The organism is Tenacibaculum salmonis (genome assembly GCF_041053065.1).
GTDB lineage: Bacteria > Bacteroidota > Bacteroidia > Flavobacteriales > Flavobacteriaceae > Polaribacter > Polaribacter pacificus_A.
Genome location: NZ_JBFCVV010000001.1, coordinates 2,494,900 through 2,552,570, shown reverse-complemented (window position 1 = coordinate 2,552,570; position 57,671 = coordinate 2,494,900). Strand labels below are relative to the sequence as shown.

At 28.5% G+C, this 57,671-nt stretch carries 55 protein-coding genes and 1 other RNA gene (2 of these 56 only partly in view); 21 read left to right on the top strand and 35 right to left on the bottom strand.

Annotated elements, in window-relative coordinates:
- Window positions 1-1,604, top strand: the end of a protein-coding gene (locus tag AB0T67_RS11230; protein WP_369220375.1) for an alpha-2-macroglobulin family protein. Its footprint begins 4,561 nt before the window's first position; 1,604 of the gene's 6,165 nt are visible here — the last part of the coding sequence; its start codon lies off the left edge, out of view; it ends in the stop codon at window positions 1,602-1,604.
- Between the two features lie 47 nt (window positions 1,605-1,651).
- A complete protein-coding gene (locus AB0T67_RS11225; protein WP_369220374.1) occupies window positions 1,652-2,098 on the top strand; it encodes a hypothetical protein in 447 nt (148 codons plus the stop codon).
- A gap of 249 nt (window positions 2,099-2,347) precedes the next feature.
- Here AB0T67_RS11225 and AB0T67_RS11220 read toward each other — a convergent pair whose 3' ends face one another.
- A complete protein-coding gene (locus AB0T67_RS11220; RefSeq protein ID WP_369220373.1) occupies window positions 2,348-3,346 on the bottom strand; it encodes a M28 family peptidase in 999 nt (332 codons plus the stop codon).
- Between the two features lie 90 nt (window positions 3,347-3,436).
- Between AB0T67_RS11220 and kdsA the strand changes: the two genes are divergently transcribed.
- Window positions 3,437-4,255, top strand: a complete 819-nt coding sequence (kdsA, locus tag AB0T67_RS11215) for a 3-deoxy-8-phosphooctulonate synthase (RefSeq protein WP_369220372.1) — start codon at window positions 3,437-3,439, stop codon at window positions 4,253-4,255.
- Window positions 4,256-4,294: 39 nt separating this feature from the next.
- Window positions 4,295-5,254, top strand: coding sequence for a transglutaminase domain-containing protein (locus AB0T67_RS11210; protein ID WP_369220371.1), 960 nt, complete (start codon window positions 4,295-4,297; stop codon window positions 5,252-5,254).
- A 231-nt stretch (window positions 5,255-5,485) separates the two neighbouring features.
- Here AB0T67_RS11210 and AB0T67_RS11205 read toward each other — a convergent pair whose 3' ends face one another.
- Both AB0T67_RS11205 and AB0T67_RS11200 read right to left on the bottom strand, forming a co-directional pair.
- Complete coding sequence (locus AB0T67_RS11205) at window positions 5,486-5,701, bottom strand: DUF3820 family protein (RefSeq protein ID WP_271230477.1); 216 nt, start codon at window positions 5,699-5,701, stop codon at window positions 5,486-5,488.
- Window positions 5,702-5,763: 62 nt separating this feature from the next.
- Window positions 5,764-6,975 carry an NAD(P)-dependent oxidoreductase gene (locus tag AB0T67_RS11200; RefSeq protein ID WP_369220370.1) on the bottom strand — a complete coding sequence of 404 codons (1,212 nt, stop codon included), beginning with the start codon at window positions 6,973-6,975 and terminating at the stop codon, window positions 5,764-5,766.
- A gap of 213 nt (window positions 6,976-7,188) precedes the next feature.
- Here AB0T67_RS11200 and ssrA point away from each other — a divergent pair.
- From ssrA to AB0T67_RS11180, 4 genes are all read left to right on the top strand, one after another.
- Window positions 7,189-7,583: a transfer-messenger RNA gene (gene ssrA, locus AB0T67_RS11195) on the top strand.
- Window positions 7,584-8,000: 417 nt separating this feature from the next.
- The gene (locus AB0T67_RS11190) at window positions 8,001-8,207 is read left to right on the top strand and encodes a helix-turn-helix domain-containing protein (RefSeq protein ID WP_214984084.1); all 207 of its coding nucleotides are present in this window, start codon (window positions 8,001-8,003) and stop codon (window positions 8,205-8,207) included.
- The gene (locus AB0T67_RS11185) at window positions 8,207-8,530 is read left to right on the top strand and encodes a HipA N-terminal domain-containing protein (RefSeq protein ID WP_369220369.1); all 324 of its coding nucleotides are present in this window, start codon (window positions 8,207-8,209) and stop codon (window positions 8,528-8,530) included. Before AB0T67_RS11190 ends, AB0T67_RS11185 begins: the two co-directional genes overlap by 1 nt.
- Before the next feature lie 2 nt (window positions 8,531-8,532).
- Complete coding sequence (locus AB0T67_RS11180) at window positions 8,533-9,519, top strand: type II toxin-antitoxin system HipA family toxin (RefSeq protein WP_369220368.1); 987 nt, start codon at window positions 8,533-8,535, stop codon at window positions 9,517-9,519.
- A gap of 64 nt (window positions 9,520-9,583) precedes the next feature.
- Here AB0T67_RS11180 and brxL read toward each other — a convergent pair whose 3' ends face one another.
- From brxL to AB0T67_RS11100, 16 genes are all read right to left on the bottom strand, one after another.
- The gene (brxL, locus tag AB0T67_RS11175) at window positions 9,584-11,590 is read right to left on the bottom strand and encodes a BREX system Lon protease-like protein BrxL (protein ID WP_369220367.1); all 2,007 of its coding nucleotides are present in this window, start codon (window positions 11,588-11,590) and stop codon (window positions 9,584-9,586) included.
- Between the two features lie 2 nt (window positions 11,591-11,592).
- Window positions 11,593-14,121, bottom strand: coding sequence for a BREX-1 system phosphatase PglZ type A (gene pglZ, locus AB0T67_RS11170; protein WP_369220366.1), 2,529 nt, complete (start codon window positions 14,119-14,121; stop codon window positions 11,593-11,595).
- 2 nt (window positions 14,122-14,123) lie between these two features.
- The gene (gene pglX, locus AB0T67_RS11165) at window positions 14,124-17,636 is read right to left on the bottom strand and encodes a BREX-1 system adenine-specific DNA-methyltransferase PglX (RefSeq protein ID WP_369220365.1); all 3,513 of its coding nucleotides are present in this window, start codon (window positions 17,634-17,636) and stop codon (window positions 14,124-14,126) included.
- Window positions 17,637-17,639: 3 nt separating this feature from the next.
- Window positions 17,640-21,170, bottom strand: coding sequence for a BREX system P-loop protein BrxC (brxC, locus tag AB0T67_RS11160; RefSeq protein ID WP_369220364.1), 3,531 nt, complete (start codon window positions 21,168-21,170; stop codon window positions 17,640-17,642).
- Entirely contained in the window at window positions 21,163-21,753 is a 591-nt protein-coding gene (locus AB0T67_RS11155) for a BREX protein BrxB domain-containing protein (RefSeq protein ID WP_369220363.1), read from the bottom strand. The genes brxC and AB0T67_RS11155 overlap by 8 nt, the downstream gene beginning before the upstream one ends.
- A gap of 10 nt (window positions 21,754-21,763) precedes the next feature.
- On the bottom strand, window positions 21,764-22,348 hold the full coding sequence (locus AB0T67_RS11150; protein WP_369220362.1) for a BrxA family protein: 585 nt from the start codon (window positions 22,346-22,348) through the stop codon (window positions 21,764-21,766).
- A 1,084-nt stretch (window positions 22,349-23,432) separates the two neighbouring features.
- Window positions 23,433-23,711 (bottom strand): hypothetical protein, encoded by a 279-nt coding sequence (locus AB0T67_RS11145; protein WP_369220361.1) that lies wholly within the window; start codon window positions 23,709-23,711, stop codon window positions 23,433-23,435.
- Between the two features lie 89 nt (window positions 23,712-23,800).
- On the bottom strand, window positions 23,801-24,805 hold the full coding sequence (locus tag AB0T67_RS11140; protein ID WP_369218598.1) for an IS30 family transposase: 1,005 nt from the start codon (window positions 24,803-24,805) through the stop codon (window positions 23,801-23,803).
- A gap of 17 nt (window positions 24,806-24,822) precedes the next feature.
- Window positions 24,823-25,740: a primase-helicase family protein gene (locus AB0T67_RS11135; protein WP_369220360.1), complete on the bottom strand. Its 918-nt coding sequence runs from the start codon at window positions 25,738-25,740 to the stop codon at window positions 24,823-24,825.
- Window positions 25,741-25,743: 3 nt separating this feature from the next.
- Window positions 25,744-26,064, bottom strand: coding sequence for a hypothetical protein (locus tag AB0T67_RS11130; protein ID WP_101907972.1), 321 nt, complete (start codon window positions 26,062-26,064; stop codon window positions 25,744-25,746).
- Window position 26,065: 1 nt separating this feature from the next.
- Complete coding sequence (locus AB0T67_RS11125; RefSeq protein WP_101907971.1) at window positions 26,066-26,359, bottom strand: helix-turn-helix domain-containing protein; 294 nt, start codon at window positions 26,357-26,359, stop codon at window positions 26,066-26,068.
- A gap of 228 nt (window positions 26,360-26,587) precedes the next feature.
- Complete coding sequence (locus tag AB0T67_RS11120) at window positions 26,588-27,439, bottom strand: hypothetical protein (protein ID WP_101907970.1); 852 nt, start codon at window positions 27,437-27,439, stop codon at window positions 26,588-26,590.
- Between the two features lie 11 nt (window positions 27,440-27,450).
- On the bottom strand, window positions 27,451-28,713 hold the full coding sequence (locus AB0T67_RS11115) for a tyrosine-type recombinase/integrase (RefSeq protein ID WP_369220359.1): 1,263 nt from the start codon (window positions 28,711-28,713) through the stop codon (window positions 27,451-27,453).
- Between the two features lie 348 nt (window positions 28,714-29,061).
- The gene (locus AB0T67_RS11110; protein ID WP_369220358.1) at window positions 29,062-29,460 is read right to left on the bottom strand and encodes a hypothetical protein; all 399 of its coding nucleotides are present in this window, start codon (window positions 29,458-29,460) and stop codon (window positions 29,062-29,064) included.
- Between the two features lie 3 nt (window positions 29,461-29,463).
- Window positions 29,464-29,847, bottom strand: coding sequence for a hypothetical protein (locus AB0T67_RS11105; protein WP_369220357.1), 384 nt, complete (start codon window positions 29,845-29,847; stop codon window positions 29,464-29,466).
- Between the two features lie 6 nt (window positions 29,848-29,853).
- Window positions 29,854-29,997, bottom strand: a complete 144-nt coding sequence (locus AB0T67_RS11100) for a hypothetical protein (RefSeq protein WP_369220356.1) — start codon at window positions 29,995-29,997, stop codon at window positions 29,854-29,856.
- Window positions 29,998-30,654: 657 nt separating this feature from the next.
- On the opposite strand from AB0T67_RS11100, the gene AB0T67_RS11095 reads away from it, so the two are divergent.
- From AB0T67_RS11095 to AB0T67_RS11075, 5 genes are read left to right on the top strand one after another with little or no spacing between them, the layout of a single operon-like run.
- Window positions 30,655-32,052, top strand: a complete 1,398-nt coding sequence (locus AB0T67_RS11095) for a type III PLP-dependent enzyme domain-containing protein (RefSeq protein WP_369220355.1) — start codon at window positions 30,655-30,657, stop codon at window positions 32,050-32,052.
- Window positions 32,042-32,986, top strand: coding sequence for an agmatinase (gene speB / locus AB0T67_RS11090; protein WP_101931192.1), 945 nt, complete (start codon window positions 32,042-32,044; stop codon window positions 32,984-32,986). Before AB0T67_RS11095 ends, speB begins: the two co-directional genes overlap by 11 nt.
- Complete coding sequence (locus AB0T67_RS11085; protein WP_369220354.1) at window positions 32,987-33,763, top strand: RMD1 family protein; 777 nt, start codon at window positions 32,987-32,989, stop codon at window positions 33,761-33,763.
- A gap of 2 nt (window positions 33,764-33,765) precedes the next feature.
- Window positions 33,766-34,734 (top strand): deoxyhypusine synthase family protein, encoded by a 969-nt coding sequence (locus AB0T67_RS11080; protein ID WP_101931194.1) that lies wholly within the window; start codon window positions 33,766-33,768, stop codon window positions 34,732-34,734.
- Window positions 34,735-34,736: 2 nt separating this feature from the next.
- Window positions 34,737-34,979 (top strand): hypothetical protein, encoded by a 243-nt coding sequence (locus AB0T67_RS11075; protein ID WP_101931196.1) that lies wholly within the window; start codon window positions 34,737-34,739, stop codon window positions 34,977-34,979.
- A gap of 170 nt (window positions 34,980-35,149) precedes the next feature.
- On the opposite strand, the gene prfA is transcribed toward AB0T67_RS11075, so the two are convergent.
- Both prfA and AB0T67_RS11065 read right to left on the bottom strand, forming a co-directional pair.
- Window positions 35,150-36,226 (bottom strand): peptide chain release factor 1, encoded by a 1,077-nt coding sequence (gene prfA, locus AB0T67_RS11070; RefSeq protein WP_271230485.1) that lies wholly within the window; start codon window positions 36,224-36,226, stop codon window positions 35,150-35,152.
- A gap of 131 nt (window positions 36,227-36,357) precedes the next feature.
- Window positions 36,358-37,161, bottom strand: coding sequence for a DUF1338 domain-containing protein (locus tag AB0T67_RS11065; protein WP_271230486.1), 804 nt, complete (start codon window positions 37,159-37,161; stop codon window positions 36,358-36,360).
- 154 nt (window positions 37,162-37,315) lie between these two features.
- On the opposite strand from AB0T67_RS11065, the gene AB0T67_RS11060 reads away from it, so the two are divergent.
- The 3 genes from AB0T67_RS11060 to AB0T67_RS11050 are packed head-to-tail and all read left to right on the top strand — an operon-like array spanning window position 37,316 to window position 41,200.
- Window positions 37,316-37,774 (top strand): Lrp/AsnC family transcriptional regulator, encoded by a 459-nt coding sequence (locus tag AB0T67_RS11060; protein WP_271230487.1) that lies wholly within the window; start codon window positions 37,316-37,318, stop codon window positions 37,772-37,774.
- A gap of 7 nt (window positions 37,775-37,781) precedes the next feature.
- Window positions 37,782-40,691, top strand: a complete 2,910-nt coding sequence (locus AB0T67_RS11055; protein WP_369220353.1) for an FAD-binding and (Fe-S)-binding domain-containing protein — start codon at window positions 37,782-37,784, stop codon at window positions 40,689-40,691.
- 59 nt (window positions 40,692-40,750) lie between these two features.
- Window positions 40,751-41,200 carry a hypothetical protein gene (locus tag AB0T67_RS11050; protein ID WP_369220352.1) on the top strand — a complete coding sequence of 150 codons (450 nt, stop codon included), beginning with the start codon at window positions 40,751-40,753 and terminating at the stop codon, window positions 41,198-41,200.
- Window positions 41,201-41,285: 85 nt separating this feature from the next.
- On the opposite strand, the gene AB0T67_RS11045 is transcribed toward AB0T67_RS11050, so the two are convergent.
- From AB0T67_RS11045 to AB0T67_RS11030, 4 genes are all read right to left on the bottom strand, one after another.
- Window positions 41,286-42,128 (bottom strand): OmpA/MotB family protein, encoded by an 843-nt coding sequence (locus tag AB0T67_RS11045; RefSeq protein ID WP_369220351.1) that lies wholly within the window; start codon window positions 42,126-42,128, stop codon window positions 41,286-41,288.
- Between the two features lie 73 nt (window positions 42,129-42,201).
- The gene (gene ctlX / locus AB0T67_RS11040) at window positions 42,202-43,137 is read right to left on the bottom strand and encodes a citrulline utilization hydrolase CtlX (protein ID WP_369220350.1); all 936 of its coding nucleotides are present in this window, start codon (window positions 43,135-43,137) and stop codon (window positions 42,202-42,204) included.
- Between the two features lie 50 nt (window positions 43,138-43,187).
- The gene (locus tag AB0T67_RS11035) at window positions 43,188-44,234 is read right to left on the bottom strand and encodes a flavin-containing monooxygenase (RefSeq protein WP_369220349.1); all 1,047 of its coding nucleotides are present in this window, start codon (window positions 44,232-44,234) and stop codon (window positions 43,188-43,190) included.
- 333 nt (window positions 44,235-44,567) lie between these two features.
- Window positions 44,568-45,356, bottom strand: a complete 789-nt coding sequence (locus tag AB0T67_RS11030; protein WP_369220348.1) for a S1/P1 nuclease — start codon at window positions 45,354-45,356, stop codon at window positions 44,568-44,570.
- 120 nt (window positions 45,357-45,476) lie between these two features.
- Between AB0T67_RS11030 and AB0T67_RS11025 the strand changes: the two genes are divergently transcribed.
- The 5 genes from AB0T67_RS11025 (at window position 45,477) to AB0T67_RS11005 (ending at window position 49,718) form a co-directional block, all read left to right on the top strand.
- Window positions 45,477-46,337: an SPFH domain-containing protein gene (locus AB0T67_RS11025; RefSeq protein ID WP_369220347.1), complete on the top strand. Its 861-nt coding sequence runs from the start codon at window positions 45,477-45,479 to the stop codon at window positions 46,335-46,337.
- A 146-nt stretch (window positions 46,338-46,483) separates the two neighbouring features.
- The gene (locus AB0T67_RS11020; protein ID WP_271230496.1) at window positions 46,484-46,648 is read left to right on the top strand and encodes an Arc family DNA binding domain-containing protein; all 165 of its coding nucleotides are present in this window, start codon (window positions 46,484-46,486) and stop codon (window positions 46,646-46,648) included.
- Window positions 46,649-46,772: 124 nt separating this feature from the next.
- Window positions 46,773-47,441, top strand: coding sequence for a DUF2490 domain-containing protein (locus AB0T67_RS11015; protein ID WP_369220346.1), 669 nt, complete (start codon window positions 46,773-46,775; stop codon window positions 47,439-47,441).
- Between the two features lie 224 nt (window positions 47,442-47,665).
- Window positions 47,666-48,973 (top strand): DUF819 family protein, encoded by a 1,308-nt coding sequence (locus tag AB0T67_RS11010; protein WP_369220345.1) that lies wholly within the window; start codon window positions 47,666-47,668, stop codon window positions 48,971-48,973.
- 40 nt (window positions 48,974-49,013) lie between these two features.
- Entirely contained in the window at window positions 49,014-49,718 is a 705-nt protein-coding gene (locus AB0T67_RS11005) for a DUF4369 domain-containing protein (protein WP_369220344.1), read from the top strand.
- Between the two features lie 75 nt (window positions 49,719-49,793).
- Here AB0T67_RS11005 and AB0T67_RS11000 read toward each other — a convergent pair whose 3' ends face one another.
- The 10 genes from AB0T67_RS11000 to AB0T67_RS10955 all read right to left on the bottom strand — a co-directional run.
- Window positions 49,794-50,630 carry a universal stress protein gene (locus AB0T67_RS11000; protein ID WP_369220343.1) on the bottom strand — a complete coding sequence of 279 codons (837 nt, stop codon included), beginning with the start codon at window positions 50,628-50,630 and terminating at the stop codon, window positions 49,794-49,796.
- Between the two features lie 83 nt (window positions 50,631-50,713).
- Window positions 50,714-51,412, bottom strand: a complete 699-nt coding sequence (locus AB0T67_RS10995) for a sulfite exporter TauE/SafE family protein (RefSeq protein ID WP_369220342.1) — start codon at window positions 51,410-51,412, stop codon at window positions 50,714-50,716.
- Window positions 51,412-51,858 (bottom strand): FixH family protein, encoded by a 447-nt coding sequence (locus tag AB0T67_RS10990; protein WP_369220341.1) that lies wholly within the window; start codon window positions 51,856-51,858, stop codon window positions 51,412-51,414. The genes AB0T67_RS10995 and AB0T67_RS10990 overlap by 1 nt, the downstream gene beginning before the upstream one ends.
- Before the next feature lie 33 nt (window positions 51,859-51,891).
- Window positions 51,892-53,313: a cytochrome c oxidase accessory protein CcoG gene (gene ccoG / locus AB0T67_RS10985; RefSeq protein WP_369220340.1), complete on the bottom strand. Its 1,422-nt coding sequence runs from the start codon at window positions 53,311-53,313 to the stop codon at window positions 51,892-51,894.
- A gap of 36 nt (window positions 53,314-53,349) precedes the next feature.
- Window positions 53,350-54,477 (bottom strand): cbb3-type cytochrome c oxidase N-terminal domain-containing protein, encoded by a 1,128-nt coding sequence (locus tag AB0T67_RS10980; protein ID WP_369220339.1) that lies wholly within the window; start codon window positions 54,475-54,477, stop codon window positions 53,350-53,352.
- A gap of 11 nt (window positions 54,478-54,488) precedes the next feature.
- Window positions 54,489-54,656: a CcoQ/FixQ family Cbb3-type cytochrome c oxidase assembly chaperone gene (locus AB0T67_RS10975; RefSeq protein ID WP_271405915.1), complete on the bottom strand. Its 168-nt coding sequence runs from the start codon at window positions 54,654-54,656 to the stop codon at window positions 54,489-54,491.
- Window positions 54,657-54,661: 5 nt separating this feature from the next.
- Window positions 54,662-56,863 (bottom strand): cytochrome-c oxidase, cbb3-type subunit I, encoded by a 2,202-nt coding sequence (gene ccoN / locus AB0T67_RS10970; RefSeq protein ID WP_369220338.1) that lies wholly within the window; start codon window positions 56,861-56,863, stop codon window positions 54,662-54,664.
- Between the two features lie 30 nt (window positions 56,864-56,893).
- Complete coding sequence (gene ccoS / locus AB0T67_RS10965) at window positions 56,894-57,061, bottom strand: cbb3-type cytochrome oxidase assembly protein CcoS (protein ID WP_083501080.1); 168 nt, start codon at window positions 57,059-57,061, stop codon at window positions 56,894-56,896.
- A 214-nt stretch (window positions 57,062-57,275) separates the two neighbouring features.
- Window positions 57,276-57,626 carry a DUF5713 family protein gene (locus AB0T67_RS10960; protein WP_369220337.1) on the bottom strand — a complete coding sequence of 117 codons (351 nt, stop codon included), beginning with the start codon at window positions 57,624-57,626 and terminating at the stop codon, window positions 57,276-57,278.
- A 37-nt stretch (window positions 57,627-57,663) separates the two neighbouring features.
- On the bottom strand, window positions 57,664-57,671 hold the final stretch of the coding sequence (locus tag AB0T67_RS10955; protein WP_369220336.1) for a rhomboid family intramembrane serine protease. 532 nt of this gene lie beyond the right edge of the window; 8 of the gene's 540 nt are visible here — the last part of the coding sequence; the start codon falls outside the window, past its right edge — the gene reads right to left on this strand; the stop codon is at window positions 57,664-57,666.

The window sequence follows — 57,671 nt, the reverse complement described above, 5'->3', positions numbered from 1 at the left end:
CGAAAATTCAAAAAGTTTTTAATCAATGGAAATCGAGCGATGCGTTGTTATCAAATCTTGAAAAAAATCAAGAATTAAAATCGTTGATTATTCAAGAAACACCTTGGCTTCGTGATGCACAATCGGAAACCGAACAAAAGAAACGTATTGCTTTATTATTCGATTTGAATAAAATGAAAAATGAGCAAGAAAATGCAATCAATAAGCTTCAAAATATGCAAATGAGTAACGGAGGTTTTCCTTGGTTTAAAGGAGGAAATTACGCAAATACTTATATTACGCAGCATATTGCAAGTGGATTTGGACATTTAAAAAAATTAGGCGTATCTAATTTTGATAACAAAACAACACAAGTTTTAGAAAAAGCAATTCGTTTTTTAGATGCTGAAATAGCAATTCAATACGATAATTTACTAAAAGAAGCGGCAAGAATAAAAGCCAAAAAAGGACAAACTGCATCAGAAGAATATCTAAATAAAAATCATTTAAGTTATGCGACTATTCAATATTTATATATGCGTAGTTTTTATCCTGAAATAAATGTTGCATCTAAAACCAAAACAGCAATTTCATATTATAAAAAGCAATCTGCTACTTATTGGAAAGATTATAATTTATACGCACAAGGTCAAATTTCTTTAATTCAATTTAGAAATGATAACAAAACTCTTGCCTCTAAAATTTTAAAATCATTAAAAGAAAACAGTATTACTTCGGATGAATTAGGAATGTATTGGAAAAATAATGTTGCAGGATATTACAATTATCAAGCACCAATTGAAACACAATCTTTGTTAATTGAAGCTTTTTCTGAAATTGAAAACGATACAAAAACAGTTGATAACTTAAAAATATGGTTGCTTAAAAACAAGCAAACAAATCGATGGAAAACAACAAAAGCAACTACCGAAGCCGTTTACGCCTTACTTTTACAAGGTAGCGACTGGCTTTCAATTACCGATATGGTAGATGTGAAAATTGGAAACAATAAAATTGAAGCGTCTAAATTAGAAAATGTAAAAGTAGAAGCTGGTACAGGATATTTTAAAACATCGTGGAATGGCAACGAAATTACACCAAATATGAGCGAAGTTACTATTTCTAAAAAAGGAAAAGGTATTGCTTGGGGAGGTTTATATTGGCAGTATTTTGAAGATTTAGATAAAATTACATCGGCAGAAACTCCGTTAAAATTACGTAAAAATCTATTCAAAAAAATAACTTCGGATACAGGAAAAGAACTTATTAAAATAACCGATAAAACAACCTTAAAAGTTGGCGATTTAATTACCGTAAGAATCGAATTACGCTCTGATAGAAACATGGAATTTGTACACATGAAAGACATGAGAGCTTCAGGAGTTGAACCAATAAATGTACTTTCTCAATATAAATCACAAGACAATTTATATTATTATGAAGCTACAAAAGACGCTTCTACAAATTTCTTTTTCGACCGTTTACCAAAAGGTGTTTTTGTATTCGAATATGATGTTCGTGTAAATAATGCTGGTAATTTTAGCAACGGAATTACAACCATACAAAATATGTATGCACCAGAATTTAGTAGTCATTCAAAAGGAGAAAGAATTATTATAAAATAGTTTGGCATCTAAATTGTTAGGTTATTTATTCTTAAAATTAAAAAAACATGAAAAAATTATTTTTAGCCATTGGCTTTTTAACTTTAGCAACAGTATCTGCAAATGCACAAGATATTTCAGAAAATGCAATTGGTATTCGTTCGGGTGGTAATGGCGGATTTGGAGCAGAAATTTCATATCAAAAAAAATTAAATAACATTAATAGATTAGAAGTTGATTTAGGAATAAGAAAAGGAAATGCTTTTAAAGCCACAGGACTTTATCAATGGGTTTGGAAATTAGAAAATCAATTTAATTGGTTTGCTGGTGCTGGTGGAGGAATTGCTACGGCAAGTGGTGACAGCGCACTATTTGCAGCAGGTACAATTGGGGTAGAATATAATTTTGATATTCCATTAATAGTTTCTTTAGATTTTAGACCAGAACTTGGTTTTGGTAATTTTTACGAAGGTTTTAATTCAGATTTTGGATTAGGTATTCGTTACCAGTTTTAAACATTTTAAATTTTTAAACACAAAAAACCTCCAAATATTGGAGGTTTTTTATTTTATAATTCTCTCTTTTTTATCAAAATTCAAAAAATGATTAGAAGCAATTTCCCGCTTTCCACACTCGCTTTTTTTTGAAAAAAAATCAAAAAAAGAGCTCAAACAATTGCTTCAATCGGGGCTAGGCATTTGTACTATTTTGAATATTACTTTTTATGTAAAATAATTTATTTTATTATTTATAAAAACACGAAACTAATTTTTAATAACAACTCTTGTAGGTGTATCTTTTCCGTTAATTATACTTTCAGTTCCTTTTGCTACGGCTTTAATTGTTTCGGTAATTACGGTCATATTTAAGGTTTCAGCTTCATCAGAAACGTTGTGATAATCTTTATCAACATCAATTGGCGTTGTAGAAAACGTATGTGAAGGAACTCCTAAACGAGCCAAAGAAGCATTATCAGACCTAAAAAATAAATTAAATTTCTCATAAGGGTCAGCAAATAATTGATAACCCGTACCTACTAAATTATTTTGAATAATTTTTCCAAAATCAGAACGTTCAAAACCTGTTAACCAAGCCGTATTTTTCCCAAAACTTGGTGTTTTACCAATCATTTCTAAATTAATTCCTGCTACAAACTTAGTTGCATCAATTTCTTTTCCAAAAAATTCAGAACCGATTAAACCCATTTCTTCCGCAGTAAAACATACAAATAAAATAGTTCTTTCGTTTGTTCCTTTTTTCGCAAAATATTCGGCTAATGTTAATACACCTGTAACTCCTGAAGCATCATCATTTGCACCATTAAAAATTAAATCACCTTCTCCTACTGTTTTTATACCTAAATGGTCGTGATGTGCAGAGATAACTACAATTTCATCTTTTTTACTTTCCCCTTCTAAAACACCAATAATATTACTCATTTTAATTCCTTTATGTGTAAAATTTTGGCGATAAGTCGCTAAATTATCATAGGTTTTTAAACCAATACGCTTAAATTCATTTTCAATATAAATAGTTGCTTTTTCCATACCTGTTGTTCCAGGTTTGCGCCCTTGCATTTCATCCGAAGCCAATGTATATAAGTGCTTTTTAACAACTAAAGAATCAATAATATTTCTTTTATTATTATTTTTAACTGTGGTATTCACAGCTTTACTAGCATCATTTTGCACTGTTTTACAAGACAATAATAAAGCTGGTACAAATGCTGATACGTAAAGTATTCTTTTTATATTATTTTTCATCGGATACAATTTCTAATGTGAATTCTTATTTAATTTAAAAGGTTAAATATAGCCAAATTAATTTCTTAATTTTGTTGAAAACTTACAACGATGGACTTAAAACTTATTCCGAATATAAAACATACTGATGCTAACAATTTTTTCCTTTTAGCAGGTCCTTGTGCTATTGAAAGTGAAGAGATGGCAATGCGAATTGCTGAAAAAGTACTTACAATTACTCATAAATTAGAAATTCCTTATATTTTTAAAGGAAGTTTTAAAAAAGCAAACCGAAGTAGAATTGATAGTTTTACGGGAATTGGTGATGAAAAAGCATTAAAAATATTAAGAAAAGTTTCCGAAACTTTTAATGTTCCTACGGTTACTGATATTCACGAAGTTTCAGATGCTTACAAAGCTGCCGAATATGTTGATGTTTTGCAAATCCCTGCTTTTTTAGTACGTCAAACTGATTTAGTGGTAGCAGCTGCCAAAACAGGTAAAGTAGTTAATTTGAAAAAAGGACAATTTATGAGCCCTGAAGCAATGCAACACGCTGTTAAAAAAGTTCACGATGCAGGAAACGAAAAAGCATGGATTACCGATAGAGGAACTATGTTTGGTTATCAAGATATGATTGTCGATTTTAGAGGAATCCCAACAATGCGTGAATTTGCGCCAACGGTTTTAGATGTAACACATTCGTTACAACAACCCAACCAAACAAGCGGTGTTACTGGCGGAAGACCAGATATGATTGAAACAATCGCAAGAGCTGGAGTCGTAAATAATGTCGATGGATTATTTATTGAAACTCATTTTGACCCTGCAAATGCAAAAAGTGACGGTGCTAATATGTTACATCTTGATTATTTAGAAAAACTATTAACAAACTTAGTCGCAATTAGAAAAACTGTCAATAATTTATAGGCACAATTTTTGATAAATAAAGTTGTTTTAAACTCTTATATGAAGCAACTTTATTTATTTTTAGTATTCGTTATTACTACCGCTACCCTATCAGCTCAAGGTTTTTCAACTGTTGATGCTAAAATAAAAACCTATCCCAAAATAATTACAGCAAGTAAATTAGCCGACAAAATTGCAGCTGATTTTACTTCTGATGATGAAAAAGTAAGAGCCGTATTTAGTTGGCTTGCTTTTAATATTCGATATGATTTAAAGGCATTTTATAATCCTTCTAAAAAAAGAATCAATTTTAGATATAGAAACGAAGCTGAAAAACAAACCAAAATTAACAATATAAAAAATGATATTGTTAAAAAAACAATGTCTAGAAGAAGTGGTGTTTGCGAAGGTTATGCTCAAACATTTAGTAAAATTTGTACGCTTTTAAATATTGAAAATGACGTAATAAAAGGTCATGTTCGAATTTCTTCTAATGATATCGGCAAAGTAAACAACCCTGCCAATCATGCTTGGAATGCTGTAAAAATTAACAATAAATGGCTGTATTTAGATGCTACTTGGGCAGCAGGAGCTGTTAATAATGGACGTTGGCAACGTAGTTTTAATGAATATTATTTTAATATCCCTAAAGAAAAATATTTCCTAACCCACTTTCCTGATGATATATTATGGCAATTACGTGTAAAAAGAATGAGTTTACAAGCATATTTTCAGCAACCGATATATAGTAGTTCTTTTCTTAAAACATCGTATAAATTGATAACGCCTATCAATGGTATCATTACTAAAAAAGCAAATACACCGATTACTTTTATCCTTGAAAATATTACTAAAAATCAATCTATATATTGTGGATTTAAAGGTGTAAAATATGCCCAAAAGCCAAAAATTTCTTTTGAAAAAAATCAGACGATTATAAGTATTCTTCCACCTAAAAATAGCAAAGAAGTTTATTTAATTATTGATAAAGAAGTTATGTTAGAGTTTTTAATAAAATAATATATCATTTTAAATAATGTTTTTTTAGAAGCTATTTCCCGCTTTCCGCACTCGCTTTTTTTATTTTTCAAAAGAAAAAAATAAAAAAGAGCTCAAACAATTGCTTCAATCGGGGCTAAAAACTAATTTCTCGTGTTATAAGCTCCTAATAAAACTTCTACTAAAATAGTAGCTTTTATATCATATCTATAATAATTCTTATTGTTTTAAATATTTAAAAAATAAAAAAGATTAGTTTCTAATTTTTCGTAAAATTTCTTCTAAACCATTTAATTGCATTTCATATACTAAGCCCATCATTTTACCTAATTTCCCATTAGGAAAACCTTTATTTTTATACCAAACAATATAATGTTCTGGCAAATCGACTAAATAATAACTTTTGTATTTACCAAAAGGCATTCTCATTTGGGCTGTATCAATTAAAAACTGTTTATCTGGCAACATATATTTGGATATAAAAAATCCCGCTAATGCGGGATTTTATTCTTATTTTTTTGTGTTTTTTACTATTCTGATATTCCATTTACATAATCTTGTAAATATAAATAACGTTCGGTTAATTTACCATCGTTTGTGGTCATTTTTGCTCTTTCTAAAATCCCATCTTTATCATTATTAAAAAAAGCAGGAATTACATTTTCTAAAAACATTTCACCAAAACCTTCACTAGCATCTTTTGGTAATTCACATGGTAAATTATCAACAGCCATTACTGTAATTGCTTTTTCATCTCTAAAACTAACTTCTAATCCAGTTGTAGGATTATATCCATAAATAGGATCAGCAATAGTTGAAGAACGAATAGTACTAGCTACAGGACCATTAACATCACAAGAAATATCAGCTACATATTTAATTTTAAAATCGGCATGTTTAGCATCTTTTTTTGTAAATAAATACGGAGCACCAGTACCATAAAAGTGACCTGCAATAAAGAAATCTGTCATTTTCGCATATGGCATAAAATTACTTTCGTAACCACTTGGGTCTTTATAAAAAGCAAACTTGTCCCCTACTTTTCCATCAATACGCTTAGTATATTCCATAACATCTGCAAGACAATATACAGGCTCTGTAAAATCAGCAGTTAAATATAACGCATCACTAACTTGTTTAATTTTTAAATAATCTAAAATTTCTCTAGCTCCGTGTGCTACTTTACCTGTACCAGTAAGTAAAATTTTAATATTAGGTAAAGTTATTTTATCTAATTGAACTTTTACAGCGTCTAAATCTAAAAGAGTTTCTACCTTTGGTAAGGTAAATAGATTTTCACGTAAACCTAAAGCTCTAAAACCATTATAAGCTCCTACTAAACCTGCGTAACGACCAAAACCAATTAATCGAGCACCATTTTCTTTTATAATTGTTTCGTGGTCGTATAGTTCAATATTTTTAGCTAATACAGCCTTTAATAATTTACGATTGTAAGGTTGTTTTTTGATAGTATGCGAAAAGAAAAAATATTTTTTATTCGGAATTAAAGCTTCTAAAGGAACTTCTTTTACACCCAATAATACATCGCAATCTGAAATATCACTTACCACTTCTAAACCTGCATTTTTATATGCTTGGTTGCTGAAAACTCTAATATCAGAACCTTCAACTACAATTTCTGCATCAGGAAATTGTTCTTTAAATTCTTGTAGTTTTTTAGGTGAAAAAACTACTCTTCTATCTGGTGGATTCTTACGTTCTTTAATAATTCCGAATTTCATTCTTCTTTCTTATGTAAAATTAAACAAATAAACTATAATTGTTAAAAATAAAACAATTATAGCGAAAATACTTGATTTAAATGTATTGTACAAATAGTATTTTCATATATTTGCAGGCACAAATATTTTTTATCTTTGATAAAAAAATGATTTTATCAAAGATAAAAAATATTATCGATGTTTTTAAATCTTAAATTTGTGTTCTTTAACTTTGGGGACGACTGGTTTTGACAGCGAGACCAGCGATAATGTAAGCATGCCGAGCAGTGAATAGATATCTCGTTAAACTTTATTTCAACTTTTTAAACGGCGAGAATAACTACGCTTTAGCTGCTTAATCCGAATCATAGTAGGATTAGCCTAGGCACACAAGGTGTGCAAGCTTTATGTCCACGAATAGCCTTGATTTACGGCGCTTCACTTTTGGATATCGTAAAAGTAAATATAGAAAACCTGAAGCTTCGGCAGGTTTTTGAAACTAAAGAAGATAAGCTTTTAACAGATTGTTCTTAATCAGTTACTTGTCGAAAATTAAGAAAGAAATATGTATGTAGAAAGCATTTGAACTGCTTGTTTGGACCCGGGTTCGATTCCCGGCGTCTCCACAATTACACCCTGTAAACCCCGTGTTTACAGGGTTTTTATTTTTAGGTGTCAATTTAGGTGTCAAAAAAAATGATAGCTAAACTCTTTTCTTAGTACTATTTAAGTAGTCTTTTTATCTAGAAAAATCAAATAAATACTTGTTAAGTATTTTTATATAATATCTTTTTTAAGCCTGTTTAAACTTAAAATACAGTAAAAAATAGAAAATAAAATCTATTAAAGCAAATTAGTTTTTTATCTGTACTTAAGCCTTATGAAGTATTTAAGTAAATTTGGCATGACAGTCAGTATGTAGTTTTAAAAAAAATTCTAAACTTTATTCATATTAATTATACTTACACATAAAAAGTGTACTTTAAAGCACTTTTAAACTTTACAATAAATTAAAAAGTGTATATTTACATTAAAAGAGCCATATAATGCACTTAATAGATATTATAAAAAATCGTAGAGAAAATTTAAATGTAACACAAGAAATGCTTGCTGATCTTTCTGGTGTTGGTTTACGTACGCTCAAACAGTTTGAAAGTGGCAAAGGAAATCCTACACTAGAAACACTAAATAAATTAGGTGATGCTTTAGGCGTAGAGTTAACTTTTATAGTTAAAAATGTAAGTATTAAATAATGAGACAAGCAAACGTATTATATAAAAAAGAAATTGCAGGAATATTAACGCAATTAGATACTGGTACTTTTGTATTTAAATATTCTGATGAATGGTTTAACGATTCAAATAAACCAGGAATTAGTTTAACGTTACCCAAAACAAAACAAGAATATTCTTCTGATTATTTATTTTCTTTTTTCTATAATATGTTACCAGAAGGCTCTAATAAACAAACTGTTTGTTATGAAAATAGAATAGATAGTAAAGATCATTTTGGAATATTAATTACTACAGCAAAACAAGATACTATTGGCGCTGTTACTATCAAAAAAATTGAATAATAATGATTTTATCAGAAATAACAAATTGCCCAAGTACACTTGCAAAAAATAATAATACCTACAGTAATACTGCTTTAAGACGTGTTTTTTATGGGAAAAAAGTAAGTCCTATTTTAAATTATGATTCGCCATCGAGTAATCAAAGTACAGATTTATTGTTTACAGATAACAGAAAAAGAATGTCTATTTCTGGTGTACAAGAAAAATTTTCTGTTTTATTAGATAAAAATAAATTACGTTTAATTCACGAAAATGAACAAGGTCAATATATTTTAAAACCAATACCAAATGTAGGTAAATATTCAAATGAAATGCCCGCAAACGAGCATTTAACAATGCAAATTGCCAGACAAATTTTTGATATTGAAACCGCAGAAAATGCGCTTATTTTCTTTAAAAATGGAGATCCTGCATATATTACAAAACGTTTTGATATTAAAAAAGACGGTAGTAAATGGGCGCAAGAAGATTTTGCTTCATTATCGGAAAGAACACCTCAAACTCATGGTGAAGATTTTAAATATGTTGGTAATTATTTGGAACTTTTTACAATTTTAAAAAAATATACGCCTGCTTATGCTATCGAATCTATTAAATTATTTAAACTAATACTTTTTAATTACTTGTTTTCTAATGGCGATGCTCATTTTAAAAACTTCTCTTTAATAGAAACTCCTTTAGGAGATTTTAAATTAAGTCCAGCTTATGATTTATTAAATAGTAGAATCCATATAGATGATACTGATTTTGCCTTAGAAGATGGTTTATTACCTCCTAATTTAGCACAAGGAAAAATCACAACACAATTTTTTATTTTAGGAGAAAAAGCTGGTATCTCAAAAAAACAAATAGAAAAAGTATTTAATAATTTAACCTCAAAAAAAGAAGCAGTTGTATCGCTTATTGATGCTTCTTTTTTAAGTAAAAAATTAAAACGAAATTATACACAAGCATATCAAACAAGGCTCAAAAAATTATTGAGAGTGTGATTGTTTTTTATAGGTGTAATTACGTATTTAAGTTCTTAAATTCAACAAATAAAAACTTAATTTGCTACATTTTCAAATAAGTCAACTCACAAGACTTACATTTTCTTTTGGTTTGATCTATATCTGCAACATTAAATCTACCTTCTATTTTCTCAAAAATGTCTAAGCCTCTACCTAATGTTATTTTCCAGCCGTTATCTGTAGCAATAAAACGATCATGATACTCTTCTAAACGATAGGTCAAATGAATTCCTATAGTAGCAACATTTTCTTGTATTTCTTCAAAATTGAATATAGAATCTCTTATAAACTCTTCATTATTCCAAGTAATAATTTCTAAATTTATTTCATCTTCTGGTGCTTTGTTATCAGATAACATTAAGCAAAATTCTACTAAATTTTTAAACTGATATGGTAACCTTATATAAGGATCTTGAATTGTAATATTTCTAACACCTTTTAAATACTCTCCAAACAGAATTTTGTAAGACACGCCTGTTTGATTGTCTGTTAGTATTTCTTGTTTAGTTGTTAATACTATGTTTTTTTTAACTTTAGTTGCTATTAATAGCTCCTCCTCTTCATTATCTTTTATTTCAACTTCAGCTTTATAGTTTAAGTTTTCAAGCGTTTCAGGAAAAACATCTACACCGTTAGATAAAATTGTATACTTAAATTCTACTGGCTCACCTCTAAATGTTTCATCAATAATATATAACTGATCTTTTACACGTTTACGTCCTTCTATACTAAAATTTAAAAGCTCTAATACTTCTTTTTCAGAAACTTCTTGATGTGGATATATTAGTTTTACTAAACCTGAAAAGGTTTTTCTAATAGCTGTTTTATCTCTAGTTGTTAAAGATCCATCTAGCGTTACGTATTTATCCATAAGTGAAGAAAAATCATATTTACGCATCTCTCTAAGTAACTCCGCTAAATAATCTACAATAAACCCATATTCAGATGAAAATACTGCTGTTTTCAAAATACGAACTTCCCATCCAGGAATATACATATGCATTCTATCTAAAAAAGCTCCTTTTAAATAACCTTCTGGTATAGACTCAAATAAATGAGAATTCTTTAACATATAAGGTACGTTGTGCTTTGTATTACCTACAAATGCCATAGAAGCTGTAGCTTGATACGTTTCCTTTCCTCTATTAAAACTTTGATTAGCCATGTAATTTTGCATGATTTTAACCAAATCACCATACGTGCGTTTTCCGCCTTTTTCTTGTTCAAATTCATCTAATGCTACAACATCCCAAAACCCAACTAAACCTATTTTATTTCCAGAATTATTTACAAAAAGTCTAGCTTTAGAAACATCTCCTCCAGATACTAAAACACCATGTGGTGATAACTCTGAAAATATATGAGATTTTCCAGTTCCTTTTGGTCCTAATTCAATAAAATTATAGTTATTTTCTGTGTGTGGAATTAAACGAGATAATTGGATAAACTTATCACGTTTATTAAAATATTTAGGATTTAACCCAATACTATGCATTAGTAAATCTAGCCATTCATCTGTTGTAAATTCTTTTCTTAAATTAACATATTCATCTAAATTAACGTTAGAAACTTGAATCGGTTTAATATCTATAATAATCCAACGTATAGAAATATCATCTGCATGAGAATAGCCTATATTTAGAATACACCAAACACCACCGCCACTCAATAGTTTCTGGTTTTCCATTACCATTTTATCTCCAATCGGAACATTTCTTAAACCAAGGCTAGCAAACTCTGCTTCATATATATTTGCTTTATCATTAAGAGAAACACTTATCTTATCAATAACCTTATAATTCCCACGATCTCTTATTTTTGCTTTTACAACTTCGGAGTCAGAACGGTGTACATAATTATCTCTAATCACATTCTTAACCTTTTCTATACCAGCAGTTATAATTTCATCATCATCAATAGCACAATATTGTCCTAATAAATATTCCAACACATAAACAGGCACAGGATTACTTCCTTTTACCAATGCAGTTAAATCTTTACGAACTACTTTTCCTTCAAAATTTTCTAATATTTTTTCTTTTAAATTCATAGCTAAAAATCTTGTCCTAATAAGGTGTTATTGGTTACTAATTCTTCAATTAAAGGGTTTAATAAATCTTCCGTATCAAATATTTTTAGTTTAAAAATACTTTCGTTTGAAAATGCTGGTATTAATACTAATTCTATATTTTTCAAACGATCACTTGGCACTTCTGAAGTACTATTTAAAACAACCTCAACAGTATTACTTACCAACATTGTTTGTTTGTATAATGCTATTGTAATCGTTCTTTGTTTTTCTAAACGAGAAACTTCATTTTCTTGTAAAATATTAAACTTTAAAATATTAGAAACTACCCGTAGTTTTCCTTTATTTAATAAGGTAGGATTTACCTTTTTAGAAAATTCTTCTCGCTTCCTAGAACTAACTATTAACGGAGTTACTAATTCTTGTAAACTTCCTCCACAATGTACAAACTGATGTCCTACACCAGATTTTCTGTATCTATTAACCGAAAACGGAATATTTACAAATAAATCATCCTTAAAATCTGTTGTTTGCTTTAAAGGAATACTATAACCTAATTCATTTTCTTGATGCTCTTTCGTTATAAAAAACCTATTGTGTGAAATTAACGTATTGTTAGGTAATTTCTCTAACTCTTTGTCTTCAATTTTTTTATCAGTATATAAAAAACCATGATCTGCAGTTATTAAAACATTCGTTACTGCATAAGAACTGTGTAGTAATTTAATAAACCTTTCTAATTCTGAAATAGCATCTTTTACAGCATCAAAAGTTCTGTGTTCTGAAACACGTTTATCTCCTGTTGCATCTATAACATCATGATAAACATAAACCAAGTCATTTTTAAACAAAACTCTATTATCTACTTGTTTTGCATTTTTCACTATTTCAAATTGTACCGCTTGCGCATTCGGTTTATAGCTTTGCAACAATTTTGCTCTATTGCTACTTACTGTAGAAATACCATCACTTAAAATATCACCTTGGTTAAATTCTTTCTTTCCTGGTAATAATTGTGCCATTCCTACATTTGTTTTAGATGGAATAGATGCCAGTACATGTCTTATTTCTGCCGTGTTTTTAGCATCTACATGCATTTTAGACAATAACTCTACTCCTACTTCATAACGCATTGCATCCGAAATAATAACGACTAATTTGTTATTTACATCTGCAACTTCTGTATTATAGAAATCATATTGTTTTGGCGTTTGAATTTTCTTGTAATTAAAATCTATTCGAGACAAACATTCTAGCCAGTGCCTGTTTAATTTATCTATATGCTTATTATAGCTTTTATTCAAATTATTTTTAAGCACTTCTAAAGCTATGTTTTCAGGAACTTCTACAATATCAATTTTACTTAAATATAAAATTGCACGTCTATAATTTGTATCAATTTTATACCCTTTGTTCGTATAATACTCAATATATTCTTCAGGAGTATTTAAAATATAAGTCGGTATATTATTAATTGCTACCGTTGTTTTTAATACTTCTATTAAAAATAACACGGTTTCTTTAACTGTGCCTTCTATTTCTTGTTTTAACGCTAAATTGTTTACTATTTTTAAAGCATTTTCATCATTTAAAACAATCTTGTTTTGTAATTCTTCTAAAATTGCCCATGTTAAGCTCTTTGAATAAAAAGCATAATTTGTTTCCAATCCATAAATAGCTAACAATTTTTTTCCTTGAATATCTTTTTCAATTACAACTAACAATTCTTTAAAATCAGCAACTATTAATTCATTGCTTTCTACTACTTGCCAAAATTGATTGATAGCCATTATCTGGCTAGTATTTGTTATTTTTAAGCTTGCATACGCATCATTTTTTATCAAACCACTATTTTGCATGGTATAATTATAAAATAAACTTCTTGCTACTTGCAAAAATTCTTCAGCAATTATTGACTTTAAAATACAACCCGTATAATCTTTTACTTTCTCTAAAATAATATCAACTAAATGAGTACTTTTTATTTTTTGTTGTACTCTTTTAAAAGATACTTCATTTTTTTCTTGTGATAAAACACACAATTTCGCAATTAAAACCTCCCAATTTTCTACCTTTTTAAATTTTAAAAAGGCAGACAACAAACCTTGCTGTAATTTTGTTTCTTGAAAATTACCCGAAACTAAAATAGGTTTTACAACTTCTTTTACACTCGAATATTTTAATTCTACCATGTATTTAGACAACATATTTTTTTGATGTCGCTGTAAACCAAACTCCTCCATAAAAGCACCTACATTGTCTAACTGCAATTTTTTATTTGCAAGCAACAATCCCATTAAAGGAAAATTATGATACATTTCTTGAGTTGTTGGTTCTGGCAAATTCAAATACAACAATACTTTTTCATTTTGCAACTCGTGTGTTAACTGATATTTTAACACAAAAGGATTGTTATCCCAATACACCACTTTAAATTCTGATGAATTTATTTGTTGCACATCTTCTAAAAATTCTTCTGCTTCATCAAATAGAAACAATATTTTTAGCCCAGGGAAATTAGCAAAGGATTGTTTGGTTTTATCTAATATCATATTTATTTAATCTTTGCGATTATAGTTTCAAACTTTTTGTAATTTACCGTTACGCCATCATCTAAATCAAAAGTAATTTGATTGTCTGCTACTGTTTTTAACTCCGCTTCATAATCGTAACATTCTTGTAAATTTTTACGCAACTGCTCTAATTTCTTTCGATCTTGAGTGTTTAAATTTGCTTCGTTATTTTCTAAGAATGTAATTTCTGAAGCTACATTTTTTATATGTTCTAACAAATAATTATCACGTATTTTCTCTACTGTAAAAGCATTCATTCTGTGCATATAAACCAACACTTTAAAAGCGCCTTTTTTAGATGAAAACAACCAATAAATTGGCTTTTTCTTATATTTTTTACAATGATATTTGTAAAAGTCTGTTACTAAAAAACTCTCCAAGTCTTTGTTTAAACACTCTTGTATAAAGTTGATATTTTCCGTGCGAGTTTCTGCTCCCCAAAGCGTATCTAACAAACTATAAACTTGTTGCAATCCATCATCAGGAAAATTACAAGCAGTTCCCATTAATGGAATAATAGCATCTTCATCTATAATAACTTCTCCATTGTTGTAGCTGTAACTTTCTAATTCTTCTTCGCTTGGGTTTGGATGCGCAATGTTTAAACCTTTTTTATCTAAACGATAACGACCCATAAACAAACCAATAGCATAACTTATAAATTGGCTGATTACTTCTGCTTTGTTAATTGGCAAACGAACTGCTTCTTTACCATTATTGTTAAAACTTTCTTCTAATTTTTCTAAATCTTTTTTAGCAAGTTCTTCTTGTAAAATAGTAATATCTTTTAAAGCTACTTCTGGTGTTAATTCGTCTTGTAAACCATAAATATCAATAAAAATACGGTTGAGTTCTTCTTCGTTTTTATGTAATTGAAAAAAGTCTGTAGTTACAGCTTCTTCCCAAGTTGCATACGCACTTTCTAAAGTAGTTGTTTTATTTAATAATGGCGATTGTTCAAAATCCCAAGAGGTTTCTCCGAAATTCCAGTCATTCTTTGAAATCTCTATATTTTTATTTACCAAGGGATTGATCAGTTGTAACTCATTTAGTGAGAAGGGAATTTTTTTTACTTGTTCTGGTCCAAAAGTCATTGTTGGAGAAAGAAATTTGAACATTTGCATTGCTACTTTCGAATTTAATAGACCTGAAAGAAAGTTTAAATTTTTTTTAGGAAATAAAACGGGTCCTGAATTCCCAAATAATACTCCAGAAGGAACTAATCTATTTGCAAGTTGATTTGAACTAACTTCAGACCAAGTAATTGATTCTAAAAAATAATATTTTGAATCTCTAAGCCTATGGTTATTTTCGTTCTTAAACCTAATATCATGTGAATCGTTTTTCATATTTATAACGACCTCTAGGTTACCAAACCACTTTCTGTAACTCCCTCCACTTGTAGCTGGTATCCATTTACGATTTTTCTGAATCATGTCCTGATAATCAATTAAATCAAAACCAATATTTTTCTCATTAACCTCAAACCATTTTCTTACATATTTTTTATCGTTCCCTGTAAGTACTCCTTTTTTTGTTTCACCATAATCAGCAATAGTTTCTCCCTTAAAAAGGTTTGTCAAATTTTCACTCACCCAATAAGCAATAGGGCTTCCTGGTATTTTAGAAAAGTTTGTTTGGGAAATGTTAGAAAACTCATTATTTCTATTTAAAAAATGTACTTCCTTTTCATTTACTTTTTTATAATCTGTCAAACGATAGTAAGTTCCTTTTTCAATACCACTTCCATTTTTTAAAACAAATACCGTAGATTGAACTACTTCACCACTTAATTCTTCAAAAGTTCTAGCACCTAAATGCAACATATTTACAATTCCGAAATTTTTCAAAATATGTTCTCTTAATTTCTGATAAGAAGATAAAAACATCCAAGAATGTTGATTAATCATTCCCATTAATCCGTTATCAATATTCATTGCAAGAGCAACTTCCATAAAAACAGCAAACAAATCCGATTTTGTTAATGGATAATTCGCATTTACATAATTTTTCAAATCAACATTCATACTCTTCTGCCCCATATACGGCGGATTTGCCACTACAGAAGTATATTTTTTGGTTAAAATTAATAAAACAGGAATGTAATTTTTTATTTTTTGATAAATAAACTCAAGAGTTAAATCTCTAAATTCAGCCGTTTTAAGAGTAATAAATCGTTGTTCAATAAAAGTTCTTGCTTCTTCGCTTAACGTTAGTTTCATTACAGAACCTAAGTTTTTAGCTTGTTTCATTAAGCATAAAGCGGTTTCTAACTCTTCTAGATAATTTGTACTTTTATCGCCTAAAAAGTCTTTAATTTCTTGTATACTAAACTCTTCAGATTCAGGCATTTCATACACATTTGGTAGCCAATTTTTGCTCCAAATAGCAGGATATACTTTTGCTGATTTCAACAAAATTGCAAAAGTTGCTAATTGTGCGGCTCTTTGATCAATATCTAAACCGTACAAATTATTTTTCAATATAGACTCTACCGCTTCCTCTGGTGTGTAGTATTCTTCCAAATACATTTTATAAATAAGATCGAAACCTTCTACTAAAATATGCCCCGATCCTGCTGCTGGGTCAATTAGTGTTAATTCTTCTATGGTAGAAATAATCGGTGTTGCAGTAGCCTCACTTTGGTTTGCTACCAAATATTTCATGTCATTTTTTAAATTCGAATTTGGATTTTTGTCTAACCAAATTTTACCTGCGGTATTTTCCACCATATATTTTACAATCCAATTGGGCGTAAAAATTTGTGTAGCAGCAGGAATATCTTTTGCTTCGGCTTTTTTTCCTTTTTTAAAGGATGCAAAAACTTCATCTTTCTTTTCAGAAATATAAAACTGATACAACCAACCAATCAATTCTACTTTTTGATACTCCTCATCTGAAATTGCATCTGTTGTATTTAATAAATGCAGAAAACCATCGGCTTGTAGCATATTGTCTGGCAATAATAACTCGGTATAATCGTCAATTTTACCAAAAACACGTTGTAGCGTTTTATGGTTATGGCAATAGCCTTTTATTAAAATAGCAAACGCTTCTTGATCTTTGCTATAATCTGTTAATATTCCTTGTAAGCTCTTTTTTTTATCCGCAGTTAAAAAATCAATTTTACCTTGCCTAGCTTTTTGTAAAATTACAGGCGTGTGTTCTAAACCAGTTGCATTTTCTAGTTGTGGTTCTTCGTAGCCATTTTTCACTAAAATACGCAATGCCATAATACGATTAAACCAAGTATAAGCAGCTTCTTCTACAACAACATCTATTCCTTTATTTTCTATGGATGTTTGTAACGATTTCCATAATTCAGGCACAGAAGGATCATCAAAAACCTCGTTTCTAAAAGAATAACCTCCAGAAGCTTTTTCTGGCTGTTCTAAGGTTTCTCCTTTTTCATTAAATCCCCAATAGAGTAATTTTTTAGCAACTCCTTGAATAAGTATTTTACGAGCTTCTTGTGCAAAGGTTTTAGTATTCATAAATTATTTTATAATAATATTTTTCTTGTCGCTTAATAATTGTAGCATTTCTCTACGTAATTTTAACAAGTATTCTTCTAATTCTTTTTCTGTGGTAATGGTAGAAACTCCTTTTGTAACATAATAAATAGAAGATTCGGCTACTTTATCACCTTCAGCTACTGGTGTCGCTTTTATTATTGTTTCTAATTTTTTTGATTTAAAATCTGAAACTTCTAAAAATTTATTTTTTAATCCTGAAAGCGATGTTAAATTTTTAATATCTTTTAAAGTATCTTCTTTATAACTCAAAATACTAGGAGCTACATTACGTTTTAACACTTCTTCTTCTAATTCGTTAAAAGAAGATTCATAAACAGTAATTGTTTTATCTTTTAATTCTTTAATTTTAGATGTAATGGCAGTTTCTAATTCACTATAAGCTTTTACAATATGTCTGAATTCTTTTCTTGGATCTTCTAATGTAAAAAAGTTATTAATTTTTTTAACTTTAGATTTATCTTCTTCTGATAAAAGCCTAAAATCATGATTATTAACCGCTACAAAAGATTTAATTTCTTTGTATTTATCTAAAGTAGAATTTGATGCAAAATCTGCTATTCCTTTTGCTGTATCTACCAATTCTTTTAATTCCTCTTGATCTTCGGTAATTGAATGAAATAATTTTTTTAGATCAGCAATTACACCAAATTGATTCATTTCTTTTTTCACTTTAGAAAAACAAGAACTAAAAGCCTCATTTTTATAATGAGATTCTAAATCAGAAAAAGAAACTTCTTTTTTAGATAAATGATTTTTTAAAGTATCAAATAATTTATTTTGATCTGTTTGAATATAATCGCCAATTAATACTTCATTAAAAATATTTTTATAGGCAGAAAGTACATTATCTAAAATTCCCTGGTCTATTTCTTCACTTGAAACTACTTCACAAGAAGTTCTTTCTGATGTAGATACCGCTTTATTTATAAAATCAACACGATTATATCTTTCTTTACCTTTATACTTAAATTCTCGTTTTTTCTTTTTTTCTAAACAAACTAAAATATCTAAAATAGCTTCAAAACGCCAACCAAAAGGTTCTTTTTCAAAATGCTTTATTAAATCATATACAGTAATTTGATTGTTGTTTTGCGATATAAAATCATGCAACATTTGCTCTGCAGGTGTTAGCACATCTATTAAAACTTGATTGCTTGCTACCGATTTTTTTAACTCTTGTTGATTGCGTGCATATTGGTCTGATAAATTATGATTTTTATAAATACCTTTTAAATGAATTTGTATAACATTTGCAAAACGATCGGCGGCTGTACCTCCGTTTACATCGTTACTTTCTAAAATATTATTTTGAGATACAAAACGTGTATCTGAAAACTTCTCTTTTATAGTATTAACAATCTTCTCTCTTAACTGATTGTTACGAATTTTAAAATTTTCATTTGTTCGAGACCTATCTCCTGTTCCTCCTGAAGCATTGTTTAAAAAATACTTATTTGTTCTACAATACCAATCAAATTCTTTTTTTAATAATGTATCTTCATTGAACCACTCATTAACAGCAACAATTATTTCTTTTTTATTTACATCTAAAGCCTTTTGGGCTAACGGTGTATTGTCCGATAATAATATAGTAATCTTAAAATCTCCATTACGTAAAAATTCTTTTCCTTCTACTGCATAGGCAATTTTAAAATCATTCTGTCCAAAAGATGCTTTATTAGAAAGGTTAATTAATGGTCTTAATAAACTATCGAATGTTGTAAAACGATCATCTAAAACCAACGTTTGACTTTTAATAATGTTTTGCACATCCATTTCATCTTCATTAAAGAAAAAATAACTTCCTTTTTCTTCTCTAATAATACTTTCTTCTGATAAACAATTTAAAACCTTGGTGATTTCTTTTTGAAGTTCATTTTTATTCTGATCTAAAGCATCCATTAATAAAACGCCTAAATTCTCTATATTAGAGGGGAATGTTTGTCGTTGATTTTCTAACAAATTAGAAATCATAAACAATACTTTTACTACTCTTTGTGCAAACGGATTGTTTCTAACATAAGAAAGTTCTAATGCATTTTGAATGGCTTTATATCCTCTATTTGTTAAGTTGGTTTCTAATGATTTATTATAAAAAGCATCAAAAGGCATAAAACCACCAACTTCATCATTGGCATGTTCTTTAGCTGTATAATGAGTAATTCCTAAAATAGAACGCTCGTTATCTTTTACTTGTTTAATTACAAACTGCAATTGCTGAAAAGCTTCAAAAACATGTGCTATTAACTTAAATTGATACGGAACAAAAGGATAACCAATAATAAATTCATCTTCTGTTTTGTACCCTTTATATAAATCGTGATTTATTTTAAACTGATTATCTATATAGTCTTTATTGTCGTGATATAAGTTTGTTAAATATTCTGTACCCTTACTATTTTTATCTAAAACTCTACGTTGGGTAATATAAGAAGCATCATTACTTTGCAACGAAATACGGGTATCAAAACGACCTAAAATTTTACCAAATTCATCTTGTACATCTGTAACGCCATCTGCTCCAACAGAAACTTCATCTAATGTTTGTTGTGCTGTACAAGCAATCCAAACTTGGTTATTACAATCGTTACTAACTCTTTCTATAATATTTTGAAAGTTTAATAGAATTTCTTTATTTGTACCTACGTATTGTGATACCTCATCTACTAAAAATAGTAAACGGTAGTTCTTATCTTTTCCCTTCAAGAATTCTTGTAATTCAGGAATTAAGGATGCTTTTATACCTACTTTATAATTTTCTGGATCAGCTATTTTAGCATGTAAAGAAACCTTATCTAATTCAGGAATAAATTGTTTTGCTATTTCTAAAACATCTTCTAATTGAAATGCTGCTGCATCTGCTGCATCTGTTTCCCAATTAAAACCTGTTTTTTCTTCTACTTTTACTTTAAAATCTTCGAAAACACCTTTTTTATCTAACTGCTTTTCTAATAAAATAGCCAAAGGAATATCATTAGAATTATAACCTCTAAATTTATTCAACATATTTAAGAAAATACGAGTTAACCGTTCTGTACTACCGTCATCTGTTTCATCTTCAACATTAAACATAATGTTGTCACAATTAGAACGCTGTACTCTTTTCTTTAACAATCTTAAATTACTAACTGTAATTTCTGGATTATTACCTGGTTTCATTGCATCATACTCTTCTTTTACTGACTTTTCAAAAGCTTCGAAAGCAAGTTCTGAAGTTTCTACATCTAATAAATAATGTATATATTTAATAAAATGTGATTTACCCGAACCGTAATATCCATTAATCCAAATACCAGATTTTCCTGATTTTTTATTTAAAATAGTATCTACAATAAGGTATAACTTTTCAATTAACTCCTTTGTAAAAACATATTCATTAATCTCCGCTTCAATTGTTTCTTTATTCTTATTACTAACAACTACAGCAGGATTGATATCTCTATCAATTTTTCTAGCATAAATTTCTTTTAATAACATCTTTTTCTTATTCATTTATTAATTTAATAGCTCTATATAAGTTTTCATCTTTTAGTAAGCCAAAAAGCGAATAATACTCTTTAGCTTCACCAGGATAAAACATAATTAGTTTATATCCTTTTACATATTTTTCAAAATTATTTAAAAAACGACTTGCACGGATGTATGGGAATGCATTACCAAAACCTTTTATAAATACATAAGACCTTTGAAAAGAATCTTCTTTTTTCAAATGTGTTTGTATTTTCAGATTTAAAAACTCCAAAAAACGGGTATCATATGCATCTTTAAATAATGATTTTTCTACTGCATTAGCTTTCGTTTTTTCATGTAGCATATAAAAATCAAACTTATTTGATTTTGCAAATTTTTCTTGTTTTAAATAGGTGGTAAATTCTTCATAAATATCTAAAACAATAACATCTAAATAATTTGTAGGACGATGCAAACGATTTTTTATATCTAAAATAGCTGCATTTATTTCATATTCTTTTTCTACCTCATACATATACATATATGCAGGAAAATATAAATTTCCTGTTTCATAATCTTTAAAACCATCATTTGCTAAATGGGTATATAATTCTGCTATCGTCATTTACTATTTTTTATATAAAACAGGCTTCTAAAAACCATTTATCATTATTTTTTTTAAAGTAATCCCAAAAGTACTCGTTTATATTTAGAGGTTTTTGTAATATTTTACCATTATGTAAATTAGCGTCTTTTAACACTTTTCTATATTGTGTATTTATCTTTTTAATAGTTGCTTCAGACCAACTCCCAACATCATCAGATGTTGATGACAATTCATCTAAACGCATCTGTATATCGTATTCTGTTAATTCTAACCCTAATTTTTCTTTTTGAACTGTTACTTCAAAATGTAAATCAAACACAATCGGATATGTTTTTAAACAAACATATAATAACCCTAACTTTTGTTCTGATTCGTTTAGATCTTTAAAAAAGTCCCAAAAGCTTGGAGACATTACATTATATCTTCTTATAATTTCTGAAACAACTCTTTTCCTAGATGAAAGCGTTTTTATTGCTAATATCTTATTTTCTTCAATATCGTTTCTTACAACCTCTTCAAAATCTTCATCTAACAAATAATCCTTCAGGTTAGAAAACTCATTGAAAAAGATTCCACCAGCAGTAAAATTCGCATCGTATTTACTCATCATCATTGAACTTGTTATTAATTTATTCTTTTAGTAATTCTAGGGCTGATATACTTTAAATTGCATTCTTTCAATAAGACGTTATTTTAAAAAAAAGCCTTGCGCCAATATATAAAAATAAGCTTAAACTTAGGTAATAGCAATCCAAAACATCATTTAGAGTTTTATTGAAAAAATATTAATTACTTAGTTAAAATAAGATTGTACCAATAGAAATTTTCCATTTTACACTAATTTTTTTAACACATAAAAACATACTGTTTTCTGGAAATTCACGGAAAACACACTACATAATACAGGCTATTATTCTAGCTAAACAATCAAATTACGGTACACACCCTACTCTATTTTCGATAAATTCTGCTTTTTTCGGGAAATTCAGGAAAAATAGACTACATAATACAGACTATTATTCTAGCTAAACAATCAAATTACGGTACACACCCTACTCTATTTTCGATAAATTCTGCTTTTTCGGGAAATTCAGGAAAAATAGACTACATAATACAGACTATTATTCTAGCTAAACAATCAAATTACGGTACACACCCTACTCTATTTTCGATAAATTCTGCTTTTTCGGGAAATTACTATTTAATAACAACACTAAAACAGATGAACTAAAATTCATGTTGTACTGTTGAATAAACCCCTAAAATCAATACTATAAAAGGGCGCAAGCTAAAAACAGTAGTTCAACAATCTGTCAACAATAAAATAATTAAACCTGTTGACGGATTGTTGAACTACTGTTATCTACTAAAACTCTTTCTGTATATGCTAATTATTGGTCTTTGTCAACAATCAACGGTGTTTCAATGAAATTACTTATATACTCTTCTATATTTTCAATAAATTCTAATTTCTCTATAAAATTACAGTATTTAGTAATGTTTTATCAAACGCAATAAAGCGCAAACATAAACGCAAAATCAATAATTTAATGTTGTACTAAATAATAATTCTGATATCTTAAGTAAACTCAGGACTTCTGTAATCTTTTATCAAACGCTATTATAAAGCGCAAACACAAACGCAAAATTAAGAATTTAGTGTTATACTAAAAACTCTTTATATATACTGACTCTTACTATTTATCAAAAGACAAAGGCATCTCTATAAAATCACTTTTCTGAAACTCGTAATATCGTCCTTTTTTAGTTTCAAAATTTACCATTGTTTTTTGCAACGTATTTAAAGAAAGAAAATACTTTTGGTAACTTCCATTTAAAGAGGTTAAGTTATAATCATCTTTTAAGCTTTTAGTAATTTTAAAGCGAGTTGTCTTAAAACCTTTACTTAATTTATCAAATAAATCTGTTGCGGTGTATTTTAAAACATCAACTTCAAAAGTGATAAAATCATCCATTAAAATCTCTCTAATTTCTTGACTTAAATATGTTTTATTCTTGGATTCAATGTTCTAACGCAACAAAGCGTTGTTAATTTTTGATGGTACTAAGCTATGTTTTTTATTTCAATATCCATCATTTCTTTAGGAGTTTTGTACGCTATAATTTTCCGAGGTCTATTGTTTAATTTTTGTTGAATAATTTGTAGTTGATTTTGGCTAATTTCATTAAAATTAGTACCCTTAGGCAGATATCGTCTAATGAGTCCATTTGTGTTTTCATTGGTGCCTCTTTCCCACGAAGAATATGGATGTGCAAAGTAAATTTTCATACCTGTTTTTTGTGTTATTTTTTGATGCCTTGCCATTTCAATTCCGTTGTCATATGTCATTGATTTTTTATAAATAGGATTTAATTTATTCAATATTTTACTAAACTGATTGGCAACTTCCATCGCTTTTTTCGATTTTAGTTTGATGATTAAAGTGAACCTTGTTTTGCGTTCAACAATTGTTCCGATAGCACTTTTATGGTCTTTTCCAATGATTAAGTCACCTTCCCAATGTCCAACTTCATCTCTAAGTTCAATATGCTTAGGTCTGTTGTCAATACTAACTTGATTGATTATTTTAGAGCCACCACCACGTTTTTTTTTATGAGGTCTCCGCCTTGTTTTTTTACGAACTAGAAGTTTTATTAATTTTTTATTTAAACTAGCTTGTGGTCTGGTGTAAATGTGTCTATAGATAGCTTCATGTGAAATAGACATTATTGGGTTGTTTGGATATAACTCTTTGAGTCTTCCTGAAATTTGTTCAGGAGTCCAGTTAGATAAAAGTCCTTTATAAACAAAAAATTTGAGTAGGGAATAGGTGCTTATTTTATCAAGGTTTCTTTTGTTCGCATAATCATCTTTAGCGTTCCAATGTGCTAATTCAGCATCATATTTATCTTCTTTATTTTGTACCCATTTAGAGACTTCTCTAAAGATTGTTGAACGTGCTCTTTTTAATGTTTTAGCGATATAAGATTTAGACTTTTTTTCATTTAAAAGAGTCTGAATAATAACTCTTTCTTTTAGAGTTAAACGTCTATGCTTTTTTATTTCCATTTTACAAATCTATAATTTTAGATTTGTTGCGTTAAGTTATTGAATGGAGCATTTCCTTTTACAACTTTATCTAACGCAGGTGTATAAATTTGTTGCTTTGTAAACCACATTCTTGTTTTTCTTTCTGATATAATTTTTCGATTATTTAAAAAATATAAAAAACTCGAAATTTCATTACTAAGTTTTTTTAGCATATCAACATCTTCTTCCTTAAAAGAATTTACTTTAATCACCCAATATCTAATTTCTTTTTCATCTATCTGAATAAAATTTTCTTCATTATTAGAACACAATATAAATTTTCCAAAAAAATTAGATTCAACTTTATCTTTTCCTTTAGATTCTGTTTTATATGAACCCGCTGTAGAAAGGTTTTTAATACGCTCACTATCTTCTCTCCTATCTAAAAGAACCTCATCTACAGAAATAATTAATTTAGATGCCCAATCACTATTAAATCGACTTCGAAAATCTTCATTTTTATTAATTGTCATATTTCCTTGAAACAACAATTTCAACCAATTTAAAAAAGATGTTTTTCCTGTATTCCTAGAATTACTAACCAAACATAAAATTGGTAAAATTTGGGTTGGTTGTTGCCATAATATAGTCAGATAATCTAATGCTAATTCATACTGTTCTTTAAAAATATGTCTTAAAAACTCTTCGGTTTTATCAAAATTACCTTTTACTAATTTATGCTCTATTTTTTCATACTGATTATAAAAAGAATTTATTTCCTGTTTATAATTTTGATGTGCAGGAATAGTAGTAAATCCATCATACTTTTTTATAGATTTCAAAAAATCTTTTCCTTTATCTGTAATTATTTCTCCTTTAGCCCATTTAATTAAAGTCTTTGCAGTGTCCCCGCTTAAAAGAGGAACACTACAAATTTTAAAATAATCTGTACCTATTCTAACGTATTCCATCATTATTTAAAGTTTAAAATTAAGTAAAACTCTATTTGAAACTATACTTTCTTTCCAATCAAAAATAATATTTGCTCCTGTTAATGATTTATCTTTTTTGAAACTAGAATCTATTTCTTGTTCTAATAATTGCCATTTAAACCTTGGATTATTAACTGCTAAAATTTTAATTTTATCTATTTCTTTAGTATAAAAATCTAAATGCTTCATTAGTAAAAAATCCGATGCTCTATTGAATTTTAACTTATACATTTCTGCTTGTAAATTATCGGCTATAAGAATTAAATTATTCTTATCTACTTCACTTTCTATGTTAAAATCTTCCATCTTATCTACGATATTTTAAAGATTTAACTTCGTTTAGATTATTTTCTAAACTCTCTAAATTAATCACAATTCTACGTCCTATTTTAGAAGCATCAATAAATCCTTTTTTTATATAATTCCTTATTGTTAGTTCTGTAACGTTTAACCTTTTTGCAGCTTCTTTAACCGTTACATTTTCCTTCTGTGGATTTAATTTATTATTAATCAATTCCTGTAAAGGATTAATTCTTTTTGATATTGCTAAATCAATCATTCCAGAAAGTTCTTCTGATGTTGTTACTATTATACTTGCCATAATATGTTTTATTTATATAAATTAATATTTAAAAACACATCATATTCAGTAATTACTAATATCCATGGATTGAATATTTATGTTTTATTACTGCAAAGATTGTATATATAACTATAACAAATAAAGTTTAAATGGTTACTTAATGACACTAAAAAAAACTATAAACAAATAAAAAACAATGATTTAAATATAAATAAAGAACAAAAAATTATATTATTTTGATGGTGTTTATTTCCTATGTTTATACATTTTAAGACATGAAATAAAATTTTTTATACCCTTTACATCTTTAATTTTACTTAAAATAACATCAATCATAATATTTTTATCATAATTAGATTTTCTTGATGCGTTGACCCCACTTAAGAAATAATTATATTTACCTTTACCTGTTATTGCCTTATTAATGTCTTTTTCTTCCAAAATTCCAGAAACTAAAGACAAAACTCTAAAATATTCTGGACTTGGCTTCTTATAATTTTCTTTAACAAATCGATGTAATAACACATGTAAAAGAATCATTTTTTCATTTTGAGTTAAAGCGTACATTGATTCTTTTCTTATATCAACTTGTTTCTTAATTTCTTTAATATTAGCAAGAGTGTGTAATTCGTTTTTTTTCTTTACAATAGTTAAAAAATCTCCAATATTCCTTGAAAGAAACTTTTTATTTAATTCTTTATCGTTGTTCCTTATAAATATAAAATAACGACGAATTACTTCCCATTCAGAAAATAAAATGAGATAATCTAAATAATTTATTTTTAAGTTATCTTGTTTTTTCTGTAATATAAAACCTTCTTTTACTTCATCATTAATTAAAGAAATTGTTATATCAGAAATGTAATTGTATCTATAATTATTTAGAAATTTATGACTTTTTTCAAATATCTCTGACCTATTATTTAATGATTTAATAATTAATTCCATCTCTTTCAATAAAGGCTCTTCAATTAATTCTTTTGCTTTTCTAAAGGAATAATTAGTACTATAATAACTTTCAAACTGAATAGTAGATTCTGAAAGTATCTCCTTAAACTTATCATTAAATAATTTAACAAATTCTTCTCCGTAATTCATTTTTATTTTTTTTAAGATTTATTTTTTTCAGGAATAATTAAATCAAAAGTTTCATCAACAGCATCTTTTACATCTTCATTTGTAACTTGATAATATTGATTCAATGTTTTCATATCATTATGACCAGAAATTTCTGCAATTAATTTATCACTTTTACCTTTTCTTTTCATCATCGTAATAAATGTTCTTCTAGCTGTGTGAGAACTTATTCTTTTATAAAAAGGAATTTCTTCTCTTATTACTTCTTTACCTCTAGTAGATGTTTTCTCTACATTATGAGTATAACCAGCATATTCAAAAACATCTTTTATATAGTCGTTATATTTTTGATTTGCGATTAAAGGTAAACTGTAATCATATTTTTCTAAAATGTATAACGCAATACCACTTAAAGGAATTTCTCTACTTTTTTTACCTGATCCTTTTTCTTCTTTAAGTAATAATGTTTTTCCATTTATGTTATTTTTAGAAACAAACTTTAGTTCTCCAAACCTCATACCTGTAACACAAGAAAAAATAAAAACATCTTTTACTTTTTCTAATTTTTCAGAACTCATTTCTACTTTTAATAACGTTTCTAAATCCTCTTTTCTAAGTGCTATTTGATTTGTAATTACTTTTGGTTTCTTTTTAAAATTTATAAAATCAGCTTTATAAGTATATCCATTTTTTAATGCCCAGAAAAGAAAAGTTTTAACTAAACCTACATTTCTTGAAAATGTATTATTAATATGTCCTCTACCTACCATACAAAAATGAGTAAATTCTGTATAAAATTTTTGATTAATCGTATCAAATGTGATTTTGTATTTTTTAGTTTTCTCAAAATCCTTTAGCATGTTTTTTATATTATCATACCTCTTAATAGTTGCACTAGACCATTCTTGGTTTTTCTGTTTAAAAGACATAAACTCATCATACGCATCATAAAATTTATTTTTACCAACAGCAACTCGCTTAAATTCTTTATCAAACTCTTGTCTAATTTTTTCTATAGTTAATTCCTGATTTGTATTTTTATAGACTTCGGTAATATGTGTAAATAAATTAGAGTATCTATCTAATTGTCTTTTTATGGTTCTGTGACTTTCTGCTTTTGAGGTTCTTCCTTTTAAATTATTTGGTTGCCTGTTTTCAAAATCCCATTCTTTTGGATGAATAGATTCTCCTGTAGAATAAACAAACCTTCTACCCTCTTTTTTAAAATAAGCTTTTAGATAAATTAAAGTTAGTCCGTCTTTATTTTTCTCTTTCAAATTAAATACACTTGTCATATAGGTGTCAATTTAGGTGTCAGTAAAGGTAACATTTAACCGATAAAAGAGTCTAAAGTAAGTAATAAAAATTTAACAAACCTAACATAGATAGTATATACAGCGGTGCTTTAGCGGTAATAAGCAAAAACAAGGTCAATACCCGGCGTCTCCACAATTTACAAACCCTGTAAATTTTATATTTACAGGGTTTTTTCTTTTATACTGATAATTTTACTGACTTTTTATTTTTTAAAACGTACTTCCAAGAGAGACATTTCAGTCCATAAAAATACATTCAAAAATGAAAAGATTCAGAGCGAAAATAAATTTTAACTAAACTTTCATATAATATAAAAAAGTACTCTTTCATTTTTTTGTTTTTAATTGTTTTTGTAAATCTATAAATTCTTTCATATTAAAATTAAATACTTTTACACCTCTGAAAACTTTGAACTTATGTGTGTGTGTTTTTTTCACTATTGAGTCTTTTAATTTTATTTTTTGAAAAAAATAATTGTAAACATATACTCTTTTTCCATTATTAAGTGTTAATACAGGACTATTATTATTTAATTCATCTACACTTTTTTTAACAACAATTCCATTAAATTCCATATTACTACTATAAACTAAAGCTTCTTGATGAAGTTCATTAATTATTTTATTAGGATAATTTTCTTTATAAAGAAACCCTCCAATAATACAAAAAAAAACTACTCCTAAAAGAATCTCTAAATAAAAATCATATTTTTTTTCTGAAATCATATTTTAAAAATTAAAAGCTTTATAGGTATCTACTTTAGGAGGAATAACAACGTTAAATTCATATATATGTTTATTACTAAATACCTTAACTGATAAAGATCCTTTCTTTTTTACAATAGAATCATTTACTTTAATTTTCTCGTAAAACTCTTCGCCCATAGCAATTTTTCTTTTATTTTTAAGTATTAATATAGCTGTATTATGATTTTCTTTATCTCTACTTTTTTTAATAACAACCCCTTCATAAAAGTTATTTTCATACATACGCAAATAATCTTCATAATATTCTTTAGTATTATCCTTTAATAAAGAATATGCTACAACAATTACGAAAATTAACATTGCTTTTTTTAAAAGTATTTTTAACATTGTCTCTGAAAACTCCATAGTTTATTAATTAATTTTAAATATAATCTCATTATAAGAAATGTTTTCTTTATCCTCTAAAAAAGATATTTCTATAATAGATAACCACCAGTAATATTTATAACTACTAGTAGTATTTTTGAAAATAGTATTAATAGGGATTAAATTCATTGTTTTTTAAATTAGAAAAAAATACTCAATTGTATTGGCAAGCTACAAAATGATTTTTAGAAATATTAAAATTTTTTTGATTTACTTTCCAGCTCTTTTCATCATTAAAAAGTAGTTAAATTGATTAAATAATATCTTTAATATAGCAACAGTAAATTATTTAAAGCGTAATAATCCGTAAAACAAACCTAAATTAAACAACTACTAATCAATATTTTAGATATAAAAAGTAGTTCAAAAAAAAGATAGCATTATTTTTATCAAAAAAAATAAAAAAAAGTTTGTCATATTAAAAAAAAGTTTACATTTACCGCATCTTATTAGATAGGTTCAATGCAACGTTTTACTTATTTCGAAAATAACTTTTGTTGGGAGATAAAAGGTTATTTTGTGTTTTGGAAACACAACGAAAAAATTAAGGTTTCTTCCTCTTCGTACAATTATTCATTACCACTGAATTTTCATAATCAGTCTGGTGATTGTCTTGCGTTAAGACTCTAACTATTCATTTTCTTTTTGGTCTAACAAATTCGCTATAAGATAGCCGTATTATTTGTTTTTTAAAATTTTATTAATTTGAAAAAGTTACAGCATTTTGTTGTTACTATTTTTTGAACAAATCCACCTGTGCTTAAAACACAGCCAAACCAATAGATAATGAATACCAGATATAAAGATTTAATCGAACAAACTTTTGATTTTCCGCAAGAAGAATTTCATACTAAAAATGATAACTTATTTTTTCATAATATTGATATGATGGCTTTAGTAAAGCAATATGGTTCGCCATTAAAATTTACTTATTTACCAAAAATATCAGAAAATATACATAAAGCAAAAAATTGGTTTCATAAAGCAATAGAAAAACACCAATATAAAGGAACTTATAATTACAGTTATTGTACTAAAAGTTCGCACTTTAAATATGTATTGGAAGAAGCTCTTAAAAATGATATCCATATAGAAACCTCATCGGCTTTTGATATTGATATTGTTAAAAATCTAAAAAAAGAAGGTAAATTAAGCAACGATGCTTTTGTGTTATGTAACGGTTTTAAAAGAGATCAATATGTTACAAATATTGCTGATTTAATTGATTCAGGACACAAAAACTGTGTACCTATTATTGATAACTACGAAGAACTAAGTTTACTATTAAAAGAAACTAAAAGTAATTTTAAAGTAGGTGTTCGAATTGCTTCAGAAGAAGAACCAAAATTCGAATTTTACACCAGTCGTTTAGGAATTGGTTATAAAAATATTGTATCGTTTTATCAACGTGAAATTGCCAAAAATCCACAGGTAGAATTAAAAATGCTACATTTTTTCATCAATACAGGTATAAAAGATAACGCCTATTATTGGAACGAATTATTAAAATGTTTAAACGTTTATACTGCTTTAAAAAAAGTATGTCCAACTTTAGATAGTTTAAATATCGGTGGTGGTTTTCCTATTAAAAATTCATTAGCATTTGAGTATGATTATGAATATATGGTTGATGAAATCATAAATCAGATAAACCTTACTTGTAAAGAAGCTGGAGTGGATGTTCCTAATATTTTTACCGAATTCGGAAGCTTTACCGTAGGAGAAGCTGGAGGTGCTGTCTATGAAATATTGTATCAGAAAAAACAAAACGACCGTGAAAAATGGAACATGATTAATTCCTCTTTCATTACCACTTTACCTGATGCTTGGGCGATTAACAAACGTTTTATCATGCTTCCTTTAAACAAATGGAATCATAAATATGAGCGTGTTTTATTAGGTGGTTTAACCTGTGATAGTGATGATTATTACAATTCGGAACAACATGTAAACGGTATTTATCTACCTACTTATGAAAAAGAAAATCCATTATATATCGGTTTTTTTAACACAGGTGCTTATCAAGAAACTATTGGTGGTTTTGGCGGATTACAACATTGCTTAATTCCACATCCAAAACACCTGTTAATTTCAAAAGATATCAACGGAAATATAACAACTAAATTATTTAAAGAACAACAAAAAAGTGAAGCATTACTTGCTATTTTAGGATATGAAAAATAAAACAACATACGCAGGGATTCCTGAAAACTACGCAAAATTAGAAACAGCAAACATCGTTTTAATTCCTGTACCTTACGACGGTACAAGTACTTGGCAAAAAGGTGCCGATAAAGGACCAGAAGCATTTTTAAAAGCTTCTGAAAATATGGAATTATACGACATCGAAACTGATAGCGAAGTTTATAAAGAAGGAATTTATTTAGCCGATGCTGTACTTGAAAACGCATCACCAGAAAAAATGGTAGAAGCGGTTCACCAAACAACTAAAAAGTACATCAATAAAAATAAATTTGTAACTCTTTTTGGCGGAGAACACTCAATTTCTATTGGAACAATTAGAGCTTTTAATGAATGTTACAACAACTTAACAGTATTACATATTGATGCACATGCTGATTTACGTAAAGAATATCAAGGCTCATCATGCAATCATGCTTGTGCTGTTTACGAAGCTAGTCAAAATACCAATTTAGTACAAGTGGGTATAAGAAGTATGGACGCTTCAGAAAAAACAGCTATGAACATGGATAAAACTTTTTTTGCTCATGATATGGCTGTTAATGAATATTGGATGGAAGATGTTATCGATCAATTAACAAACAACGTGTTTATTACTTTTGATTTAGATGCCATAGACCCTTCAATAATGCCAAGTACAGGTACTCCTGAACCTGGAGGATTGTTTTATTATGAAACACTAGAATTCCTGAAAAAAGTATTTACAGAGAAAAATGTTGTTGGTTTTGATATCGTAGAATTATGCCCTAATACTATTGATAAATCATCTGATTTTTTAGCAGCTAAATTGTACTATAAAATGTTGAGTTATAAATTTTCTTCAAATACAGATGAAGATTCTAATGATTTTAATATCAAAAAAAATAACCAACATACTGTACCTAAATTTAAAAATAAATTAGACGAAGAGTTTTAAATGGATTTACAAGCCATCGCATATCATTTAGAAGAAAAAATTCAACTAAATGAAATTCGTAATCTGCTAACAGATTATACGTTAATTAAAAGAGAACATTCTTTTTTATTATACAAAATAAATACCGATTCTTATTTATATATTAAGGATTACGGAAGTGTTGTTTTTATAAATTGTGATGCTATTTTAATTAAAAAAAACATTGATATTTTATCTAAAGGAAGTAAAAAAGTGGCACAACTACCTTCTGAAGATTATAAAATAATTTTTAATAATGAAATAGAAGTTGATTTTGGAAGCATCCAAATTAAAGAATTAAATGAAGATGTAGCACATATTATAATGCTGAATTTAGCCCAATCTGTGGCATTGATGAATTATGTAAATAAAACATCTGATTTACATGATAAAACATTAATATATTCTAAGCAATTAGAACGTACAGGTAGTTTTAAATTAACTAAAACAAACATGAGAAAATTCATAGGTAGTACCATGAATTTAAAAAACAATATTACCGAGAATCTATATGTTTTTGATACTTCGGATTTAGCTTGGAGTAATAAAGATTTATCAACATTAGATTATAAATTAAAAGATGAATTAGATATTGTAAAAAGATATCAAGGAACACAAAATAGTTTAAACATCATTAAAGAAAACTTAGATCTTTTTAACGACATACTACAACATAAATACAGCAGCATGTTAGAGTGGATTATTATCATTTTAATCCTTTTTGAAATTATACAAGTTATTATTGAAAAATTCATATAAAAATGCAAAAACCAATTACAAATTTTATAGAAAAATATTTTTTACACTTTAACGCAGCATCTTTAGTCGATGCTGCCAAAGGGTATGAAACACAATTAGCTGAAGGATCTAAAATGTTAGTTTCATTAGCTGGAGCAATGAGTACTGCCGAATTAGGTAAAATATTTGCAGAGATGATTCGCCAAGAAAAAGTACATATTATTTCGTGTACAGGTGCAAACCTAGAGGAAGATGTGATGAATTTAGTAGCACATTCTCACTACAAACGCATTCCTAATTATCGTGATTTAACCCCACAAGATGAATGGGATTTATTGTTAAAAGGATTAAACAGAGTTACAGATACATGTATCCCTGAAGATGAAGCCTTTAGAAGATTACAAAAACACATATTCAAAATTTGGAAAGATGCCGAAGATAATGATGAACGTTATTTTCCACATGAATACATGTATAAATTATTACTTTCAGGCGTATTAGAAGAGTATTATGAAATCGATTTAAAAGATTCATGGATGTATGCTGCTGCCGAAAAAAACTTACCGATTGTTGTTCCTGGATGGGAAGATTCTACGATGGGAAATATTTTTGCTTCTTACGTAATGAAAGGCGAATTAAAGGCTAGTACTATGAAATCAGGTATTGAATACATGACTTTTTTAGCTGATTGGTATACTGATAATTCTGATAATGGTATCGGATTTTTTCAAATAGGTGGTGGTATTGCTGGTGATTTCCCTATTTGTGTAGTGCCAATGTTATATCAAGACATGGAAAGAGAAGATACTCCTTTTTGGAGTTATTTCTGTCAAATTTCAGATTCAACAACAAGTTACGGTTCGTACTCTGGAGCTGTACCAAATGAAAAAATAACTTGGGGAAAATTAGATATTGATACACCTAAGTTTATTATTGAAAGTGATGCAACTATTGTTGCACCATTAATTTTTGCGTATCTTTTAGAAATGTAAATATGAAACGAGTAATTGTAGAATACAAAAAACTAACAACTGATATTTTAGATTTATTAATTGAAAAATATCCTGAAGGTTATGATTATACGGATATTATTTCCTTTAAAAATAGCAAAGGAGAAACTATAAAAGCTGTAGAAGTTAAAACTGATGATACACTATATCTTGTAAAAATCAGTGCAATGTTAGAACAAACTATGGAAGATTATTCAGAAGATGAAGAATCATTTGAAGAGTTATAAAATAGCTCAATAAAAATTATGAATGCTAGTTATTTTCAAAAATAGTATCGAGAACTTTGTCGAGAAACTCAAATTCTCGATACTAATTTTAGTATTGTATAATTTATTAAAAAAAAACACGTAATCAAATTGATTCCGTGTTTTTTAATATATATCGTATTACTATTTTCTTAAATAGTTTCTCCTAATTCTTTTAATTTAGAAGTGTTTTCTGCAAGCATTAACTCATCAATAATTTTCTGAATATCACCATTGATAATATTTGATAAATCATATAAAGTTAAACCAATTCTATGATCGGTCATACGTCCTTGTGGAAAGTTATAGGTTCTAATCTTTGCAGATCTATCACCAGAAGTAACCATCGTTCCACGTTTTAAAGCATCAGCAGCATTTTTCTTTGCTAACTCCATTTCGTATAAACGAGAACGTAATACTTTAAACGCTTTTTCTTTATTTTTATGTTGCGATTTCTGATCTTGACATTGCGCTACTAAACCAGTAGGAATATGTGTTAAACGAACCGCTGAATACGTTGTATTTACCGACTGACCTCCAGGACCTGACGAACAGAAAAAGTCAATACGTACCTCTTTAGGGTTAATTTCTACATCAAATTCTTCAGCTTCAGGAAAAACCATACAAGTTGCTGCCGATGTATGTACACGACCTTGTGTTTCGGTTTGCGGTACACGTTGTACACGGTGTACACCTGCCTCAAATTTTAATGTTCCATAAACATCATCACCAGAAACTTCAAATTGAATTTCTTTAAAACCTCCGTTTGTTCCTTCAGAATAATCTACTGTTGATACTTTCCAGCCTCTACCTTCGCAATATTTAGTATACATTCTAAATAATTCACCTGCAAAAATACTTGCTTCATCTCCACCTGCTCCTGCTCTAAGTTCTACAACGGCATTTTTACCATCTTCAGGATCTTTCGGAATAAGCATAAACTTAATTTCATCTTCTAAAACAGGAATACGCTTTTTAGCGTCATCCATTTCCATTTTAGCCATTTCCGTCATTTCAGCATCACTACCGTCAGCTATAATTTCTTTAGCTTCTTCAATTGAATCGGTTAGGCTTTTATACTCTTCACCTTTCTTTACAACTTTACCTAAATCTTTATATTCTTTACTTAACTTAACGTAACGTTTTTGATCCATTATAACTTCTGGTTGGATAATTAAATCCGAAATTTCGTCATAACGTTGCTTTATAATTCTTAATTTGTCTAACATCTTCTAGCTTTTCTGGTTTGCGAATTTACGGATTTTTATCGGAATTATTTTTAAAATATGTTCAAATAAAAAAACGTATATCAATGCTATTACAGCATTGATATACGTTTTTTTAATATATTAAAATAAGTTTATAATTTCATATCGGTACTTTCAAAAATTTTATCTGCAGAACCTGCAATAAAACCAGAATATAATTCACCGTTTTTCATAGCATGACGAAAAGCAAACTCATAATAACAAGAAGTAATTTCTTTTGTAACTTCCTTAAAAGTTACAGGAATTCTATCAGCTAAAACACTTGATTGCTCTAAAAACACCGCTGGAGTTCCTTTTATTTCTCCACCAGAAGTATTCATTTTAAAGCCTTTTTCTTTTAAAAATTCGTTTACTTCTTGTAACGATTTAAAAGTATCTAGTTTATTTACATCTACCGTAAAGTGATTTGAACAAAATCCGTTTACATATAACCATGCTGCATATTCAGTTTCTGCTTGTAATTTTTCATAAACTTCAAAAGAAGGTTGTTCCCATAAACGACCTTTAAAAACTAATTCGGCAGGATTTAAATCTTCTTCTGATAATCCATCGATTAAACGTTTTACAGTTGCTTGTAATTCTTCAGAAAATTCTTTTGTCTTTAGCTGACTAATAAATACACGTGGAGCATTTTTATCAGTTTTATGCTCGTAATGTTTTGCATATAATTTTTTAGCTTCAAAAGTGTAATCACCACATTCTTGGTAACCAGCTTCTAAAAATGGCGTTGCTAATACTTCAATATTTACACGCTCATCATCAAAAGTTCTAAAAGCAACATGATCATTATAAACCGCATTACCTTTATCTGTAAATAAATTTTTAATTTTTTGTGCAGAAGGAGTACGTTCTGTGTACTCTTTCCATAACTTTTCAAATATTTGTGCTGTTGTCATATTTTGATAATTTTACTACAAATTAAATCATATTCCTTTTAATAAAAGTTAAAAATGATTAATTTTACACATCAACAAGTTATTTTATGGTAAAACACAACAATTTTAAAGTTTTAAAAACCAAAATAACATTTTTTTAATCAAAAAATAGAAAATGAATAATCAATTTGATTATATCGATAAACAAATACTTTTAAAACTACGTTCAGATGCTAGAAAAGCTTACTCGCAAATAGCAGAAGAACTAAATGTTTCGAACTCTTTAATTCATCAACGGATAAAAAAACTCACTACTGAGGGCGTTATAAAAAATGCTGAATTTATTTTAGATGAAAAAATGTTAGGCTACAAAACCAAATCATATACAGGTATTCGGTTACGAGAAGCACGTTTTGCTAAAGATGTAATGAAAGAACTAGAAAAAATACCCGAAATTACCGAATGTAACTTTGTATCGGGTAATTATGCTATTTTTATTCTGATTTACGCCAGAGATAACGAACATTTACAAAAAGTTTTATACGATAATGTACATTTAATAAACGGTGTTGCAGGTACCGATACTTTTATTTGTTTTGACACTTGCTTTAAAAGAAATATTCCTATTGAATAACTAAAAGATGACAGAAAAAATACTATTATTAAATTTAGATAAAAGCTTAAAAGGTCAATTATTTTTTGATGATTTACATAAAACCTTATATGCTACGGATGCCTCTGTATATCGAAAAATTCCGTTAGCAGTTGCCTATCCGAAAGATGCAGATGATATTAAAACTCTTATTACTTTTGCTTCAAAAAATGGCATTACTTTAATTCCAAGAACTGCGGGAACTTCGTTAGCAGGGCAATGTGTTGGTGATGGAATTGTTGTAGATGTTTCCAAGTATTTCACCAATATATTGGCTTTTGATGAGCAACAAAAAACAATCACCGTACAACCAGGAATTATTCGAGATGATTTAAATCGATTTTTAAAACCTTACGGATTATTTTTTGGTCCGAATACCTCAACCTCTAATCGCTGTATGATTGGTGGAATGGTTGGAAATAACTCATCAGGAAGTACCTCAATTCGCTACGGAGTTACTCGTGATAAAGTAATTTCTATCGAAGGAATTTTATCTGATGGAAGCGATGTTCTTTTTTCAGAAATTACTTCACAAGAGTTTCATCAGAAAAAAATAAATCAAACTTTAGAAGGAACTATTTATAAAACCATTTATAATGAGCTTTCTCAAGAAGCAATTCAAAAAGAAATTATAAATGAATTTCCAAAGCCAGAAATCCACAGAAGAAATACAGGATATGCTGTTGATGAATTTTTAAAATCCGATTTATTCGGAGGAAATGAAACAACTATAAATCCTGCTAAATTTTTATCAGGAAGTGAAGGAACTTTAGTTTTTTCCACAGAAATCACCATACAATTAAACGACTTACCTCCTACTTTTAGTATTATGGTTTGTCCACATTTTACAAGTATCAACCAAAGTTTAAAAGCTACGGTTACCGCAATGAAACACAAATTGTATGCCTGTGAATTAATGGACAAAGTTATTTTAGATTGTACCAAAAATAACAGAGAACAAGCTAAAAACCGATTCTTTTTACAAGGTGATCCTGAAGCTGTTTTAATGTTAGAAGTTTCTTCGGATACTTTAGAAGATGCAGAAATTCAAGCTGATAAATTAATTGAAGATTTAAAATACAATAATTTTGGACATCATTATCCTAAAGTTTATGGCGATGATATAGCAAAAGTACATCACTTACGAAAAGCAGGTTTAGGTTTATTAGGAAATATTGTTGGCGATATGAAAGCGGTTGCTTGTATTGAAGATACAGCCGTTACTTTAGAAGATTTACCAGAATATATTGAAGAATTCACTCAAATTATGGATAAATATCAGCAAGATGCCGTTTATTACGCACATGCTGGTGCTGGAGAATTGCATTTACGCCCTATTTTAAATCTGAAGAAAAAAGAAGATGTTGTTTTATTTAGAAAAATAACCACAGAAACTGCCGAACTTGTAAAAAAATATAAAGGTTCGTTTAGTGGAGAACATGGTGACGGAATTGTACGCGCGGAATTTATTCCGTTAATGATTGGTGATAAAAATTATCAATTATTAAGAAGAATAAAAAAAGCATTTGACCCTAATAACGTTTTTAATCAAGGTAAAATTACAGATGCTTTTCCTATGGATAAAAATTTACGCTATGAAATTGACAGAAAAGAACCTGTTATAAAAACATTGCAAGATTTTTCTGAAAGCGAAGGAATTTTAAAATTAGCTGAAAAATGTAATGGCTCGGGAGATTGTAGAAAATCGCCAGAAGCAGGCGGAACTTTATGCCCAAGTTACAGAGCCACCAGAAACGAAAAAGAAACAACTCGTGCAAGAGCAAATATGTTACGAGAAGTTTTAACAAATAATACGGCTGAAAATAAATTTGATTCCAAAGAACTTAAAGAAGTTTTAGATTTATGTTTAAGTTGTAAAGCATGTGCCACAGAATGCCCAAGTAATGTTGATATCGCTTCGATGAAAGCCGAATTTTTATATCAATATCAAGAAACAAACGGTTATTCTTTTAGAAGTAAATTATTTGCTAATAATGCAAAATATAATAAATTAGGTAGTAAAATTCCTGTTATCACAAACTTTTTAACCAACACTTTATTAGCTAAAAAAATAATGGGCGTTGCTGTAGAACGAACTGTTCCAAAATTAGCAAAACAACCTTTATCGGCTTGGCTTAAAAATACACCTTCAAATATAAATGGCAAAACAGCTAAAAAAACTGTGTATTTATTTAACGATGAATTTACCAATTTTTACGATGCTGAAATAGGAAAAGATGCAGTATTTGTACTAGAAAAACTAGGTTATGAAATTAAAAACATAGCACATGAAGAAAGCGGAAGAAGTCATATTTCTAAAGGATTTTTAAACGAAGCAAAAACACTTGCAAATAAAAATGTAGCTATTTTTAAAGATTTAATATCTGAAGAAACTCCATTAATAGGAATAGAACCTTCTGCAATTTTAACTTTTAGAGATGAATATATTCGTTTGGCTGATGATAAATCATCTGCTAAAAAAATCGCTAAAAATGTATTTACTTTTGAAGAGTTTTTAGCTTCTGAACATAAAAAAGGTAATATTAATACAGCTTTATTTACCAAAACTTCAAAAACTCTTAAAATTCATGGGCATTGCCATCAAAAAGCATTGTCATCAACTCATGCTAGTTTTTCAATTTTAAATATTCCTGAAAACTATAAAGTTACCATTATGAATACAGGTTGTTGTGGAATGGCTGGTTCTTTTGGTTATGAAAAAGAACATTACAAAGTAAGTATGCAAGTTGGTGAAGACACATTATTTCCTAAAATTAGAAATTGCACCACAGATACCGAAATTGTAGCTGCGGGTACAAGTTGTCGTCATCAAATTTTTGATGGAACAAAACGAATTGCCAAACATCCTGTTAGTATTTTAAAAGAAGCAATTATATAAAATACTGATTATAAGATTATTATTTCGTATATTAAAGAATTAACTTTAAAAAACATATTATGAATAGTAACAAAATAATAATAAACAATGCTATATTAATTTTTGCAGGAATTGCTGTTTTTTTTTTATTAATGAAAGTTTTAGGTCTCGATAAAATTTCTGAACTACGATTTTTAAATTTTGGTTTCATACTCTGGGGAATAAATAATGCAATACGGACAAATATGAATAAAAATAAAGAATCCTTATATATTAATAACTTTTCTGTAGGAATAGGGACTTCAATAATGGCTGTTGGGTTATCTATTGTTGGAATAATTATTTATGTAGATTTTATAGACCCAAGCTTTATGTCAGTGTTAGAAAATTCTGCATTTTGGGGACAAAATTTAAGTTTAGGTTTGGTTGTTTTTGCTTTAGCTATTGAAGGAATTGCCTCTTCGGTTATTTGTTCGTTTATCTTAATGCAATATTATAAAAATTACAAAATAAGTGTAAATATTGCTTAATATTTTCATCAAAATTTATTAAAAAACAAAAAGCCTTCGATTAAAAATCGAAGGCTTTTTTATGATACATTATTCTTTTAATGTATTATGGCTGAATTACCTGTTCTTCAGCTAATAATCCAAAAAACTTATCTAAGTTTGGTAAGATAATAATTTTTGTTCTTCTATTTCTTGCTCTATTAGCACTTGTAGAATTGTCTACTAATGGTAAAGAAGAACCTCTACCTGAAGCTATTAATCTGCTTGAATCAATACCAAATTTATTTTCTAAAACACGTACTATTGAAGTAGCTCTTTTTACACTTAAATCCCAGTTATCTTGTAATACTTGAGTGTGTATTTTTCTTGAATCAGTATGACCTTCAATCATAACATCCATACTTGGTTCAGATTTAATAATATCTGCTAATTTTTTAAGCGTACTATATGCTTTGCTATTTACATTATAACTTCCTGTTTTAAATAACATTTTATCTGAAATAGAAATCATTACTACTGTTTTATCAATATTTACATTAATATCATCAGAATTTTCTAAATCAGTAACATCTATAGATTTTTTAAGCTGATAAGAAACTGCTAAATTCATAGAGTCTTTTAACGTTTTAGCATTTGCTAATTTAGTAGCATCAACATTCGCTAAAGTTTTACGCATTTTGACTTTCATCGCATTAGATATTACAGCTCCTTCAACCATATCTAATTTAACATCATTTTCTTTTTGTAAACCTGAATTAATTCCTTTTAAAGAATTTATTTTAGCATTATAACGATCAACTCTTTTTTCAATTTTAGCAAATTTATCTGCTAATTGTTCTTTTTCAAAAGTTGTTTGTTTGTATTGTTGTTCTAACTCAACATATTTTTTCTTTGAAACACATGAAGTTGCAAGTATTACAACAGTTACTAACAGGGAAATTTTTTTCATTACTTGATTATTTTTAATTATTAAATTAGGTAACATCTAAACTTTTTTAGATGCTTTATATAAGCAAAATTACTTATTCTTTTGATAAAAACACCTCAGCCATCATACAGCGGGCACTACCACCACCACAGGTTTCAATAGTTTCTAATGATGAATGAATGATTTTATTATGTTTATTTATTTTTTGTAATTGGTCATTTGTTAACGAGTTATAAGCAGATGAACTCATAATTAAAAAACGTTCATCATTAGCACCTTTTACTTGCAGCATATTTCCAGCAAATTGTACTACTTGTTTTTCAGTAACAGCAATAACTTCTTTACCACTTGTTTTTAAATGTTTTACAACCGATTTTTTTTCTTTTTTATCGTCTATTGCTTCTAAACAAAGAATAGCAAATGTTTCAGCAACACACATCATTACATTGGTGTGATAAATAGCGGCTACTTCACCATTTACTGTTTGATTTGCTGTAAAAATTACGGGTGTATATTCAAAATCTTCACAAAATTCAATAAACAATTCTTCGTCAGCTCTTGGTGATAAAGCACAATATGCTTTTCTATTGGTACGATCTAAAATCATACTTCCTGTACCTTCTAAAAAAACACCTTCTTCTTCGGCATCAGAATAATCAATAATACTATTTATTTTAAATCCTTTTTCTTCTAAAACAGCCAATACATCTTCTCGCTTTTCTAAACGTCTGTTTTCAGCAAACATCGGATAAATAGCAACATCACCATTTTCATGAAAAGAAATCCAATTATTAGGAAACAATGCATCTGGAGTATCTGGTTTTTTGGTATCCTCAACAACAATAACATCAACTCCTATCGCTTTTAACTTTATTACAAAAGCATCAAATTCTTGTTGTGCTTTTGCATTAATAGTAGCGGGTAACGTATTTGCTAATTCTTGCTGATAATGATTATTTACAGCCGTTTGTTCGTTCATTCTAAAACTAGCGGGACGCACCATTAAGATGGTATTAGTCGTTTGTTCCATACTCTTAAATATTAAATGTAATTGTTTTTTTGATATAGCTTATTCAAGTATTATTCTTGTTTTTTACTAATGATGTCAGCTAAGTAATTAGCATCTTTAGAAACACCTCCTAAAGTTGCAGAACCACGTGTAAACATCCAAGGCAAACCTATAAAATATAAACCATCTATATTACTAACACCTCTATAATTTTTTGGATATCCGTCGCCATCTAGTTCCAAACCTTCAATCCAGTTAAAATTAGGACGATACCCTGTTGCCCAAACAATATTTTTAATAGTCGAAATCGTTTTCTTTTCAAAAATGATGTCTGTTTTTAAGGCATCTTTTGTTCTTCCTTGCACAATTACATTTTTTCGAGAAAGTATTTCTTTCACATCTGTTCCAATAACTGGCTGTATCGATGAATTAATTTTTTTACCAATCCAACTATATTTACTGTAACTTAAAAATCCTATTACTGTAAACCACCACCAAAGTGTTTTTCCTAAAAATTGTTGTGGTAAAGATTTTACGTTTGTATTTCCTGAAAAATAAACAGTTCGATTACCATCTTTTGATAATTCATTTAAAATTTGATATCCAGAATCTCCTCCTCCAACAACTAAAGCATCTCCATTTTGTAACTGACTTTCATTTTTATAAAAATTACTGTGCATTTGTAAAACACTTTCAGATAATTTTGTGTGACAAGGAGGCGTATAAGGAATATGAAAAGGACCTGTAGCGATAATTACATTTTTAGTTTCAATTTCGCCACCTTTATAAGTTACGTAAAAACCATTTTCGTTTTTTCTTACAGATGTTACTAAAGTATCTAATTGTACAGGAATTTTAAATTCGGAAACATAGTTTTTAAAGTAATTACTAACTTCTACTTTTGTTGGATAATGTCCTTTTGGAGTATCAAACTTTAAACCTGGTAAATGATTGTATTCTGTTGGTGTAAATAATTTTAAAGAATCCCATCTATTTAACCAAGAAGCACCAATTTCTTTTTCGCCATCTAAAACGATGAACTTTTTATCCATTTGTTTTAAATGGTATGCCATCGATAATCCTGCTTGAGCTCCTCCAATTACTACATAATCTAACATCTCTTTTCTTTTTATAATTTACCTTTTAAAGGTAGGGAAAATAACAGGCATCACTTTATCCTAAAAAAAAGGTTTTCTTAAAGTTATTGTTAATTTCCAAAGGATTATTTGTTTTTTTATGATAATTAACTCAAGATAAAAAATGATACTAATTTTTGATATAGACTTGATAAAAATACCTAGCCCCGATTGAAGCAATTGTTTGAGCTCTTTTTTGTTTTTTTCAAACAAAAAAAGCGAGTGCGGAAAGCGGGAAATAGCTTCAAATAATTATAAAAAAAAGCTCGAAATATTAATTTCCGAACTTTTTTGTATTTTAAAATTGAATAACTCTTAAGAAAAAATTTCGTTTAATAATTTAGCTAAACGCAATCCTCCTTTTTGTAATTGTTCTCTTACCACAGGAAAATAATCGTACGAATAACGGTAACTTAATTTATCGCCCGATTTTACCGAACCATATACTTTTTGAGTAAGTTTATGCGTATCTTTCATCCAATCAATTACATCACCATTTTGAAGTACTTTAATTTGTTCTTTTGATAAATCCTTTGCGTTATCAGCTAATTCAAGATAACTCATATCCCATTTATCTATTAAACCACTATCCCAAACTCTGTGTAAATTAGAGCCTTTACCGTGCCATTTTACCTGTATCGTATTTCCTCCTTTATCTTCTTTTTGTCCAATATGCATTGGCTGATGTAAATCGCCCATTAAATGTACTAACATTTTCAAATAAAAACGTTTGTTTTCAATAGTACTTTTATCATCTTTTAAAATGGTTACACATTCTTTAATTCCTGTAATTAAATCTCCCTTCGGATTTTTGGCTACCTCATTATAATTTGCATCTAAAGGCATATTTACATAATGCCAAGTATAAAACTTTCCGTATGTTTTTCTATCAGATTTTATTTCATCGGCATAAGTAGATACAAATGCTAAACTTTCGCCTTGTAATAATTTATCAATTTGTCGTTTTGCTTTTTTTGTTAAATTATTTTCAGCAATTTCACCTGTAACTCTATGTCCTGTTGGACCCCAAAAATATTCATTATTTGCAATAGTTGATGCACTTATTAAAAATGTACAAAACAGTAATAACACCTTGGTTTTCATAAATAAATTGAAATTAATTTTCTACAAAAATATACAATTATTTATATAGAAATTTGGATTTAACAAAAAATTAAACATATCTTTACGATATCATTTTGATATCAATTTAAATTAAAGAAAATGCAAAAAGAAAAAATCATCAATCCAACTAACGGTTATTTAATGTTCGGTATCGTGTTACTCCTATTAATTAGTGGAATTGTATTGTCCGTACTCAATGAAAATATTGCTTTTATATTACTATCGGTATTTAGTTTTATACTCTCTCTTGGTTTTATTCTTGTAAACCCTAACTCATCAAAAGTGTTATTATTTTTTGGTAAATATGTAGGAACTGTAAAAAAGAACGGTTTATTTTGGGCAAATCCTTTATATAAAAAGAAAACAATTTCGTTACGAGCAAGTAATTTTGATAGTGAACGCTTAAAAGTAAATGATAAATTAGGTAATCCTGTAATGATTTCAACCATTTTAGTATGGAAAGTTACCGAAACCTATAAAGCAGCTTTTGATGTTGACAATTACGAAAACTTTGTACGTGTACAAACAGATGCTGCCGTACGTAAATTAGCAAGTATGTATCCGTATGATAATTTTGCTGATGAAGGACATGAAGAAGATATTACACTACGATCAAGCGTAAATGAAGTAAGCGAAGCTTTAGAAAAAGAGCTTGAAGAACGTTTAGCTATTGCAGGTATTAAGGTTTTAGAAGCACGTATTGGTTATTTAGCTTATGCACAAGAAATTGCAAGCGCAATGTTAAAACGTCAGCAAGCAACTGCTATTGTTGCAGCACGTCATAAAATTGTACAAGGTGCTGTAGAAATGGTTGAAATGGCTTTGGAAGAATTAAATAAAAGACAAATTGTAGATTTAGACGATGAACGAAAAGCAGCAATGGTTAGTAATTTATTAGTCATTTTATGTGGTGATAAAGAAGCTTCTCCTGTTGTAAACACTGGTACTTTAAGTCATTAATAAAAAATAAAACGATGAGAGTATTTATAGAAAAACAAAAATTTACACAATGGTGGCACTCAAAAAAAATAGCGCGTGATTACAGTTATTACACTAATAATAGTCGGTATTTTTAATATTATCATTTATTTTGCAAAAAAATAACGATGGCAAAAAAGAAAGCATTCGCACTTCGTATAAATGAGGACATGATTAAGGCTATTGAAAAATGGGCTGCTGACGAATTTCGTTCTACAAACGGACAAATTGAATGGATGTTAATGCAAACACTCAAACAAGCCAAACGTGAACCTAATAAAAACGAAGAATAACAAATCTAACTATTAAAAGATGGTTACATACTTATTTTAATTTTAGTATTTTTGATTTAAAATTTAGTAAAACTAAATCTCCTACAAACCAATGTAGGAGATTTTAATTTTTAAAAACTTATTTATGAACAAAATATTTATACTCTTTATTTTTTTATACTCACTAAAAAGTATTGCTCAAAATAATTCACAAAAAAATCCAGAAAACCAATTAGGAATTTGGTATATGTACAATGGTTCACACCAAGTTTCAAATAAATTTAGTTTAAAAACAATGGCACATTTTCGCTTCTTTGAAATAGGTGATGATATACAGCAATTTATTGGACGTTTTGGAGGTAATTACAAAATAAACAATAACATAAGTGCTACTTTAGGATATGCTTTTTTAAATACAGATGCTACTTTTAAAGCTAAAAACGGCGATACTAATGAGCATCGTATTTATGAAGATTTTAATGTAAAACATAAAATAAACACTCTAGCTTTTAGCCATAGATTTAGAGCCGAACAACGTTTTTTCAATACAAAAACGGCTCATCTTCTACGTTATCAAATAGCCTTAAATTATCCATTAAATAATAAATGGGATGCCTTTATATATAATGAAACTTTTTTCGATTTTAACGGTGAGCCATACAATCAAAATTGGTTAGGAGCAGGTTTTAAATACAAAGTTTCAAAAGCAATAAAACTAAAATTAGGATATCAAAATATAGTAACAAACCAAAATGCTAACTTTAATAGAATACTTTTAGGTCTTATAATTAATACAAATCATCAGAAAAAATAATAATTATTAGTAGCTATTTCCCGCTTTCCGCACTCGCTTTTTTTGTTTAAAAAAACAAAAAAGAGCTCAAACAATTGCTTCAATCGGGGCTAAAAATCTTTACACTATTTTAAATTTTATTTTTTAAAAATTATATAAATTAATACGATTAAAACACTTTAATACGTAAAATATTAAAATGTAACTCGTATAAAAACCTATTTTAGCAAAAAACTTATTTAAAAATGACCGCACCAATAATAACAAACGATGCAATTGTCTTTGGAATCTTAATGATTTCTTTAGGATTTGTATTTTATACTGAATCTAAAACTGCTGGGTTTTGGCATAAATTCTATAAAATAGTTCCAGGACTTTTTATGGCATATCTTGTACCAGCACTTTTTACCACTTTTGGAGTAATTTCTCCAGAATGGGAAACTACAAATGTAGCTGGTGAGATAATTAAAGGAAAATCTCAATTATATTATGTAGCCAGTCGTTTTTTATTACCCGCTGCCCTAGTTTTAATGACAATAAGTATCGATTTAAAAGCTATATTTAACTTAGGTTCTAAAGCCTTAATTATGTTTTTTACAGGAACTTTAGGAATTATAATTGGTGGACCAATTGCTATTTTGTTAATCTCTATATTTTCACCAGAAACTGTCGGTGGTTCAGATTTTGATGCCGTTTGGCGTGGACTTTCTACACTTGCAGGAAGTTGGATTGGCGGAGGTGCAAATCAAACAGCAATGTTAGAAATTTATCAATATAATCCTCAAAAATACGGAGGAATGGTATTTGTTGATATTGTTGTTGCTAACGTTTGGATGGCAATTCTATTAATAGGAATTGGTAAAAAAGATAAAATTAATAAATGGTTAAAAGCAGATACCTCAGCTATTGAAGAATTAAAAGAAACAATGTCTACCTTTACAAAAAGCGTACAAAGAAACCCTAGCTTAACTGATTTTATGATTATGTTAGCAATTGCTTTTGGTACTGTTGGATTTGGACATTTTGCTTCGGGGTATTTAAGTGCTTTTTTTAGCGATTTAGTAGCAGGAATCGAATCGCAAGGATGGAGAAATATTTTTTCTTTCTTAGGTTCTGGTTTCTTTTGGTTAATTAGTGTTTCAACTATTATTGCTATTGGATTATCATTTACAAAAGCAAAAAACTACGAAGGTGCTGGAGCTAGTAAAATAGGAAGTATTTTTATTTATCTTTTGGTTGCTTCTATTGGTATGAAAATGGATTTAACAATGATTTTTGATAATGTAGGCTTAATTGCAATTGGTATAGTTTGGATGAGTATTCATGCAGGTTTACTAATATTAGTCGCTAAATTAATTAGAGCTCCTTTTTTCTTTTTAGCTGTTGGTAGTCAAGCAAATGTTGGTGGTGCTGCTTCTGCTCCTATTGTTGCACAGGCATTTCACCCTTCTTTAGCCTCTGTAGGTGTACTACTAGCGGTGTTTGGTTACGCAATAGGTACAATCGGAGCAATTATATGTACAATTTTAATGGAATTATCTGCTACTTTATAAGAGAATTCAGCATATTTGCAACTCAAAAAATTATAATCATATGAAAAAAATTATCGCAATTTTAGCGTTTTCTATACTTGCTTTTGCTTGTTCTTCTAAAAAAGAAGGTAACATGGTGGTAAAAGGTCAAATTAAAGGATTAAAAAAAGGTACTTTATATCTTCAGAAAATGAAGGATACTGCATTAGTTTCTGTAGATTCTGTAGCTTTATTAGGTAGTGGGAAATTTACCTTAACAGATGATGTAACGTCACCTGTAATGTATTACCTAACTTTTGATGGAAATACAGAAGATAAACATTTAATGTTTTTTGGTGAAAAAGGTGAAATTACTATTAACGATAAATTAGAAGAGTTTGGTTTTAATCCTGAAATAAAAGGATCTAAAAACCAAGATGTAATCGCTAAATTTCGTGAAATTGATAATAAATTTAAAGATCAACGTTTAGATTTTATTAAAAAAGATTTTGAAGCTCGTGCAGCTAAAGATCCTGTTTTAGTTAAACAATTAGAAGATGATTATAAAAAAATGATGCGTCGTCGTTTTTTATTTTCTACAAACTTTGCTATTGCTAATTCAGATAGTGAAGCAGCTCCTTATATTGCTTTATCTGAATTATTTGATGCCAATGTTATGTTATTAGATACTATTAATAACAGCTTGTCTGATAAAGTTAAAAAATCTAATTACGGGAAACGTTTACAAAAATTTGTAAGTCAGATAAAAGAAAAAGAAGATAAATAATTTTTTATTTTTCTTAAAACAAAAAACTCGATACTATTTGTATCGAGTTTTTTTATATCAATATTAAAAATAAATTTACTGAATTTTAAAAGAAATTATAGGTAAAGCACTATGATTAGCAATGTCTTCAGAAATACTTCCTTCAAAGAAATGAGAAATTCCTTTTCTTCCATGAGTAGCAACAGCTATAATATCAGCATTACTTTTATTTGCATAATATAATACCCCATCTTCAACTGAATAATCAGCAATAATTTTTACATCTTTTGCCTTAGTAACATCTTCATTTGCAGCTTCAAAAAATAGTTGCATTTTAGCTGTAATTTCAAGACTACTTTTAAATTTTGCAGTAGGTGTATTTACATATATTAATTGTAAATCACAATTTAACTTTCCGAAAAAAGCTTTTGCTTTTAAATAAGGAGCAACATCATCATTAGAAAAATCACATGCAAAAACAACTTTTTCAACTTTACTTGTAATTGCTTCTTCTTTAACAACTAATACAGGTCTGTTTGCGTAACGAATTACTTTTTCAGTATTTGATCCTATAAAAATTTCTTCTAAACCACTTGTTCCTTTAGAACCGATTACCAATAAATCTGCATTTTCTTCTTGAGCTAATGTATCTAATTCACTAAAAACTTTAAAGTGTTTAATAATTGGTGTTACTTTTAAATCTGATAAATAATCTTTTTTCAAAAATTCAGTAAACCTTTTTTCAGCTAATTTTAGGTAAAAAATTGTTTCGTTTTGAGATGACATTTCTGATTGATTAATTACTGCATTCGAAAGCTCAAGCATATGAACTGCAATAATTTCAGTATTATTTTTTTTAGCTAAAAAAGCAGCGGTTTTTAAGGCGTTTTCTGAATGTATTGAAAAATCTACGGGTACAATTATTTTTTTCATTAGTATGATATTAAGGTTTAACTTCTAAAGTAAATCTACAACGTATTAATTAAAAAAAGTATGATTTTTATCATCTATTTTAACTAATGACAACCTTGCACCGAAGTAGATAAATCGTTTATTTTTTGTGGAGAAACATAAGGAATACCTAAACCTAAACCACGTAAAATAAATAGTAAACCAATAATAACAACTATATAAGGAATTATTTGTTGAATTCTTTTTCGGACTAATCCGTTAGCAAAATTACCTACATAAACAATAATTGTCATTAAAGGAATAGTTCCTAATCCGAAGATAAACATATATAAACTTCCTGAAAAAGCATTTGTGGTGGCTAATGCGCCAAAAACAGCCATATAAACCAATCCACAAGGTAATAATCCATTTAAAAAACCAATGGTAAAAAAAGTGTCGTTACCTTTCTTTTTAAGTTCTTTTCCAAGAGATGATTTAACTTTCATGACCAATTTATTAATCGGTTTTGAAAAATTATATTTCTGAAAAGTTTTTGGTATAAGAATCACCAAAATCATAAGAACTCCCACCAAAATAGAAAGTTGCTGTTGAAATCCGAAGAAATAAAAACCTTTACCCAAAAAACCGAACAACAATCCGATTAAACTATAAGTAAATAATCGCCCAAAGTGATAACTAAGAATCTGAAAAAACTGTTTTACAGGGTTTTTTCTATCAACAGGCAACATAAAAGCGATAGGTCCACACATACCGATGCAATGAAAACTTCCTAATAAACCAAATATGAGCGCAGAAAGAAACATTAATAAATTAATTCTTTCTCAAATAAATAAGGCGTATTTTTGTATTTCCACGAAACAATAATGTTCCAACGACCATCCAATAAGCGTTTCTCAGGCACGAGCAAATATGTATCAGAAATTGAAATAGGTATTTCAAAATCCAATTGCTTATTAGATGGTCTATATAGGAACACTTTTCCTGTAATATCTTTAGGATTAAATTCTGTTGGAAAATAGATTTTTAATCCTTCTGATACTTTTTTTACTTTAATATTTTCTGTTAAGTTTTTTGCATTTTTTGTAGCATCTATATTTCCTTGAAATTCTAATTCTTTTTGATAATACTCTTCAGATACCAAATCGTGATTAAAATTTTTACCTGTACTCATTGATATAACAAAATATAATATAAAACTCATAAATGCAATAATTGCAATTACAATACCCGTGCCCCAGTTTAGTTTCATTTCTTTATTTTTTATGTTCTTATGTAAACATTATTATCTATAACTTCTTGGTCCTAAAAAGTTAGTTTTAGTAGTTTCTATTAATTTATCACCACTATAAACGCCAATTCTAAGGTTTACTTTTTCTTTTTTCATTTCTGATTGATGTAACTCTACAAATAAAGTTCCTTCTGCTAATCCTTGTTTAGGAATTTCAAAATTTTGATGTGTTACCGTTTCTATTTTACCTTTATGAGATAATAATTTGTAACTTACATTGTCAATCTGTTTTGTGGTTTTATTAATAACTTTATAAGTATAAATATTACTAATTACTCCATTTTCTTTATGCTGATACAATTGTCCTGGTAATCTTAAAATAGTTGCTTCAACATCGTTTCTTAAAAATAACATTCCTATTAAAACGGCTATTAAAATTCCTAAAACAGCGGTATAACCTTTCATTCTGGCAGTAAACTGAAAAGGTGTTTTCTTTTCAATATTTTCTTCACTTGCAAAACGAATTAATCCTTTTGGTAAACCTACGTTTTCCATCATGTCATCACATTCATCAATACAAGCAGTACAATTTACACATTCTAGTTGTGTTCCGTTTCTGATATCAATCCCCGTAGGGCAAACATTTACACATTGAAAACAATCAATACAATCTCCTTTTCCTGTACTTGCTCTGTCTTCTTTTTTTCTGAATTTACCTCTACCTTTTTCACCTTCTCCACGTACATGATCGTACGCTACATTAATTGTTTTATTATCTAACAAAACACCTTGTAACCTACCATAAGGACAAGCAATAATGCAAACTTGCTCTCTAAACCAAGCAAAAATAAAATAGAAAACTCCTGTAAAAATCAACAATGAAATTAAAGTACTCGTATTGTCAAGTGGATTACCTGTTACATAATTAATAACAGTATCTCCACCAATTAAATAAGCTAAAAACACGTTTGCTATTAAAAATGAAATGATAAAAAAGATAAACCATTTTAACAGTCTTTTCTTAATTTTTTCGGCATTCCAAGCTTGTTTTTCTAAACGAATTTGTTTTCCTCTATCGCCATCAATCCAATATTCAATTTTTCTAAAAACCATTTCTAAAAAGATGGTTTGCGGACAAATCCATCCGCAGAAAATCCGACCGAAAACAACGGTAAATAAAATAATAAATACCACGCCAACAATCATGGAAACCACTAATAAATGAAAATCTTGTGGCCAAAAAGGAAATCCGAAAATATTAAACTTTCGTTTTATAACATTAAATAATAAAAATTGATTCCCATTAATTTTGATAAATGGAGCTGCTAATAAAATTAACAGTAAAAAATAACTAACGTACGATCTGTATTTATAAAATCGTCCGCTTGGTTTTTTAGGATATACCCAAGCACGCTTCCCTTCATTATTGATGGTACCTATACTATCTCTAAATTGCTCGTCCTTGGGTGTCTCCATTATCAACTATTAAAAAACCTAATAAGGTATTATTATTTATTGTACACTATCTTTTACTTGTGTTACAACCTCAACTACAGGTTTTGTATCATCTTTAAATAACTCTCCTTGTGGTGGTTTTGGTTTTGCAGGTGTAGTCCCTTGAAAAGCCATGATATAACTTGCTACTTTTTGAATGTCTTTTGGTTTTAAAGTTTTACCCCATGCAACCATTCCTTTTCCATCTCTACCTCCATTTGTAATAGTTGTAAATATGTTTTTAATTCCACCACCTAAAAGCCAATAATTATCTGTTAAGTTAGGACCTATACCACCACCACCATCACCAATATGACAAGCAGCACAGTTTAAATTATAAACTGCTTTACCTCTTTTCAAATCGCTTTCAGATGTTAAAACAGTAACTGTTTCAGCATCAATAACCGCTTCTTTTGATGTTGATTTATAAGCTGCTAATTCTCTTTTAGCTACAGCTACAGATTCGGCATATTCCATTTCTTGTGTATAACCATCTAAAACTTCAAATCGCACTAAATAAACTACTGCAAAAATTATAGTTCCATAAAACATATACACCCACCATGGTGGTAAATTATTATCTAGTTCTTTAATTCCATCATAATTATGGTCTAGTATAATTTCCTCTTCTTCTTCTACGGCTTTTGTATCTGTCCATTTTTTGATTAACTCTCTAGCCCAAGCAAAACTATCTATTTCATCAGGATTTATTCCTGCTTCAATCATTGCTGTTTTTTCAATTTTTATTACTCCTACAATTGTAAGAATCTCTTTAGCTAAAAGAACTAAACCAAATGCTATAATTCCAAGCCAAACCAATGGATTTTGTAAAATGTCAAACGGATTTTCGTAAGAACTAATTGCTTTTGCTAATGCAAATGGCGTTAAAAAAGTAAATAAAAATGATATTGCCGATTGAACTCTGGTATAGTTTTTTGGCATTAACTCATTTGCTTTATTAACAACAGTATTAGATAATACTTCTTTTAAAAGTACTACTAAACCAAATCCAATAGTAATATATAAAATTATTGAATTTTCTAAAAAGTTAAAGGGCTCTTCATATGCCTTAAATGCCTCTGCTAAAATAAATGGCATTGAAAAAACAAAAAGAAAAGATACTATGGATTGAATATATTTTTTCATAATAATTTGTTTTAGTCATTTAAAGGTAAATTACTTACCTTACTTATATACTCTTTTTTGGCTGTAAATACCCACCAAAATAATACCATAAAAAAGGTAAAGAATATTGTTAATGAAATCATTGGGTATATTTCTATACCCGTAATGCTTTCCATATGATTTTTTACGAATTTTAACATAAGTGCTATTTTTTAGTGCTTAATTGTCTTTGAACATCTTTAACTTTAATATCTGTACCTAATCGTTGTAAGTAAGAAATTAACGCTACAATTTCTCTATCTTTCATTTCGATAAAAGTTTGCCCATTATCAGCTGCATATTTTTTATCCGAAGCATAACTTTTAGCAAAATCAGGATCTTGATGTAAGTTCTCTTGAATCTTAGCTCCTTGCGCATCCATATTAGCTTGTGCATTTGCTATTTCTTCATCAGAATAAGGAACTCCTAAAGTTACCATTACTCTCATTTTATCTTCAGTACTACTTTTATCTAGTTTACTTTTAACTAACCATTGATACGCTGGCATTATAGAACCTGGCGAAGTACTTTGTGGGTCATACATATGATTTAAGTGCCAGCTATCAGAATATTTACTTCCGACTCTATGTAAATCTGGTCCTGTACGTTTAGATCCCCATAAAAATGGATGGTCATATACAAATTCACCAGCTTTAGAATATTCTCCATATCGCTCAACTTCACTTCTAAATGGTCTAACCATTTGAGAGTGACATCCTACACATCCTTCACGAATATAAATATCACGTCCTTCTAATTCTAAAGGCGAATACGGTTTTACACTTGAAATAGTTGGTATGTTAGATTTTACTAATAATGTTGGCACAATCTGAACAACTCCACCGATTAAAATTGCTATTGTTGCAAAAACTGTTAATTTGATTGGTTTTCTTTCTAACCAAGTATGCCATCCTTCTCCTTTAGTTCTATTCTTAGATACTTTTGTTAAAGGTGCTGCTTCTGCTAAATCATCAGTAACATCACTACCAGCTTGTACAGTTCTTATCATGTTATATAACATTACAAAAGCTCCTACAATAAACATACTTCCTCCAATAGCACGCATCCAATACATTGGAATAATTTCGGTTACTGTTTCTAAGAAGTTACCATAAGCTAATGTTCCATCAGGATTAAATTGTTTCCACATTGATGCTTGTACAAAACCTGCAACATACATTGGTAATGTGTACATAATAATTCCTAAAGTACCAATCCAAAAGTGAAAGTTTGCTAAAGCTGTAGAATATAATTTTGTTTTAAATAATCTTGGAACCATCCAATAAATCATCCCGAAGGTAAAGAAACCATTCCAAGCTAATGCACCAACGTGAACGTGAGCAATAATCCAATCAGAAAAATGCGCAATTGCATTTACATTTTTTAATGATAACATTGGTCCTTCAAAAGTTGCCATACCATAACCAGTAATTGCAACTACGAAGAATTTTAAAACAGGATCGGTACGTACTTTATCCCAAGCACCACGAAGTGTTAATAATCCGTTTATCATTCCACCCCAAGACGGAGCTAATAACATTATTGAAAATGCAACTCCTAAATTTTGAGCCCAAGTTGGTAATGCAGTATATAATAAATGGTGAGGTCCTGCCCAGATATAAATAAAAATTAACGACCAAAAGTGAACTATTGATAATCGATAAGAATATACAGGTCTGTTTGCTGCTTTCGGAACAAAATAATACATCAACCCTAAAAATGGCGTTGTTAAGAAAAATGCTACGGCATTATGTCCGTACCACCATTGTACCAAAGCATCTTGTACACCTGCGTACACTGAATAACTTTTCATGAAACTTACAGGCAATGCTAAACTGTTAAAAATATGTAATACTGCAACAGTTACAAAAGTTCCTAAATAAAACCAGATTGCTACATATAAATGACGCTGTCTTCTTTGTAAAACCGTCCAAATCATATTGACACCAAAAGCCACCCAAACTAGCGCAATTGCAATATCAATAGGCCATTCTAACTCGGCATATTCTTTTGAACTTGTATATCCTAAAGGAAGTGTTATGGCGGCGGCTACAATAATTAATTGCCATCCCCAGAAATTAAAATTACTTAAAAAATCACTCGCCATCCGTGCTTTTAGCAATCGTTGTAACGAGTAGTAAACTCCTGCATAAATAGCATTTCCTACAAAAGCAAAAATTACTGCATTTGTATGTAACGGACGTAAACGACCAAAACTTAACCATGATATTCCGTCTGTAATATTTGGGAATAAAAACATTAATGCCAATAATAAACCGACTGAGAAACCTACAATTCCCCAAAGTAGTGTGGCGTAAATGAATTTTTTTACGATTTTATTATCGTAATAAAATTGTTGCATTTCCATAATTTAATTGAATTTAATATCTATTGTTAATTATTGTTTTTTTGTTTCTTCTTTTACTAATTCGTCATCAAAAAGCATACGAACTGATGGCGTGTACGAATCATCGTACTGTCCATTTTTTACTGAAACAATAAATGCAATAAAAAAAATTAGTGCCACTAAAATACTTAGTGTAAGTAGTAAGTAAATAACGCTCATATCTTGCCTGATAATTGTACTACAAATTTACTTTTGAAGACTTTCTTAAAATATGATATTTGTCATATTTTAAAGTTTATTTAGTATTTTCATAAAAAAACACATCAAAAAAGAAGAAGAAAATTACTTTTCAGCAATAAAGCAAAAAACCTCTTTTTAAGAGGTTTTTTGCTTTATTTATACTCATTTAAAGAGTATGTATTCTATGTATATTTTACCAATCTCTATTTCCTGCTAATATTTCAATATCAGTATTTTCATATCCATATATTTTTGAAATATTTTCAAAATCAGACATTATTGATTCTCTAGCTACAGTTTCAATTTCACTTTCATTTTTGTAAAATTCATCTTGAAGTTCATTAAGTTCTTCAACATATTTTTCTCCTATTTTATATAAACCTTCTAAGTTTACTATACTTTGAAATTCAATTTCTTTACAAAAATTCAATAAAATATCTTTACATTTATCTACTAAAAAATCAGGAAAAAAATTATCAGAATACATGTCTTTTAAAAAGTTATATTCTTGTGCTTTTTTATTTTTTAACTCTTCTACTTTCATTATATATTTTTTAATTTATCGGCTAAAGTAATCAATATTAATATT

What these genes read in the sequence shown, in the direction of transcription:
- prfA (WP_271230485.1), bottom strand. Translation starts at nt 36,226, where the DNA reads ATGTTAGACAAATTAAGAATTATAAAGCAACGTTATGACGAAATTTCG.
- AB0T67_RS11005 (WP_369220344.1), top strand. Translation starts at nt 49,014, where the DNA reads ATGAAAAAAATTATCGCAATTTTAGCGTTTTCTATACTTGCTTTTGCT.
- AB0T67_RS11060 (WP_271230487.1), top strand. Translation starts at nt 37,316, where the DNA reads ATGAATAATCAATTTGATTATATCGATAAACAAATACTTTTAAAACTA.
- AB0T67_RS11105 (WP_369220357.1), bottom strand. Translation starts at nt 29,847, where the DNA reads ATGGAGTTTTCAGAGACAATGTTAAAAATACTTTTAAAAAAAGCAATG.
- AB0T67_RS11150 (WP_369220362.1), bottom strand. Translation starts at nt 22,348, where the DNA reads ATGATGATGAGTAAATACGATGCGAATTTTACTGCTGGTGGAATCTTT.
- AB0T67_RS11225 (WP_369220374.1), top strand. Translation starts at nt 1,652, where the DNA reads ATGAAAAAATTATTTTTAGCCATTGGCTTTTTAACTTTAGCAACAGTA.
- ccoN (WP_369220338.1), bottom strand. Translation starts at nt 56,863, where the DNA reads ATGGAAATGCAACAATTTTATTACGATAATAAAATCGTAAAAAAATTC.
- AB0T67_RS11135 (WP_369220360.1), bottom strand. Translation starts at nt 25,740, where the DNA reads ATGATGGAATACGTTAGAATAGGTACAGATTATTTTAAAATTTGTAGT.
- pglZ (WP_369220366.1), bottom strand. Translation starts at nt 14,121, where the DNA reads ATGATATTAGATAAAACCAAACAATCCTTTGCTAATTTCCCTGGGCTA.
- AB0T67_RS11205 (WP_271230477.1), bottom strand. Translation starts at nt 5,701, where the DNA reads ATGTTGCCAGATAAACAGTTTTTAATTGATACAGCCCAAATGAGAATG.
- AB0T67_RS10960 (WP_369220337.1), bottom strand. Translation starts at nt 57,626, where the DNA reads ATGAAAGTAGAAGAGTTAAAAAATAAAAAAGCACAAGAATATAACTTT.
- pglX (WP_369220365.1), bottom strand. Translation starts at nt 17,636, where the DNA reads ATGAATACTAAAACCTTTGCACAAGAAGCTCGTAAAATACTTATTCAA.
- brxC (WP_369220364.1), bottom strand. Translation starts at nt 21,170, where the DNA reads ATGAATAAGAAAAAGATGTTATTAAAAGAAATTTATGCTAGAAAAATT.
- AB0T67_RS11140 (WP_369218598.1), bottom strand. Translation starts at nt 24,805, where the DNA reads ATGGAAATAAAAAAGCATAGACGTTTAACTCTAAAAGAAAGAGTTATT.
- AB0T67_RS11075 (WP_101931196.1), top strand. Translation starts at nt 34,737, where the DNA reads ATGAAACGAGTAATTGTAGAATACAAAAAACTAACAACTGATATTTTA.
- AB0T67_RS11085 (WP_369220354.1), top strand. Translation starts at nt 32,987, where the DNA reads ATGGATTTACAAGCCATCGCATATCATTTAGAAGAAAAAATTCAACTA.
- AB0T67_RS11145 (WP_369220361.1), bottom strand. Translation starts at nt 23,711, where the DNA reads ATGGATGATTTTATCACTTTTGAAGTTGATGTTTTAAAATACACCGCA.
- AB0T67_RS11025 (WP_369220347.1), top strand. Translation starts at nt 45,477, where the DNA reads ATGCAAAAAGAAAAAATCATCAATCCAACTAACGGTTATTTAATGTTC.
- AB0T67_RS11190 (WP_214984084.1), top strand. Translation starts at nt 8,001, where the DNA reads ATGCACTTAATAGATATTATAAAAAATCGTAGAGAAAATTTAAATGTA.
- AB0T67_RS11185 (WP_369220369.1), top strand. Translation starts at nt 8,207, where the DNA reads ATGAGACAAGCAAACGTATTATATAAAAAAGAAATTGCAGGAATATTA.
- AB0T67_RS11035 (WP_369220349.1), bottom strand. Translation starts at nt 44,234, where the DNA reads ATGTTAGATTATGTAGTAATTGGAGGAGCTCAAGCAGGATTATCGATG.
- AB0T67_RS11000 (WP_369220343.1), bottom strand. Translation starts at nt 50,630, where the DNA reads ATGAAAAAAATAATTGTACCCGTAGATTTTTCAATACATTCAGAAAAC.
- AB0T67_RS11130 (WP_101907972.1), bottom strand. Translation starts at nt 26,064, where the DNA reads ATGGAAGATTTTAACATAGAAAGTGAAGTAGATAAGAATAATTTAATT.
- AB0T67_RS11220 (WP_369220373.1), bottom strand. Translation starts at nt 3,346, where the DNA reads ATGAAAAATAATATAAAAAGAATACTTTACGTATCAGCATTTGTACCA.
- ccoS (WP_083501080.1), bottom strand. Translation starts at nt 57,061, where the DNA reads ATGAGCGTTATTTACTTACTACTTACACTAAGTATTTTAGTGGCACTA.
- AB0T67_RS11115 (WP_369220359.1), bottom strand. Translation starts at nt 28,713, where the DNA reads ATGACAAGTGTATTTAATTTGAAAGAGAAAAATAAAGACGGACTAACT.
- AB0T67_RS10995 (WP_369220342.1), bottom strand. Translation starts at nt 51,412, where the DNA reads ATGTTTCTTTCTGCGCTCATATTTGGTTTATTAGGAAGTTTTCATTGC.
- AB0T67_RS11080 (WP_101931194.1), top strand. Translation starts at nt 33,766, where the DNA reads ATGCAAAAACCAATTACAAATTTTATAGAAAAATATTTTTTACACTTT.
- AB0T67_RS11200 (WP_369220370.1), bottom strand. Translation starts at nt 6,975, where the DNA reads ATGAAATTCGGAATTATTAAAGAACGTAAGAATCCACCAGATAGAAGA.
- AB0T67_RS11100 (WP_369220356.1), bottom strand. Translation starts at nt 29,997, where the DNA reads ATGAATTTAATCCCTATTAATACTATTTTCAAAAATACTACTAGTAGT.
- AB0T67_RS10975 (WP_271405915.1), bottom strand. Translation starts at nt 54,656, where the DNA reads ATGTTAAAATTCGTAAAAAATCATATGGAAAGCATTACGGGTATAGAA.
- AB0T67_RS11210 (WP_369220371.1), top strand. Translation starts at nt 4,295, where the DNA reads ATGAAGCAACTTTATTTATTTTTAGTATTCGTTATTACTACCGCTACC.
- AB0T67_RS11045 (WP_369220351.1), bottom strand. Translation starts at nt 42,128, where the DNA reads ATGAAAAAAATTTCCCTGTTAGTAACTGTTGTAATACTTGCAACTTCA.
- AB0T67_RS11030 (WP_369220348.1), bottom strand. Translation starts at nt 45,356, where the DNA reads ATGAAAACCAAGGTGTTATTACTGTTTTGTACATTTTTAATAAGTGCA.
- AB0T67_RS11010 (WP_369220345.1), top strand. Translation starts at nt 47,666, where the DNA reads ATGACCGCACCAATAATAACAAACGATGCAATTGTCTTTGGAATCTTA.
- AB0T67_RS11095 (WP_369220355.1), top strand. Translation starts at nt 30,655, where the DNA reads ATGAATACCAGATATAAAGATTTAATCGAACAAACTTTTGATTTTCCG.
- AB0T67_RS11110 (WP_369220358.1), bottom strand. Translation starts at nt 29,460, where the DNA reads ATGATTTCAGAAAAAAAATATGATTTTTATTTAGAGATTCTTTTAGGA.
- AB0T67_RS11155 (WP_369220363.1), bottom strand. Translation starts at nt 21,753, where the DNA reads ATGACGATAGCAGAATTATATACCCATTTAGCAAATGATGGTTTTAAA.
- ccoG (WP_369220340.1), bottom strand. Translation starts at nt 53,313, where the DNA reads ATGGAGACACCCAAGGACGAGCAATTTAGAGATAGTATAGGTACCATC.
- speB (WP_101931192.1), top strand. Translation starts at nt 32,042, where the DNA reads ATGAAAAATAAAACAACATACGCAGGGATTCCTGAAAACTACGCAAAA.
- AB0T67_RS11120 (WP_101907970.1), bottom strand. Translation starts at nt 27,439, where the DNA reads ATGAATTACGGAGAAGAATTTGTTAAATTATTTAATGATAAGTTTAAG.
- AB0T67_RS10980 (WP_369220339.1), bottom strand. Translation starts at nt 54,477, where the DNA reads ATGAAAAAATATATTCAATCCATAGTATCTTTTCTTTTTGTTTTTTCA.
- AB0T67_RS11020 (WP_271230496.1), top strand. Translation starts at nt 46,484, where the DNA reads ATGGCAAAAAAGAAAGCATTCGCACTTCGTATAAATGAGGACATGATT.
- AB0T67_RS10990 (WP_369220341.1), bottom strand. Translation starts at nt 51,858, where the DNA reads ATGAAACTAAACTGGGGCACGGGTATTGTAATTGCAATTATTGCATTT.
- AB0T67_RS11015 (WP_369220346.1), top strand. Translation starts at nt 46,773, where the DNA reads ATGAACAAAATATTTATACTCTTTATTTTTTTATACTCACTAAAAAGT.
- AB0T67_RS11055 (WP_369220353.1), top strand. Translation starts at nt 37,782, where the DNA reads ATGACAGAAAAAATACTATTATTAAATTTAGATAAAAGCTTAAAAGGT.
- AB0T67_RS11180 (WP_369220368.1), top strand. Translation starts at nt 8,533, where the DNA reads ATGATTTTATCAGAAATAACAAATTGCCCAAGTACACTTGCAAAAAAT.
- kdsA (WP_369220372.1), top strand. Translation starts at nt 3,437, where the DNA reads ATGGACTTAAAACTTATTCCGAATATAAAACATACTGATGCTAACAAT.
- AB0T67_RS11125 (WP_101907971.1), bottom strand. Translation starts at nt 26,359, where the DNA reads ATGGCAAGTATAATAGTAACAACATCAGAAGAACTTTCTGGAATGATT.
- AB0T67_RS11065 (WP_271230486.1), bottom strand. Translation starts at nt 37,161, where the DNA reads ATGACAACAGCACAAATATTTGAAAAGTTATGGAAAGAGTACACAGAA.
- AB0T67_RS11050 (WP_369220352.1), top strand. Translation starts at nt 40,751, where the DNA reads ATGAATAGTAACAAAATAATAATAAACAATGCTATATTAATTTTTGCA.
- ctlX (WP_369220350.1), bottom strand. Translation starts at nt 43,137, where the DNA reads ATGGAACAAACGACTAATACCATCTTAATGGTGCGTCCCGCTAGTTTT.
- brxL (WP_369220367.1), bottom strand. Translation starts at nt 11,590, where the DNA reads ATGAATTTAAAAGAAAAAATATTAGAAAATTTTGAAGGAAAAGTAGTT.